Raw genomic sequence first — 56,873 nt, forward strand, 5'->3', positions numbered from 1 at the left:
GAGCTCCATCCGCTGGCCCAGCGGCGGTTCGACATATCCGGCAGCCGTGGCCCCGCCGATGGTGCGGATGACATCACCAGACTCGGCCATCTCCCGCAGATCCCGACGGATCGTCGACTCGGAGGTGTCGAGTTCGGACGCCAGGCGAGGGATCGACCACGAACCGGTCTTGAGCAGCGAGAGGATGTCATCGCGGCGCTTCTGTGTTCCCGTGCGGATTGCCATGTCTCGCTCCTTCTTTCCCTCGTCGGTCTACCGCACAGAAGCCTACTGCGGCAGGTACTCCTGGCGGATGCCATCGACGAAGGGAGCGTAGCCGATCGCCGCCCGGTATGCCGAGCGCATGGTCCCGGGATCTGCGATGCCCTGGCCCGCGATGTCGAAGGCCGTGCCGTGATCGACCGAGGTGCGCAGAATCGGCAGGCCGACGGTGACCGAGATCGTGCCGTCGAAGTCGAAGGTCTTCGAGGCGATGTGGCCCTGGTCGTGGTACTGGGAGAGGATTCCGTCGAACCGACCGGACAGTCCCTGGTGGAACACCGAATCGGCCGGGATCGGGCCGGCGACCTCGAGCTCGCCGGCGTTGACACGCTCGACGGCGGGACGCAGGATTTCGATCTCCTCATCACCGAAGGCCCCATTCTCGCCCCCATGCGGGTTGAGCGCAGCGACGGCCAACCTCGGCGAGTCCACTCCGTAGAGCTGGAGGGCTCGGTGGGCGCGTTCGATCGAATCGACCTGCGTGTCGACGGTGAGAGCGTCGATGGCCTTGCGCAGCGACATGTGACGAGTGGCGAAGAAGATCTGGAGCTTGTGGTCGGGGACCTTCGTGTTCTCGACGACGAACATCGTGTCCTGCTTCGTCACCCCGGTCAGCTCTCCGAGCATCTCCGTGTGGCCGAGGTGCTTCGACCCGGACTTCCACACGGCCTCTTTGTTGATCGGGCCGGTGACGATGCCGGCGATCTCGCGGTCCATCGCGGCGTTCGTGGCGATCTCGATCGCGGTCACGGAAGCCTGGCCGGCGCGGGCATCGACGACACCCCAGTCGGGCAGATCCGAGCCGAGCACGCCGACGTCGAAGACGTCGATGACGCCGGCACCAGCCGACGAGGTCGACCAGTCGGTGATCTTACGAAGTTCCACATCGAGGCCGAGGACCTCGACGGCGCGTCGCATCACGGCCAGATCCGCGACAGCCACGCCGTGCTGATCATCTTGTCCGGCGAACTCGGAGAGGACCTGGGCGGTGATCTCCGGACCGATGCCCACCGGGTCGCCGACGGTCACAGCGAGTACGGGTGCGGTCATGTCATTCTCCTCATGTTGGTGCATCTGTTTCGGTGGTGTGCTGGCCGGTCATCACTGCCGGACGGGGGGAGGCCGCGGCCAAGAGGTAGTCGATGCACTTGACTGCGGTGCTCGAATCCCCGATGAGGCCGCCCTTGGTCACGATCGGCAGACCGTCCGCGCCGCCTCCGACGAGGTGGCCGCCCACAGCCAGGGGGACGATCTCCTTCTCGACCTCCATCCCGACCGCGCCGACGGCTCTCATCACTTCTGCCGTGACATCGCCGCCGGTCGTATAGAGCCCGGTGATGACAGGCGAGGTCATGACCGCTGCCGCGATCGTCGCCAGCCGTTTCGTCGTCATCTCCGACTGCTCATCGCTGAGATCGAGAAGATCGGCGGACTCGAGCACGGTGGCGATGATGATCGCCTGCGCCGAGGTGACTTCGTCGACCAGTGCGAGTGTGGCCTCGACATCGGGGAGGTTCTCCTCATCGAGGATGGTGCGGATGAGGGTGATCCTCGGGTCCTCGGCGAGCGCGGACAGTTGGGTGCGGGTCACCTCGGTGGCCGAGCCTGAGATGCCGAGGATCGCCCCGCCGGGCCGAGTCGGCAGCAGGGACTGGGCGAGGGCGAGGCTGCCCGGTCCGGGATCGACGGTCACCCAGTCGAGCAGCTCGCCGTGACGCAGCCGGGCCTGAGCTCGGGCGCCGCGGTCAGGGTCCGTGGTGTCATCTTCTGCGATCTCCCTGGTCACCGCGGCAACCACGGAGCCGACAAGACCGACGTGCTCATCGGTCAGGGCGTCGGCGATGATGATGTCGGTGCCATCGGCGATGGCGTCGAGGACTTCGGTTCGGATCGCTGCGTGGCCTTCCAGCACCGTCGAGATCTCGATGAGCCGGCACTTCAGCTCGGTGCCGGTCCGCAGGATCGATGCGACGTCGGAGGTGTGCATGGGGGAGCGGACGTCGCGACTGAGCTCGGTGTGCTCGAGGAGTCGACCATGGAGGAGCTGCCGTCCTTGGACCGTCGTCCGGCCGGCGGTGGGAAAGGCGGGAATGCAGAGGCCCATGATCCGCTTCTTCTGCCCACCGTGCTCGGCGGCCAAGCCGGCTGCCCGTCTGCGGGCGTTGAGGGCCGCCTGAGCGGAGGGGCCGACATTGCCGCGCAGCGTCGTGTCAATGCGACAGGCAACGAGATCGACGTTGCCGGCGCCGGTGACGAGAGCATCGGTGAGCTCAGCGGCCTCCTCCGCTCCCAGGTGACGGGAGTCGGCGTTGAGGACGACGGCATCGTAGTCATCGAGCAGACCGTCGAGGTCGACGTTCTCATCTCCGTTCGTTCCGCTCACGGTGATCGTGCGCAGGCCCGCCTCGGCGAAGAGGGCCCCGCAGGCGTTGCCGCCGGTGAGGTCGTCGGCGACGATGAGGATGCGGGGGCTGTTCTCGCTCATACGATCAAGTCGAGCACGAACAGGAGCGGAATGGAACCCGCCCACACGGCAGTGGTGATGCCCGACCAGCCCTTGATGGCGTTGATGCCGTCAAGTCCGGCGAAGCGGGTGACGACCCAGAAGTACGAGTCGTTGAAGTAGGAGAAGACCATCGACCCGGCGGTGCAGGCCATGACCGCGACCAGCGGACTCAGACCCAAGGGTGCGATCAGGGGTGCGGTGACCGAGGCGGCGGTGATCATGGCGACCGTACCCGAGCCTTGGGCGATGCGCACGAGGGTGGCGATGATGAACGGCACGAGGAAGGCCGGCAGGCTGATCGAGGCGATCGCCTCTGCCAGGGCATCGCCGACACCGGATTCGGTGAGCACCATGCCGAAGCTGCCGCCGGCACCGGTGATGAGCAGGATGAGGCCGGCCGAGGCGGCACCGTCGGCCAGCCAGTTCTGGACCTTGCTGCGCGGGGTCACCCGGGGCAGGAGCGTGTAGACGGCGAGGACGAGTCCGATGATGAGCGCGACGACGGGGTTGCCGAGGAAGGCCAGCGGTGCGACCCAGGCGGAGGGTTCGTAGGCATCGCCGGCGAGCTCGCCTTGAGCGTTCTTGTCGATGGCCGTGGACACGGTGTTGGCGACGATGAGCAGCAGCGGGACGATGAGGGGGAGGAATCCGAGGAACGCTCCGGGCTTCTTCGTCGCTCCGGAGTCGGTGTCTGCTGCGTCGGTGGCTGAGTCCCCGGCTTCGGTCGAGTGGTCGGCGTCCTCACCGGTCAGTGTGGCCACGCCGCGGTGCTCGGTGTCCTCGCTGCCGCCTTCGACGGCACGTGCTCCCGCCGAGGTGGCCGTGGCCGATCCGTACACGTCGTGCTTGACCTTCTGGTTGAGCACGGGCTCGAGCTTCGGTCCGATCCAGCGGGCGTAGATGACGACGACGGGCAGCAGGAAGACGGTGAAGATGACACCGGTGAGGATGACCGCACCGATGTCAGCGCCGAGGATGCCGGTAGCCGCCAATGGTCCCGGGGTCGGCGGAACCATGTGGTGGGTCAGGGTCATGCCGCAGCCGAGCGCGAGCGCCAGAGTGACGTAGCCGCCGCGCTTGACGCGGGCGATGGAACGCGCCAGCGGGTTCATGATGACGTAGCCCGAATCGCAGAAGACCGGTATGGACACGAGCGAACCGACGGTGCCCATGGCCCAGGGTTCGCGACCCTGGCCGAAGGCGCGGAGGAACGCGCGTGCCAGAGAGTCGGCGGCCCCGGAAACCTCGAGGATCTTCCCGATTCCGACGCCCAGGCCGATGACGATGCCGATGCTGGCCAGCGTGTTTCCGAAGCCCGTGGTGATCGCGTCGACGAGCGCGAGCAGGTCCTGACCGGCGACGATGCCGGTGACGACGGATGCGACAAGCAGGGCGATGAAGGCGTCGAGGCGGGTCGCCAGGACGATGACGACGATCGTCGCGATCCCGGCGATGAGCGCCAGGATGAGTTGCAGATCCATGAGTTCCTCCGCGGTGAGGCCGGATCGCTGGGCGAACCGGGGTGTGGGTGGTGCCGTGGTCGTTGCTGTTCTCGTCCGCAGCGATCACGAGTCGATCGCGGCGGACGAGAGAAAGATGAACAGTATGAGCAAGTATTATCCATAACTGCGCATTAATGCAATGTCTGCCTGGGGTGCGGCATCCGGGATCGCGGCGAGTGTGCAGAGGGAAACTGTCCGGATAGGCTTCAGACCAAGGGCGCGGAGAGTGCGCCGGGCAGTCCGAGCAGGCAGGTGCTCGGATTCCGCGAAGTCAGGAGGGGGTTGCTGCCGATGGCATGGAGTACCCGCGAAATCGCCGATCTGGCCGGGACGACGGTCAAGGCGGTGCGTCACTATCATGGCCGTGGTCTGCTTGCCGAGCCGGAACGGGCCTCGAATGGCTACAAGCAGTACCGTGCCGAGCATCTGGTGAGACTGCTGCAGATCAGGCGACTGAGCGAACTCGGCTTCTCGCTCGGCCAGATCAGAGATTTCGACTCAGGCTTCGTCGACGATGATTCCGGGGAGTCTGAGCGATCCGATGGCCAGGCCGAGGGGATGGAGGCCATGCGTTCGACCCTGGAGGCTCTCGATGAAGAACTGGCGGCCGACATCGCCCGGCGACAGCAGATGCGCGATGACATCGCTGCCATCCTCGAGAACGGTACCGCCATGGACCTTCCGAGTGGATTCGGCACCGTCAGAGGTGCTCTCACCGAAGCGGATCGTGGACTGCTGCTCGTCTACTCGCAGGTTCTCGATGCGAAGTCGATGGCTTCGATGCGGGCGATGCTCGCCGAGGTGAACTCGACCGAGGCGTCTCGGGAGTTCCAAGCCCTCCCGGCAGACGCGGCCGAAGAGACCCGAAGGGAACTGGCGCGGCGCTACGCACCGCAGATCAGAGAGATCGGTGAGAAGTACGGATGGGCCGACCGCCTCGGCGAGGTGCCGCATCGCAAGCGTCGGCAGATGGAGGAGACGATCGGTACGGCAATGGTGCAGCTCTACAATCCGGCCCAGGTCGACGTGCTGGTGAGGGTCGAAGTCATCAATGCGGAGTCGGATCAGGGCCGCGGCTGAGAATTGTTCGCGGTTGAGGCTTGACCTTGCCCCTAGGGCAGGGTTTTCGGTGAAGATGTCAAGGAAATCGGATCTCTTCGGAAGGACCGAATCATGCAGTTCCCGATCGACACCACCATCCATCCGCCCCGCCGAGTGAGCCGACCCGGCTGGGCAGAGATGATCGTCGGCCTCATCGCCTACATACTCGCATTCGGGGCGGTCTTCCTCATCCTCAAGGCGGTCCCCGACGATCTCGCCGTTCTCAATGGCATCATCCAACTCGGGCTCTCGGGAATCATGGGTCTCGTGGCCTTCGCCGCCGCAGTTGCCGTCAAGCGCCGCGGCCTCGCGGCCTTCGGACTGCGGAGTGCCTCCTGGAAGTCGCTCCTGCTCGGGGCCGTTCTCGGTGTGGTCTGCTGGATCCTCGGCACCATCGCATCGCTGATCGCCTACTCGGTCAACGGCGGGCTGGACAATGTCCAGGGCGACTACCAGGCCGCCGCGGTCGGCGGAGTCCTCGCGGTCATCGGCACGGTGATCACAGGCGCGATCCTCACACCACTGGGCGAGGAACTGTTCTTCCGCGGTGTCCTCACCTCGGGACTGCTGCGTTTCGGCCCCTGGATCGGTGTCATCGTCAGCGCTGCGGTCTTCGCCCTGGCCCACGGAATCAACCCGGTCCTGCCCGTCGCGTTCATCGTCGGGATCATCAACGGCGTGCTGTTCCACCGGACCGGTTCGGTGTGGCCGGGAGTCGTCGTCCACGCCTTCAACAACGCCTCGGCAGCGTTCGTTCCCGTGGCTCTGGCGGCGCTCCTGGGCTGAAGAGTCGCCGAGGTGGACCTGGAAATGGGCCCTGGCCGGATATGAGATTCCGGTCAGGGCCCATTGTGCGAGCCTCCGACTTCAGCGGGCGAGTGCCTCGTCGACCGAGCTGACTCCCGTTCCGACGGTGACCTGGGTGCCCCACGGATCGGTCAGGCGCACGGAGCGTCCGTCGTCGGCGAACTGCATCTTCCGAGCGTTCAGTCGGGCGACGAGGGCATCGAGATCCTCGCGACCGGGGACGGTGATCGCAACGTCACCGAGTCCGAGCGCTGCCGCGCGGGGGCCTGCGCCCTTGCTGTTCCAGGTGTTCATCGCGACGTGGTGGTGGTAGCCGCCGGCCGAGGCGAAGAGCACGCCCGGCATGGAGGCGAAGGTCGGCTCGAAGCCGAGGGCGTCGACGTAGAAGGCGCGAGCCGTCGGCACATCGCCGACCTGCAGGTGCACGTGTCCGACCCTGCCAGGCTGTGCTGAGGTGTTCGCGACGATGCTGTCATCGAGGTGCTCGGCGAGGAAGGCGTTGGGATCGAGGTAGATGGTGTCCATGCGGACCTCGCCATCGTCGGTGTGGATCCACTGCGAGCGGTCGCGGTCGACGTAGAGCTCGATGCCGTTGCCTTCGGGGTCGGTGAAGTAGAAGGCCTCGCTGACGAGGTGATCGCTCGAACCGACGAATCGACTGTTGGTGTTCTGCGCCGCGTGGGCCACGGTCGCCGCCAACGAAGCCTGATCCTCATAGAGGAAAGCCGTGTGGAAGAGACCGGCCTGACGGGGATCGACGGCGGGCAGACCAGGAGTCGAGACGAGCTTGACCATCGGAGTGGTGCCGCGGCCGAGCACACGGTGGACCTCGGAGCCGCGGGAGACCTCTTCGAGCGGCACCATGGCAAGGGCGTTCGCGTAGTACGAGGACATGTTCTCAAGATCCCCGACACGCAGGGTGACCGCGTCCATGCCGGTGGAGGCGCTGAGCGTGGAGTCGTTGACAGCAGCGTCGGCGGTTGAGGCGGCGTCGGTGACGATCATGGTGTGCTCCTTGCGGGCCGTGGCTAGTGATTGAACTTTCAACTATCACAATACTCGGGTGGGGGTTTCGTGGCAAGAGGGGGTGATGTGCTCCTGCTCACCCGAGCCGGATCAGCCGCCGGAGACCTCGGGCAGTCCATGTCCGATGCTGATGGCGGCCTGGCGCACCTGTCGACCGAGCGACTGGGTCTGCTCTTCGGGGAAGTCATCGATGGTTCCGGTGACCTGGACGGCGGCGAGGACGCCGTATTCCGCCGGCAATGCGGCGGCCACGCTGGCGACTCCGATCTCGCGCTCCTCTCGGGAGATGGAGAATCCGCGCTCGCGGATCTCGGCGAGGTCGGTCCCGAGGGCTGCGCGCTCGGCGGCTGAGAGCGGTTCGTGGGTGGCGCTTTCGGCGGAGTCGAGGCAGTTCTCGACGGTCTCATCGTCGAGGCGGGCGAGGAGCGCTTTGCCGGCGCCGATGTACAGGGGCAGTCGCGATCCGATGACGAGCTCGTAGCCGAAGTTCCGGGCGTTGCCGGCTCGGGACAGCACCACTCGCTGTCCGCGATGTTCCCGGAACAGTGTGGCGGTCAGGCCGGTCACCGAGGCGAGCTCCATGAGCACCGGCCTGGCGGCTCGGATCAGCGGGTTCGTTGTCGAGAAGGCGTGGGCCCCGAAAGCCAGGGCAATGCCGGGGCGATACCCGTTGGCATCGCGCTCGACCCGATCTCGAGACTCCAGGACCGCAAGGATTCGCTGCGCTGTGGCCACCGGAAGGTCGGCTCGGCGGGCGATCTCGTTCAGTCGGAGTGAACCGCGTGCGCTGTCGAGAACTTCGAGTACGTCGATGGCTCGCTCGAGAGATCGCATGGGGGAGTTGGCTGCCGGCATGGCGTCCTTTCGTGGTGACTCTCACACGCTGAGACTTTACAGGACGGGAATGGGAGTTGTTCTGCATTCCGTGGGCTATGCCACTTGACAGCGAGCGAACTTCCCTGAAATATATCGTGCAGTGGTATCGACTCTCATAGAATGGATGCAAGGATGCATATAGCGGTAATTGGCCTTGGCGAAGCGGGAACACTCTATGCTCAGGGCCTCACTCGACTGGGTTGGACAGTCACGGGCTATGACCCAGCGGACATCCCGACGCCGGAATCGGTGATTCGAGCGAACTCTCCGGACGATCTGATGGCAGAGGCGGATGCCGTTCTGTGTCTGGTCGGCGGTCGTGCCGCCGTCCCCGCCGCGAGTTCGGTGGCTCATCTCCTCGATGAGACCACTCTGTTCATCGACATGAATTCCGCGGCTCCCGAGGTCAAGCAGAACGTCGCCGAGGTTGTCGGTGCGGACAATTACGCCGACGTCGGTGTCGTCGGCTCAGTGCCGGAGCACGGAGCAGCGACACCGGTCGTCATCAGCGGAGCAGCCTCCACCAGGGCGGCCGAGATATTCACCGCACTCGGAGCTCCGGTCGAGGACGTCCACGGCCTGCCGGGAGACGCCGCCAAGCGGAAGCTCCTGCGCAGCTCCTTTATGAAGGGGCTCGGAGCACTCATCGTAGAGGCCCTCGATGCCGGTGACGCGATGGGAGCCCGCGACTGGGCGCTGGGCCAGTTGTCTGCCGAGCACGCCGGAGGGATCGAATCAGTCGAGCGGCTGTACTCGGGCACCGTCAAGCATGCCGATCGCCGCGGTCACGAGGCCGAAGAATCGGCTGCCATGCTCGAAGGTCTGGGCGTGCCGGCAACCATGTCGCACGCCGCGGCCCGGTCGCATCAGCTGCTGGCCGCGGAGCTGATCAAGCCGAAGGCGGAGCTGCGGGAAGCATACGCAGATGTTCCGGTGGCGAACATCGGCGACGCGCGGCAGCGCATGGGCATGGTCGACGGCGGCATTCGCTCGCTCTGGACCGGTGCGAAGGCCGTCGGCTGGGCAAAGACCGTGTGTGTGCCTGCCGGTGACAACAAATTCCTGCACGCTACATTGGACACCATCGAACCCGGCGACTTCATCGTCGTCAACGGTCAGGGGCACACCGATCGGGCACTGCTGGGTGAACTCATGGCAGAGAGGGCACGGAAGCGCGGGGCTGTCGGGATCGTCGCCGACGGTGCGCTGCGAGACATCAGGGATCTCGAAGAGATGGGGTTCCCCGCCTGGGCTCGCGCCGTCAATCCCTCCGGACCCTATAAGAACGGTCCCGGACAGGTTGACGTCCCGGTGGCCGTCGGCCGGGTCGTCGCCGAACCCGGAGACCTCGTCGTCGCCGACGATGACGGAGTCATCATTGTTCCAGCGGCCGAGGCAGCCGCGACGCTCGAACTGGCCATATCCGTTCGGGAAGACGAAGCGAACCGCCGCAAGGCGATCATCGGGGGTGACGGCGCATGATGGCCATTCTCGCTCTCGTCGTTTTCATAGCAGTCATCATCGTCTGGAATGCCGTCGTCGGTCGCAATATCGGCGAAGCGATGACTCTCGGCTTCCTCTCGATCTGCGTGTTGGCCTTCATCTCCGGGACCGGTGAAGGGAACTCGGTGCTCAGTTCCATCTGGGCCTCGGTCTCGGATGCGCTCACCGAAGAGATCATGTTCGCCGCTCTCGCATTCGTCTTCGTCTCCTATGTGCTCGAACGCACGCCGGTGCTCACTCAGCTCGTCGATCTGCTCAATTCGCTCCTCGGTCGCTTCCGCGGCGGTCACCTCTACACGACCACCGTGGCAGGTGCGATCTTCGGTGCGATCGCCCATATCGGTGCGGCGATCACGGCGGCAGTCGGATCGATCACGATCCCGTGGATGAAGAAGGCCGGTGTGAAGCCGGAGATCGCGGCGACCGTGGCCTCCGGACTGGCAGGCTTCGGAGTCAGCTTTCCGTTCTCGGGAACGATGTTCATCCTCGTCGGTGGGCTTGTGGCTCAGGGAGCGATGGAATCACACGAAATCGTCATGCCGCTGTTCTTCGCAGGTCTGTGGGCTCTCGCGTATCGCCTCGTTGTCGCGTTCTGGATCGTGAGGAAGTACAAGATCCCCGCGGTTCCGCCCGAGGATCGGCTGCCGATCCGCACCAGCCTGGCGCAGGGGTGGACGACGATCATGCTGATCGTCCCGATCTTCGTGCCGCTGATCATGTCCTTCGGTCCTTTCGCATCGCTTCTCGGCGACTACACCGGGGTCAGTGCCGAGTCGCAGCCGGGCAAGGAACTCGCCGACGGCACGGTGCTCGACCCGACTCCGCTGGGGATGTCCGATGTGGTCAGCCTGCTGACCTGGATCCCGGTTCTGATGATCGTCTTCGTGCTGATTCTGGGCCGCAGATCGTTGCCGAACACCGCTTCGGGGTGGTGGAAGCTTGTGCAAGGCTCGGCGCCGTCGTTCGGAGTCATCGGCATCACGATCTTCGCGGCGTTCTCTGCGTCCAACCTCCTCGGCGAGATGGGGCTTGCCACCGAACTGGAGTCGCTGCTCTCGCTCCTCGACGTTCCCAAGTGGCTGATGGCTCTGGCGATCGGGGCGATCATCATCCTCATCGCTGTGCCCCTCACGGCAAGTGCCACGATGGCCGCGATTGGTCCGGTGGCCGTGATGACGATGGCCAGCACGGGCATTCCCGTCCCTGTGGCTGCCGCCGCGGCGCTGATCTTCGCCTCCACGGAGGGAGCGTCCCCGCCGTCGGGAGCGCCGATCTACGTGGCAGCCGGCATCGCCGAGGTGAATCCGGGCAAGACCTTCGTTCCTCTCCTCAAGTACTACTGCGTCCCGCTGCTGGGGGTGGGTACTCTCATCGCCCTCCAGATCCTGCCCATCTGATTCGACCGATCTTCCGAAAGGAGCTTGAAAAATGACTGATGACACTATTGACCCCACTCCTACGGGACGAAGCGGCTTCGCCGCAGTCTGTTCTCATCTCTTCGCAGTCTCGACAGTGCTGTTCCTCCTTGCCGGAGCGGTGATCGTCGTCTGTCAGATCGTCCTCATCGTTGCCGCACAGGGAATGGTCGCGATCGATGTCGCCGAGGCGGTTGGGCCGTATGCCTTCGGCACCTCCTCCGTGGCCGGCCTGCTGGCCTTCGTGCTCACCTACTTCAACAAGGGAGAATCGAAGGATGGCGAATAGATTTCCCAGCTATGACGAACTCAGTGACAACAGCCCCTCCGGCTCGTCCTGGGGAGTGTTCGCCGATGATCCGGGAAGAGGCACCGCCAATTTCGCCGGTCCTGCGGAAGTCGTTTCCGCGGCCGCCGGGGTCAGCAGAGGGGCGGTGTTCAACCTGGACTATGCTCTCAATGCCTTCGACCCGCCGATGGCCAGGGCGCGGCGGGCCCCTGACCACGAGATCTTGTCCGCCCATTCCGAATCCCGCGATGATGTCCTGCATGAGTTCTATCTGCAGGCCAGCTCGCAGGTCGACGGTCTGAGACACCGTCGCGCATCCGGGCACGGCTTCTACAACGGGGTCGCCGATGAGAAGATCGCTGCCGGAACACCTGCTCTCGGCGTACAGGAATGGGCGGAGAAGCCGATCGTCGGCCGTGGACTCCTCCTCGATATCGCCGGTCTCCTCGCCGAGGCGGGTACGCCCCTCGACCACAGCTCAGGTCCGACGATCGAGATCGAACATCTCGAGGCCGCCTGTGTGCGCCAGGGAGTCTCGGTCGAGCCCGGAGACATTCTGATGGTTAACACCGGGTGGGCCGAATGGTTCATCGCTGCATCGAACGAACTCCGTGAGGAGGTGCGCAGCGGGAGGAGGGCGACCGGCTTCCGCCAATCGCGCGAGTTGGCGAGGTGGATCTGGGATTATCAGATCGCCGTCTTCGCCACGGACACCTTCGCGGTCGAAGTCCTGCCGGTGCGCCCGGACAGCGACTTCCTCGATTCCGCGCCCGAGGACAAGGGAATGATGCATCAGGAGCTCATCGCCAAGCTCGGTGTGCCCCTCGGTGAGCTGTGGAATCTGCAGCCGCTGCTTGACGATTCAGTGGCGACCGACCGCTGGGATGCTCTGTGCGTGGTCAAACCGCTCAACCTCGTCGGGGGAGTGGGATCGCCTCCGAATGCGACCGCCATTCGGTGAAGTCTGAGCGAATCAGCGGTCTTCGAGTTCGCCTTCGGATCGATCGCCGGCGTTGCGACGTCGTCGGCGGTCGATCCAGATCGCCAGTCCGGTGCCCACGATGCCGAAGGCCGGCATCATCGTGCCCAGAAGCTTGCCGAGGATCGAAGCCGAGCCCGTATCGTCGATGAGCAGCGGGGCCAGAAGGTCTTGCAGGATGACTGCCAGGAGCAGCCCGCCGATGAGGCCGAGTATCCCGATTCCGATGGCTCGCATGCATGGTCCTTTCTGCTGAAGGCGTCGCGAGCGCCTGGTGGCAATTGACCGCTCGCTCGGCTCGTCACTGACTTTCGGAGGAGACCGCTGTTCCTCTGAGGCGCTGCAGCCCGAGGGCGATGACTCCGGTGGCGAGGCCCCAGATGAGATTGGTCAACACCATGGGAACGATCGCGATCGGATTCGCCAGAGGCCCGTCGAGTCGACCGTCGAGGATCGGTGAGAGCACTGCGCTGAGGGCGGTCGCTGCCACGGCATAGACCAGCCCTGCCAGAACGAGGGTAAGCACCGGTCGAGGCGTTCGGCTGAGTCCGACGATGGCGATCCATGCCGCCGATATGCCGAGGGTGAGCAGTATCGGTACTGCCGGTGAGGTGTCGACGCCTGTCTGGTTCATGATGATTCTGCTCAAGGGGCGGACGAGAGCCAGAGCGCCGAGTCCGAGAATGAGGGACCAGTGGAGATTTCGCATCTTTTCCATGTCCACAACGTTATTGAGCGCGAGACGGTCTGCCATCGGCCTGGGCGAGTTATGATCCCCTCTTGGTGCGCACAGCGTTCTACGTCGAGAGGCGATGGTCTTTCGGAGTCGAATGCGAACCGGTGCGGGCGCCCCTCGTTACTCCACCGGAGCGTGCGTCGATAGGGTGGAGCCATGAAGACCCGCGCTCGTATCGTTTCGACCGTTGCCGCGCTTGCGGTGCTCGCGCTTGGCGGCTGCGCCTCCGATGACGGCAGTGACCAAGATGATGTGAGCGGACAGACCGCCGAGATCCCTTCCGGTGATTTTGCGAGCACTCAGGACATGGAAGACTTCCTCACCAACAGCATCGACGATGTCGACGTGCACCGCGAATCCGAGACCAACCCGGACTTCGACGCCGCCAAGGACGCTGACCGTCTGCACGTCGAGTTCCCCTCGGCGGGGAAGAAGGGGACGGACCAGAAGGCCTCGGCTGATGCGGTCCAAGCCTCGGGAGTTGCCACCTTCGACTACGACGTCCTCATGATCACCGGAACCACAGACACCGGAACCTGGTCGTATATGTACAGTTCCGACAACGTCGCCGAACTGACTGCCGATGACGCCGTGGTCGAAGCTGATTCAGTCTGGGAGCACGCCGATCAGGATTTCGACTCTGTGCACAGATGAGCACCGTTCAGCAATCGGGGCCGACTGCCGGCATGGCGAAATGCTGAACGTCAGTAGCGCTCGTCCTTGACCACGGCAAAGTCCCTGACTTCATCGGAGAGACCGAGGTCGGAAGCGCCCGTCGACTCGACCGGGATCATCGGGCCGAGCCGACGGGACGCATGTGGAACGTGTCAGCTCACGGTCTGGTCAGGCCCGGGGGTCGACGATGATCTTCACATGCCGTTCGTTGTTGCTGATGAGTTCGTCGAAGCCGCCGCTGACCAGTTCGTCGAGTGCGATCCGGCCGGTGATGAACGGGGCAAGGTCGAGTCTGCCGCTGCCCACCAGTTCGATCGTGGCGGGATGGTCCCCGGAATAGCCGATGGTTCCCCGCAGGTCGATCTCCTTGAGCACGAGCTTGGGCATGTCGACCTCGGGCTTGTGCCCCCAGATGGAGACGTTGACGATGACTGCGCCCGGGCGGACTGCGTCGAGGAGCATATCGAGAACGACAGGTACTGACGAGCATTCGAAGCCGACATCGGCACCCTCGCCGCCGGTGAGTTCGCGGACTCTCTCGGCCACGTCGCCCTCTCGCGGATCGAGCACCTCGTCGGCCACTCCCGTCGAACGTGCCATCGTCTTCCGTGCCTCGGAGAGTTCCGAGATGTAGACGGTGAGCCCTTCGGCCTTGAGCACCGCAGCGGTGAGCAGACCGATGGGCCCTGCTCCGCCGACAATCGCGACCTGCCCGGACTTCGCGCCGGAACGCACGACGGCATGATGGGCAACCGACAGCGGTTCGATGAGGGCGGCCTGGTCGAGCGGAATATCGCCGATCGGATGGACCCAGCGACGTTCGACGACGATCTTCTCCGCCAGCCCGCCTCCGCGGCCTCCGAGGCCGATGAAGTTCATGTCCTTGGAGAGCTGATAGCTCTGCCCGATGCTGGTGTCGACATCGTCGCCGATGATGTAGGGCTCGACGACGACGTTCTGTCCCACCTCGAGATCGGTCACTCCTTCGCCGAGTCCGGTGATGGTGCCGGAGAACTCGTGTCCCATGGTCACGGGGGCCGATTCACCCGAGATCGGATGCGGATGGCCGGCCGGAGGGACGAAGATCGGGCCTTCGAGATACTCGTGGAGATCGGTGCCGCAGATGCCGCACCAAGCGACATCGATGGCCACGCTTCCCGCTTGCAGCTCGGGTTCGGGAATGTCCTCGATGCGGATGTCATTGCGGTCGTAGAAACGTGCTGCCTTCATGGGGTCTGCCCTTTCGTCGGTGACTGCGAATCCTGTCGTGTCTTCTGACACGACTCTATTTCCCTCAGCCGCCCCGTGCATCGGAGGTTTCTCGTCAGATGAGAACCTGTGCCCCGCGCCGACGGAAGCGGTCAGATGTGGAAGAGGTCCCGTCTACTTCTCCACCACGACACCGTCTGCGTCGACGAAGACCATGGCGCCGGGACGGATCGTGGCTCCACCGATCTCGACGGTGATGTCGACCTCGCCCTCGCCGTTCTTCGCGCTCTTGCGGGGATTGCTCGCCAGTGCCCTGATGCCCAGGTCGAGTTCGGACAGAGCCTCACGGTCACGCACCGCACCGTTGATGACGACTCCGACCCAACCGTTGTTCACCGCCGCCTCGGCGATCATGTCGCCCATCAGGGCGGTCGCGATCGAACCGCCGCCGTCGACGATGAGCACGGCACCATCCCCGGGTTCTGCCAGGGTCGACTTCACCAGGGCGTTGTCCTCGTAGCAGCGGATGGTCCGTGCCGGGCCCGAGAACGACCGGATCGACCCGAAATCGGTGAAATCGAGAGCGATCGAATAGAGATCCGGACCGCGGTCGTCCCAGAGATCGGCGGTTGACACTGTCATCTGTGCTCCTCATTCGCAATCTGTGTCATCGTATAAGTGCTCGGACGCCCCGCGCCTTCGCACCTTCTCTGCCATTATCGATCAGGCCAAAGCCTGCGCGCGAGCGTAGAGGCCGGGGACTCCACCGGAATGGATGAAGACGATGTCGTCGTCGGGACCGAACCGTCCCGAACGGACCAGATCGACCAGCCCCGCGGCGGCCTTGCCGGTGTAGACAGGGTCGAGCACGATGCCTTCGGTGCGCGCGAAGAGTCTGAGGGCTTCGACCATCTCGGGTGTGGGCAACGCATAGCCCGGCCCCACGTAGTCCCCGAGACCGACCACCGCCTCGGGCGGAACGTCGGGCAGTTCGAGGAACGACGCTGTCTCGGCCACGAGCCCGGCGATCTTGGGTTCCTGCTCCGCGCGCGTGCGGCTGACGTTGATCCCGATCACGGGGAAGCGATTGTCGGAACCGTGGAACCCGACGATGAGACCGGCCTGCATTCCGGCCGACCCGCTCGGGCACACGATGCTCGGGGACTCGAGCCCCGCCTCGGCGAATTGGGGGAGCAGTTCCTGAGCGCAATCGACATAGCCAAGCGCGCCGGTGACGTTCGATCCGCCGACAGGAATGACATAGGGGCGACTCCCGCGGCCCTCCAGCTCACCGGCCAATTCCTGGGTCCGGGCGGGCAGATCCGTGCCATGGGGATGGACGTCGACTGAATCGGCGCCGAGGAGGTCGAAGAGCAGGAAATTTCCTGTGTACTCGGGAGGGTTGCCACCCGATTCGGTAGGAATCGGATCGCCTTCGGGTCCAAGATCCTCCTCGAGCACGAGATGGCAAGCGAGTCCCTCGCGCCTGGCTGCAGCGAGCGTGAGCCGGCAGTGGTTGGACTGCACCCCGCCCATGGTGACGAGGGTGTCGGCACCATGGGCGAGGGCATCGGCGATGAGGAATTCGAGCTTGCGGGTCTTGTTTCCGCCTTGGGCCAGGCCCAACAGGTCATCGCGTTTGATCCAGATTCGCGGCCCATTCAGCTCGGTGCTGAGCCGGTCAAGCTGCTCGATCGGGGTAGGGCCGGCTGTGTAGTGGCGACGGGGGACTGCGCTGAGATCGGTCATGTCTCAGAAGCCTACTGCCGTGCCTCGGCGGTCGACCAGGGCTCAGTCGTCGAACCTGATCTGGCGAACCGCGTGGTTCGAACCATTTGCCGACTTCTCATTGCTGACTCCGAGCGTCATCATCTCACCAGTATCGAGGTTGGTGTAGGCCACGTAGGTTGAGCCGGCCGCCGAATCCGCGGCGATGCGGTGCCACCGACTCGCATGCGCGTCACCGTGCTCGGAGAGCGTCTTCACCACCGCGTCCGTGGCGAGCTTCTCGACCTCCACCTCCGACCCGACGCCGAAGGCCCTGACGAGGTCGTCGGCGTACTTCAATGAGGTCGTCGGATGGCCGGAGCTCTGTGTGTCCTTGGCTGTGGTCGCAACTGACGTCGAGTCTGTGGATGCGAGTGCGGGTCCTGCGGTGGCTCCGATTCCGGCCAGACCTGCGACGGTGGCGATTCCCAGTGCGGCTGTCCGTTTGCGAATGCTGATTCTCATGGCGTCGATCCCTCCTGCTCGTCATGTGTCATCGACGTCGACCAGTATTGCCAGCATTCGTGTGAACCGGACAGCACAGTCTGTGCGGTGTCTCAGAACGTATTTCGGTTCGACAAACCATTCGTTTCAACCATGTGGCAGTGACTGTTACATGGCAGGATTACTTGCTGAGATGTATCGGGTTTTTGAGCGCAAGGCCATGTGTCGGCTGCACGACCGCTGGCCGCGCTCAGCGACCGAATATGACACTTTCTCCAAAACGATGATACGCAATCGTAATCACGAGTCGTTGCCTGCGACGGACTGGTTCTGAGTGCTGTCTTCATCGTTGCGCTCGGCCTCGTCTGGTCCGTCCATCCAGTCCTTCCCGTCGAGAATCCGGGCGACGAGCATGCTGCTGGCCTGATCGCCGACCGAGTTGACGGTAGTGGCAGGCGGGTCGATGACGGTACCGATGATCTGGATGATCGGCAGTGCCGCGCCGGGGAATCCGTAGAGAGTGATGATCATCAGTTCGCCGATGAACCCGCCCGAGGGAATCCCGGCCATGACCATCCCCGCCAGCAGAGCCACAGCGATGCCGATGAGGATGTTGCCGGGAGTGAAGAAGTCGCGCTCGAACACCGCGAAGAGGAACGCGATCTTGAGGATCGCGGACAGGCTCGAACCCTCCATATGGATTGTCGCGCCGATCGGGATGATCGTCTCTCTGATGTCACGAGGGACGCCGATGCGCTCACCCGCGCGAAGATTCGCCGGGATCGCGGCCACCGACGAGGAGGTTCCCAGGGAGATCGCGGTCGGCTCGATGATATTCGACCAGAACTTCGTGATCCCGTGTCTGCCGCCCGCGAGAAAGGAATAGAGCGTGAACGCGAGAACGAAGTAGACGATTGCCACCGGGTAGTAGACGAGAAAGGCGCGCACATAGTCGCCGACCAGCTGCGCCCCGAGCTCACCGATCAGGGCGGCGAAGTAGGCACCCAGGCCGATCGGGGCGTAGTACATGATGATCGAGGTGAACTTCAGGAACACCTCGGCCCCGGAGCTGAGGAAACCTGCAAACGGCTTTCCTCTGTCGCCGATGCTGCTCGTGGAGATGCCGACGATGACGGCGAAGACGATGAGGGCGAGCATGTGCTCGGCGGAGAGGATCTTCGAGAAGTCGTCGACAGTGACCGTCTGAACAAGCTGATCGCCGATCGACCCGACGTCCTCGACGTCCTCCGGCTGGCTCATCTCGACTTGGACCCCGTCGGTCGCCTTGGTGACCCACAGGGCCGAGATCATGACCACGGAAGCGATGATCCCGGTGACCGCGAAGACGCCGAGCGTGCCGCCCAAGATTCTGCCCAGGCGCTTGGCAGAGGACATCCCCGCCACCGCCGAGGAGATGGAGAAGAAGACGAGCGGCACAACGAGGGTGAACATCAAGTTGATGAACACCGTACCGAAGGGCTTGACGACTGTGGCACGTTCCCCGAATACGAGTCCGACGATTGCGCCGATGGCGACGCCGGTGAGGATGAAGAGCGGGAAGCGGTAGTTGCGGAGAATACGACCGAATCGTGATCCGGATCGGTCAGCAGCGGGGGAGCGGGTCCCGGAGTCGGCGGGCGACGGCATCGATCCTGCCTTTCACTCGGAGTGTGCACGGTGCAGCCGTGTGAGGGTTCACGGCTCGGACGATGCTATTGCACACGGGGCAGAAAAGGTCACTGGTCTCATTGGGGTGGTCTTGTCGGTGTTCGCGCCGAGGTCTAAGAGCGGAGGAGATCGTCCTCGCGCTCATTGTGATCGAAATGGTGCCCGGAATCCGTGCTCGGGCCGTATCGCCACCGCCGTCGGAGAGCGCATGATGGAGGAAACGGATTCGCGCACAGCGTTCCGATCGGAGGTTCAGTGATGTCTGAGAATGTGCAACCGCAGCCGGGCGAGGACGAACTCGGGAACGACTCGGAGGAGTCGAGCAGCGTCGGCGCGGAGAGGACCGAAGCGGACAGGCTCCGTCACGTCCACGAAGATGAGATGGTCGACGAGTGGGAAGACGAATCCTTCCCCGCCAGTGATCCGCCAGGACACTATTGAAGCTGTCGGGGAGATTTCGGCCCAGGTCGGAATGACGAGGGCGTCGCCACCTAACTTTTGGACTCACGATCCGTGAATGACGACGCTCTTCGTTGTGTGTTCCCGGCCTGGGTTTTCAGCGCAGGGCAGGCCGAGTTTCAGTCCTCGTTATCGGGATTGTCCGTGGAATCGGTACGGACGTTCGCATCGTCGGAATCGTCCGTCGATACGGACGCGTTCTCAGGGTTTTCGTCGTCTCTGCTCGCGTCGGCCTCGTCGTTTCTAGTGCCGAAATCATTTTCATCGACGAGCTCGGAAGTCGGTGCCGCCTCGGCGGCTTCGTCGAGATTCTTGGTGGCTTTGCGCATGCCGTCTTCAATGGGCACGATGTTCACCTTCCGCAATCGGCTGTGAGGTGGTCGTCAGTCTACGCGCGTCCGCGGGCCAGGGATACTGCTGAGTCAAAGGCACGGCGAGCGAAGCCGACCGAGGCCGACGGTCGAGCGTCGGATGGAGAACGGCGATCAGGCCACCAGCATCCAGATGAGCGCGGCGGCGTTGGCAGCGGCAGTGAACGCGGGGCCGATGGTCTTCAACCGGTCGGAGATCACGGCTCCGATCACGGCGTCGATTCCCTGAACGAGGATCATCGCGACGGCGACTGCGGCCACAAATGCCTCCGACGAGCAGAACAGGCCGATGACGGCGACGACGACAAGAGCGGCGCTGCGCGCAAACGCATACATCGATGGTGGTCGTGAATCGTTCGCGGACGAACACAGTCCGGCAATCGCATACCCGCAGCTGACGATCGAACTGATCAGAGTCACGATCGCGCAGGTCCAGAAGGCGAGGGTCATGGATTCAGTTTATAGATGCGTACTCGGTCTCGGTCGCGACTCGCAGCGGTCCTTTCGCCGGAGAGGAGGGTGGGACCGGCCGACGCTTCTCGGCGTCTGTCCGGCGAGTCAGTGTCCCGCAGCCGAGGTCCCGAGGCTGTCCACTCCGGCGCGTTCGACAAGGACGGCGATGTGTACGCGATTGCTCGTGTCCAGTTTGATGTTGATGCGGTTGAGGTGGGTCTTCACCGTAGCCGTGCTCATGAACGTGGCCTCAGCGATCTCCTGGTTGGACAGGCCCTGGGCGACGAGGACCGCGATCTGAAGCTCACGTTCGGTGAGGTCGGCGAGCAGTTCTGTGGCCTCACGCTGCAGGCGCTGATTCTGGCCCGTCGTCACCTTTGAGATCAGCTGCTGCATCGACCGCGGCGAGAGGATCGGCTCTCCTGCGTGCACCTTGCGGATCGCATCGGCCAAAGCAGTCGGTGCGACGTCCTTGAGCAGATAGCCGGCCGCTCCGGCCTCGAGTGCGCGGAAGAGATAGTCGTCGGTGTCGAAGCTCGTGAGCGAGACGACCTTGGGCGGACGGGCGCTGTTGATGAGCCTTTCGATGGCCTCGATCCCGCCGATGCCCGGCATCCGGATGTCCATGAGGACGACATCCGGGAAATGCAGAGCCACTCGTTCGAGTGCCTCCTCGCCGCTCGACGCCGAACCCACGATCTCGATGCCCTCGGCGGCCTGGAGAATTCCTCTGATCCCGGTGACGACCATCGGATCGTCATCGACGACGATCACACGAATCGGGGCAGCGTTCTGGGTCATGATCGATACATTACCCGAGGGCAATGACACCGATAGTCTGACCGCGAGGGCTCCCTCAGCCTCGGCGTGCGAACGGCGGAAGAACCACCTCGACGACGAACGAGCCGTCGCGGACACCGGCCAAGGCGTCTCCCTCCAGCATCGCCGCTCTCTCCCGAATGCCTTCGAGCCCGGCACCCGATCCGGTCCCCGCTAAGGGAGAATCGGCATCGGGCCGGGAAGAACCCACGCGGGGAGCAGACGTCGGATAAGGCGGAATCCCGGGGACCGCCTCGGCGAGGGGCGACTGCCGCGGCGGGAGACGGTTCGTCGACGCAGGAGCCGGATTGGCCACCGCGATCCGTGCGCCTTGGTCAGCCGACACCGTGACTTCAAGAGTCACCGGCGAACCCGGGGCATGCTTCATCGCATTCGTCAGCGACTCCTGCACGATGCGATACACCGCCCGGTCGAGAACGGTCGGCGCACTCTCGACGTCCTGAATGACGATCGAGGGCCGGATGATCGTTCCCGTGGACTGCACCGAGGCGACGAGCTGCGGGATCGATCGCATTGAGGCCAGGCTCGGGGGAGTCGACGCCTCCTTCTGCGGTCCGCCGCCGGCCAGCGTCCCCTCGCGGACCCCGCCGACCAGATGCCGCAGGTCCTCCAGGGAGGCATGCGCCTCCTGCCGCAGCGCCGAGGCGGTCGAGGCGACATCGTCATCATCCTTGCTGCCGAGCTCGAGGGCACCGCTGTGCAGGGAGATGATCGAGAGTCGGTGGGAGAGCGTGTCATGGAGCTCCCGTGCCAGGAGTTCGCGTTCGGACCGGCGGGCGAGTTCAGCCGACAGGGATTCATTGCGCTGGGTTTCGCGGGCCGCGATCGTCTCGACGACTCTCATCCGCCGGGTTCGTCGCAGCAGGGCGCCGACGCCGAGGCTGATGCCGAGTCCGATGACCGCCGCCGCGATGGTCACGAGAGTGATCGCGAGCAGCGCGTCTGCCGGGGGAGCGGGTGCGTCGAGATTCGTCATCTGCTCCGGGTCGGGCAGGAAGAGGATGGCGAACGGGTTGAGCTGGGCCGGGGCCAGGCACATGCGCACCGTGGCGGCGGCGACCAGCACCGTTCCCACCGCCGAGGCGATGATGGCCTGCCGCTTGGATCCCCGGATGACGAGGTGGAAGAGGCCGATGAGCAGGAGAAGGGCATCGCCCCATCCCGCAGTCAGCAGGGCGCCGGCAATGAAGGGAGCCCACAGCCACTTCTGACGGAGGAACACAGTTGCCCATACGGGGACGAGGAGGAGGATCGCGACCATTCCGGTGTTGCTGATGACGCCGCCTGAGAATGCCCAGGTGTTCGAAGTCAAGGCCATCGCCGAGGTGAACAGTCCGATGACGAAGAGAAGAGCGCCGACGAGGACGCTCACGAGAATTCTCAGGGCGCGAGGCATCCGCCGGCGCCGCGCGCTCGGGAGGCTCTCGTGGCTCGAACGAGGAATTGGTTGACCTGACACACATGAATAGTAACCGCGGGCTCTGACACGCGTAGTCGACCGATCGGGTGGAACGGGTCCACCGATCGGCCAACCGGTTCGATCCGACGGATGGACGTGGAGCAGGGCGATTTCTCCGATGCTTGACGAGTCAGCACTTCGCAGCTTTTCACTCAGCGTTCAAGGAGCATCATGTCCAACCCACACGACCCTCAGTACCTGGGACATCCCCAGCAGCCCGGCCAGACCACTCCTGCCGGGCAGCCGACGCCGACCACATTCCAACCTGCCGCTACGGCTCCGGGGCATTCGGGTGCACACGCCGGATACCCCGGAGCACAAGGCGGGTATCCAGGAGGGCAACCCGGTTATCCCGGAGCGCAGTTCCCACAGCAGGCCTATCCGGGGGCGGGTTACGGGCAGAAGCCGCCGAAGCGGAAGAAGCCGCTGCTCAAGCGCTGGTGGTTCTGGCTCATCGTCATCATCGTGGTCATTGCAATGTTCAGCGCCATCGGGGGCGGGGGAGACGACGCCACCGATGAGACGGGTGCATCGTCCGCGCAGGACGAAGCGGGCACGGGGTCGGAGGACAAGGGTGAAGGTGCTCCTGCCGAAGAAGGCGGCGCACCGGCTGCGGAGAAGGCGGCCTACGGCATCGGCGACGCCGTCGCAGCCGATGGGTGGGAGATCACCGTCGACAAGGTCGAGGACGGTGTGTCATCGGTCGGCGACGAGTTCCTCGGCACCGAGGCACAGGGTCAGTTCGTCACCGTCGCACTGTCGGTGAAGAATACGGAGTCCGAACCGGACTACTTCTTCGAGGACAACATCAAACTCGGCGATGACAAGGGCAACAGCTACTCCGCCGATTCCGAAGCGGGAATCTACGTGGACGAGAACTCGATCCTCTTCCTCGAGGAGATCAACCCGGGCAACACCGCCAAGGGTGTCCTGGTCTTCGACGTGCCGAAGGATGTCAGTCCCGATCGCCTGACCTTCGAAGGCGGCGTCTTCTCCGACCCGGTGGAGATCGCACTGAGTTGAAGGGGAGATCCCACTGGGCTGAAGGGGTGACCGCGCAGGCTCTGGACGAATGAGTGCGGCGGCACTAAGGGGAGCGGCTCGGTCCGATAGTCGGACCGAGCCGCTCTCGACTCTGCTCAGTCGTTCAAAGCGGTGGCGCGGTCGATGATCGCACTCGCTGTGCGGAGCGTCTGCCCCGCGAATCCGGTCCCGAACAGCTTGACGTGAGCAAGCAGGGCGAAGAAATTGTGAACCGGCACGTCTCCTCGCCACCCCTCGGGCAGCGGATGTTCGGTCTCATAACCGGCGAAGATCTCCTCAAGGAACGGTGTGCCGAACAGGACAAGCAGCGCCAGATCCTCAAGTCTGTGGCCGCCGTGGGCGGCTGGGTCGATGAGGGCACAGCCGTCAGGGGTCCACATGAGATTGCCGGACCATAGGTCACCGTGGACTCGGGCCGGAGCTTCGGTGCCCTGTCCGGAGATTCCCTCGAAGACCCCGGAGGCAATGCTCTCGATCGCCGAGGTGATCGTGTCGTTTTCATCGGTCGAAAGCTGATCTCCGATCGCCGAGGCCAGTGGTCTCAGCCGCATGTTCACCCAGAAGTCGGTGAATGAGTCACACGAGGCGACGTCGACTTCAAACGGGGAGTCGAGGGGACCGAACCAGGCCGGTTCGGCCGGTGCCCAGCCGAATGCAGGGGCACCGGAATCGTGCAGACGTGCAAGCTGCCTGCCGAAATCGGTTGCCGACCGCGCATTCGGCGAGGCCTCTTCGATGCGCTCAAGACGCAGACTCTGCTGATCATGATCGATGACTTCGACGACAGGAACCACGTCCGGTTCGGCCAACCACGCGAGTCCGGCCGCTTCGGCGGCGAAGAATCCGCGCGGGGCATCGGCGCGCTGTTTGATGAAATCAGGCATGACTCCAGCCTAATTCGCGTCCACATACGTGCAATCCCGGCATGCTTCGAGGTCAGGACAGCTCGGACATCAGCATCGCCGCCGTGGCGACGAGGTCACCGTTGCCTTCGGCCTCTCGTCCGTCGGGCAGGACGGGAGTGTCCTCGAGCCCCGTCCTGATTCCGTGTCCGCGGCGGATGGCGCGGGCGTTGACGACCCAGGAGGCGATCCCATCCCCGTGATGGACCTGGGGCAGGCGGATCCCGGCGTCAGTCACGACCTTCTCGATCGCCGCGGCGTGCGCGATGGCATCATCGGGGTCGGCATTGAGAGGCTCGACAAGGACGCGTCGGCAGGAGCCGGCGATGCCGGCGTCGACGAAGCGGTGGGCGTCGTCGAGGTGGAGCAGGCCGGCCTCGATCTCCACTCCTCGGCCGAGCAGTAGCTCGCAGACCTGGAGAATTCCGGGCTCTCCCTGGTTGGCGGTGACAAGATCCGGAAGCTTGGTCCATTCGGAGATGAGTTCGAGCCGCCGGGCCGGGTCTCCCTCGATCTCGGCCGATGTGCTCAGCGAGATCGGGACCCCCGGGCAGGCTGCACGGACGGCGCGGACCGTCGCAGCGCTCGCCTCGGCGTCGAAGGTCTGCCTGCCCTCGCTGTCGAAAGGGTGAAGATGGACAACCTGTGCTCCCGCATTGACGGCCGCCCTCGCCTGCGCCGCAATATCATCGGGCGTGCGCGGAGTCGCCGGATGGTCACGATCCCCATTGAGCGCGGCATGGAGCATCGGCTCGGGGCTGCCGGGCTGGCCGGTCGGTTCGATGGTCGACATCATGGATGTTCAGCTCTCCTTCGGTTGCAGCTGTTCTCGAGCAGCGTGCAGGTGCCTCTCGTCCCCGGTCTGCAGCGCATAGAGGCCGAGGTCGACCGGCGAAGTCGAGAACATATGGGCGCAATGCTCGGCGAAATGCGACCATACCGTCCCACCCCGCTCGACGTACCGGCGAAGCGTCGCATCGAACGCCGCCGAGGAGACGCTGGCCTGATGGAACACGAAATCGCGTGCGGGGTCGCCGATCGCCGCAGTCGTCCAGTCGAGGACGCCGACCATGCGCTCGCCGTCCATGAGCTGATGGGCCGGGTAGACCTCTCCGTGTGTGACCGTCGTCGACGTCGGCCAGAACCGGTCATCGTCGAGCCAGGACGACCACCGAGACATGAGTTCCGTCGAGACCTCGAACTCACTGCTGACCCGCCGGATGTCCTCGCGTCTGCGCTGCCTGGACTCGGCGGAGGAGAGGTCATCGATGCCGGAAGAGCGCACCAGTGAGGGATCGAGAGTGTGCAGCTCGGCGAGGAAATCGGCCAGGGACTCCGCGTAGACGGTGGATTCGACATCGAAATGCCACCGAGGCTCACCCGCATCGTCGATCGTCAGCCCCGGACTCCCGGGCAGCAGCGGGTAGGCGATGAGATCGTCCGTGTGGATCCGCCAGTCGGGAACATCGACGTCGAGCAACGGACCGACCGCTTCGAGGAAACGCCCCTCGACGACTGCCCGCGCAGTGACGTCGGGGCGGCGGGGAATCCTCAGCACCCACGCGGAACCGTCGACCACCTCGGCGATGGCGACCCTGAAATCGAGGCCGATCTCGTTGACGGTGATGGTCTCCGGACGGATGTCGAGGTGGTGAGCGGCCGCACGCTCACAGATTCCGGCGGCATCATCGGGAGGCGTCTGCATGTCTCCACCTTTGCGCACCGGCGTACCTGAGGACAAGCGTTCCGACGAGCATTTCCCAAGCGAGAATCGCATAGAAGGTCATCCGCTCCCAAACCCCGTCCTCCAGCAGCGTCGCCGGCAGAAGCCGCACATCGACCTGGAGCATGAGCATCCCGAACAGGCCGATCGCACCGAGGGCGATGCTCCACCCGCCGAGGCGGCGGTGCGAACCGGCGCGCAGCAGGGAGATTCCCGCGACGATCGCCGCCGCATTGCCGCCGAGGAAGGCCGCGGCCGCGCCCAGCACGTGAACGGTGTCGAGTCCGCGCTCGATGTTCGCCTGACCGCCGTGGACGACGGCGACTGCGACCATGCCGAGGGCGTGAGCAAAGGCGAGGACGACGAATGTGCCCCGCAGAGGGAGTCTGAAACGACGGCACAGCAGCGCAGCTCCCACGGCGAAGAGCAGCCCCTGAGCAGCAAAGGCAACGGTGATCAGCAGGTGCAGGGGCGAATCGACGGCACGCCCGCCCAGGATCTCGACATCGGGAACGCCGAGGTCGCTGATGTAGTTCACCGCGTAGGAATACCCGGGGAACACGGAGGCGGCGAGTGCCTCGGCGAGGAGATAGAACAGCCCCGCCGACAGGAAGCAGATCGCACCAGCTATGGCCGACCGCGACGGGGCACATGCGTCACTCCGATGTTCAGACATGGTGCCCATGCTAAACGCGTTCATTGAAACGGGCGGTCGGCCGAAATATGCGGACAGATATTCGCAATACGCTCGACACGCGGTTTACGCTGTATACGAAATGGTTGTCTTCGCGTGTCAGGCGTGCAACGATGGGCAGGTCCTGCCAACGGGGCCACTGATTGATGAGAACCGAATATCTAGCAAGGGAGAGATTTCATGAATGCCTCCACGATCATCTGGATCGTCGTCGCAATTGTCGTCGTCCTGATCGTCATCGGTATCATCGCTGCCGTCACTCGCAAATCTGCGGCGAAGAAGCGCGAACTCGAAGAGAAGCGTCGTCGGGAAGAGGCGGCACGGCTCCGCGAGGAGGCCTCCGCGGCACAGCCGCAGGTCCACGCTCGCGAGGCCGAGGCCGACGAGCGGAAGGCCGAAGCGAAGCGAGCCGAGGCGGAAGCCGAAGCTCAGGCTGCGGAAGCCAAGAAGCGTGCGGCCGAGGCCGAGCAGCGCTCGGTGGAGGCCAACCGGCTGAGCAGCGACGCCGACCAGCGCGAACAGGCCGTCGTGGCAGAGCGCCGCGAGCAGGAAGAGCGCCTGCGTCGGGCCAACGAGCTCGATCCCGACGTCGGCACCGGAACCCACGTCGACCCGCGTGCTCCTCACGGGCAGGGTGGTCCCGTGGTCCCGGCCGATGACCGGTCCGCAGTGCGGCTGGATCAGGCGCACGACGGCCGCGCCGTGCGTGAGCCGGACCCGCGCCAGGCAGACCAGCACCATGTCGACCCGCGCCAGGCAGACCCGCGTCATGCCGATCAGCACCACGTGGAGCAGCAGCGCCCCGCGGAGCAGCGTCCGGCCGCCCAGCCGGAGAATCCGGTGCGGCAACCCGACCAGGCGGGAACCGATCCGCGAATCGACCCACGGGCCGATTCGCTCGATGACTCACGGATCGATCCCCGCAACGATCCCCGCACCGATGCACGGACCGATCCGCGCACGGATGCACACGTCGATCCTCGGGGCGACCCACAGCGCTCCGCTCAGTCGGACCCGCTGGCTGACGGTCGACCAGGGGCCGGTGCCCCGCACGATCCGGACTTCCCGAACGACAACGGGGCCGGACCGAGCAAGCACTGAACCACAGACCCCGGCGCATGAACGACATCGCCGGAAACAATCGGTGCCGCCGATCGCGGCACCGCAGAACCTAGGAGTCACTTTGGCTTTCATTCTCTGGATCATCGCAGCGATCCTCGTCATCTCAGGCATCTTCGCCATCTTCCGGAAGCAGCTGCTGTGGGGCATCGTCCTCATCGTCGTCGGCTGCCTCGTCGGTCCCGGTGGAGTGAGCATCTTCACCTGAGTGACGCTGTCTCGATAGGACCGCGGCTCCATCCGAAACGGATGGGGCCGCGGTTCTGTTTCCCGGGTTCGAATCAGCAGCGATGGAGGGAAGACGGAGCGAATGTCGGGGCAGCGCCCAATCGCGACGGACAGCGGAGCCGATACACTCGATCGTTATGGGATCGACTGCGCTTAATCTTCGTCAAGGATTCGACCGTGTCCGCAGTATCGCTCCATGGGCTGCCGCCGGCGCGGCATGTGCGGTGCCCCTGACCGTCGGCGTCTCGATGGCGATCGACATGATGCGCAAACGCGATCGAGAACAACGGGAAGCACCGCGGCCCGGCACCTTCCACGCCAGCGTCGAAGGCTCCTCGCTGAGCATCTTCACCGATGGGCAGACCCTCTACGACGACATGCTCGCCGAGATCGCGGCGGCGACGGAATCGATCCAGATGGAGACCTTCATCTGGAAGAACGACGAGGTGGGTCAGAAGTTCATCGATGCGTTCAATGCGGCTGCGGAGCGCGGTGTGACGATCCACATCATCTACGACGGATTCGCCAACTTCACCATTCCACAATCCTTCTACCGGCAGCTGGACCATCGCATCAAGGTCCTGCGCCTGCCGACCGTGGCCCGCAAATTCTGGAGAGGGCCACTGCGCTATTCCGGATTCAACCACTCGAAGATCCTCGTCATCGACAACGATGTGGCTTTCGTCGGCGGATACAACATCGGCTCCCTCTACGCCACTCACTGGCGGGACACGCATCTCAAGGCCGAGGGCCCCGGCACCTGGGGCCTGCACCAGTCCATCGCTCAGGTCTGGAACGAATACCACAGCGAAGACGATCGGATCCCCTGGGTCGCTCCTACCGCCTGGGAATCCAAGCTGCGGGTTGCAGCGAATCAGCCGGTCCAGCTTGTCTATCCGATCCGGTCGATGTACATCAACGCCATCGAACGCGCTCAGGAGCGGATCTGGCTGACGACGCCGTACTTCATCCCCGACCAGCAGCTCCTCCGATCGCTGATGGAAGCGGCCGAGCGCGGCGTCGACGTGAGGATCATGGTGCCGCAGCAGTCGAACCACGTCCTCGGCGACTCCGTATCGCGCGGCTTCTTCGAGCAGATGGTGCGATCCAAGGTCACGGTCCTCCTCTACGAAGCGTCCATGATCCACGCCAAGATCGCCACGGTCGACGGCAAGTGGTCGACCGTCGGCACCGCGAACATCGACAGACTCTCCCTGTCCTTCAACTACGAGACCAACGTCGAGGTCATCGACAATGACTTCGCGGCGGAGATGGAGAAGGTCTTCCTCAGCGACGCCGAACACTGCAATGTTCTCGGCCCCGACTGGCTCGATCGCCATGCTCTCACCCAGTTCGCCGAGTGGGCGCTGAAGCCCATGCGACCCTTCCTCTGACCGGGGTTCAGGCGCCGTCGAGATCCTCGCCGAGGCGGGTCATCAGCTTCGCGGTTTCGCGAGTGAGGGTGTCCAGCGTGAAGCGCAGAGTGCAACGGTTCTCTGTACCTGCCCGGGTGACTGCGGCGATGTGCCGGGTGGGAGTGTGCTCGCCGCTGAGTGGAATCCGGCGGACCGGGTGCAGTTCCTGGGACCGGGACAGGCGGGAGGCCACACAGACGCCGAAGCCGTTGTGGACGAGCGCGGTGCCGGTGTTCCAGTCGTTGGCGTAGTGCCCGATCTTCGGCGTGAAGCCGGCGCTCGCGCAGTTGGCGACGACGAGCTGGTGATAGGTGGTGCCGGGGCGCCCGAGGATCCAGGTCTCCTCGGCCGTGTCGGCGATCGAGACGGTGCTGCGTTCGGCCAGCGGATGGCCCGTGGGCACCATGAGGTCGAGCGGGTCGTCGATGAGGAAGTGCTGGGCGAAGCGCTCATCGGCGCCGGCTGGCGTGTCCGAGGTGACGGCGACGATGCCGATGTCGGCATCGCCGGAGAGTAGCAAGTCATAGCACTCGCCCGGTTCGGCTTCGATCGTCTGTGTGATCAGGTTCGGAAACTCCTCGTTGAGCACGTGCATCGTGCGGGGCAGCAGCACGCTGGCCGCGGTGGAGAAGCCGCAGAGGGTGAGCGAACCGGACACCGTCGAGGCATAGGCATCGAGGTCGGAGAGGGCCTGTTCCCATTCGGTGCTCATAACCTCGACATGGCGCAGCAGCGACCGAGCCGCCGGGGTCAGCCGGATGTTGCGTCCGTGCTGTTCGAGCAGTGTGACCTTGAGTTCAGCGGCGAGCTGTCTGACCTGGTGGGAGACCGTCGACGGTGAGTAGTGGAGGGCCTGTGCGGCCGCTGTCACGGTGCCGTGCCGGTCAATCATGCTCAACATCGTGAGTCTGTTGTCAATCATGCGACCCCATCGAACGATAGTCTTTGTTTTCCTACGATAGACAAGAATACTCTCTGCCGCTCATGATGAGTCCGTGGGCCACCATCGATTCGTCTGAGAAGGAGAGTTCCGCTTGCCCGAGTACGCACGCATCATCGGTTCGAAACGTCAGCTGTGGATCGGAGCTGCCGTGCTCTTCACGCTCTCCGCCGCGGCCAATCTGGCCAGCCCGCTCTACCCGCTGTTCCAAGAGTCCCTGTCGATGACCGACCAGACGATGACCGCGCTCTACGCGGCCTACGTGCTCAGCTGCCTGCCCTCGCTGCTGATGTTCGGCTCGGCCGCCGACGCCTTCGGCCGCAAACCCGTGCTGCTGGCCGCGATCGGCTGCGTGAGCGTCGGAACCGGTCTGTTCGCCTTCGGCACGGTCGGAGTCGCCGGTCTGTTCGCTGGACGCATCCTCCTCGGCATCGGTCTGGGACTGGGCACCGGAGCCGGGATCGCGCTGATGGTCGAGGCCTCACCGGCCCGTCGGCCGTGGATGGGGTCGACGCTGGCCACGATGTCGTTCGTCCTCGGCGCCGGCGCCGGTCCGATCCTCGCCGGAGCCATCACCGAGGCGAGTGCAGCTCGAGGGGCCGGGCACGGATCGCTCACCGCTCCCTTCGTCGTCATGCTCGGGATGCTCATCGTCACCGCGGTGCTCGTGTTCATCCTGCGGCTGCACCGGCCGCTGACCCGGCAGCGGTGGCGCCCCACCTGGCCCGCCGTGCCGGGGCCGATGCGCGCGAGCTTCAACATCGCCGCGATCACCGGTCTGCTCGGCTGGGCGAGCCTCGGCCTGTTCCTGGCCCTGCTGCCGTCGATGTCGGAGTCGGTCATCGCCGAGCCGAGCCCTCTCCTCTCCGGGCTCATCGTCGGTTCGGTCCTCGTCGTCTCCGCCGGAGTCCAGCTCATCGCCCCGAAGTTCGAGCCGCGGGCCGCGCAGACCATCGGGCTGATGCTCATGGGCGTCGGGGCCGCTCTGCTGCTGAGCTCGAATCTGCCGAGCCTCGGGGCATCGACCGCCCTGATCCTCATGGCCGTGGCCGCGTTCGCCACGGGCACCGGCCACGGTCTGAGCTACTGGGGTGCCAATCGGGAGATCGACGTGCTCACTCCGACCCGGCAGCGCGCCGGGATCACGGCGGCCCTCTATCTCGCGTTCTACGCCGGTGCGGGTCTGCCCGCGATCGTCGTCGGCGTCATCGCCGTGTACACCGGACTCGTCGAAGCGATCATGATCTTCACCCTCGGCCTGCTGCTCGCCGTCATCGTGTTCATCCCGATGCCGAGCCTCGCACTGACGACGGTGCGCCGGTCCCGTGCGGAGGCGAATGCCGCACACGGGTCCGATCGACGGGGCGGGGGCTCGTTCCCGCAGCTGGCCTCTTCGGGCGACCGATACGGGGACTACCATTCGAAGTGAGTGAGATTGCACCCGACCCGAGGACCCGATGACTTCGACGAACCCCGCACCCGACCGGACCGATCAGATGCCGACACTGCCCACAGGGCTGGCCGAGCGGCTCGTCGCCTGGCGGCGGGACTTCCACAAACACGCCGAAACGGGCTGGACCGAGTTCAGAACCACCTCGGCGATCATCGGGGTCCTGCGAGACCTGGGCTGGGACACGAAGTTCGGTCCTGACCTCCATGACGCCGACTCCCGGCTCGGGGTGCCCAGCGCAGAGGTGCTCGCCGGGGAACGTGAACGCGCGGTTGCACAGGGGGCCGATCCCTTACTCGTCGAGGCGATGGGGGAGGGCTTCACCGGAGTCCTCGGTGTGCTCGAGACCGGACGGCCCGGTCCCGTGGTCTGCTTCCGCTTCGACATCGACTCGAACGACCTCGTCGAACTCGCCGATGACAGCCATCGCCCCTTCGCCGAGGGCTTCGCCTCCGTCAACGACGGAGCCATGCACGGCTGCGGACACGACGGGCACGCGGCGATCGGACTCGGCCTGGCCACGGCGCTGAGCGAGCATCGGGACGAACTGACCGGGACCGTGAAGATCATCTTCCAACCCGCCGAGGAGGGTGTCCGTGGCGCTCATTCAATTGTGGCCGCGGGCTGGTTCGACGACGTCGACCTCTTCGTCGCCACCCACCTGAAATCCGATGATGCGAAGGGCAACATCGTCACCGGATCGGATGGGTACCTGGCGAGCACGAAGTTCGACGTCACGTTCACCGGTATCGGCTCACACGCCGGCGGCGACCCGGAGAAGGGGAAGAACGCCCTGCTGGCGGCCGCCTCGGCGACCTTGGGACTGCATGCGATCCCACGGCACTCAGGTGGGGCCAGCCGCATCAACGTCGGCACCTTCCACGCCGGTGAGGGCCGGAACGTGGTGCCCAGGAAGGCCGTGATCCGAGTCGAGACGCGCGGGCAGGACAGCGAGATCAACGACTTCATGTTCGGCCGCGCCCAGGACGTCATCGCCGGCGCCGCCCGCATGTACGACGTGCAGAGCGAACTGAGTGTCGTCGGCCGAGCCGACCGGGAGGACCCCAGTCCGGAGCTCCTGCCCTATGTCCGGGAGAGCTTCACAGGAGTCCCCGGGGTCGCCGAGATCCGCGACTCGAGCGGAGTCGGCGGCTCCGAGGACGCCACGGCGATGATGAAGCGGGTGAAGGAGCGCGGCGGCCTGGCCACCTACGTCCAGATCGGCATGGACACCACCGCCGGTCACCACACTGAGCGCTTCGATGTCGATGAGGACATGCTCGCTCTCGGCGTGCTCGCCGAGCTGAGAGTGGCGCTGGGGGCTGCGGAGTTCTTGGGCGGGCTCGAGCAGTAGCAGCTGCCTGGCCGGGTGTTTTCCGGGACCGATCCAAGCGGCTTACGGTCTCTCAGGGATGGCGCGCGGCAGGCGGCTCGAACGCGTCCGATAGACTCATTGGAATGTCGAGAATCTCGTGCCCGAATCTTCGTTCCAAGATCGTCACCGCTGATCAGGCGGCTGCTCACATCGCCGATGGCGACCGAGTCGCGACCAGCGGCTTCACCGGCTCGGGCTACCCGAAGGCCGTTCCGGAATCCCTGGCCGCACGTGCTCGGGCCGAGCACGAGGCCGGCCGCGACTTCGGCATCGAACTCTGGACAGGAGCCTCGACCGCGCCCGAACTCGACGGAGTTCTCGCCGAGGCGTCAGCGGTGACCAAACGCCTGCCCTTCCAATCCGATCCGGCGATGCGGAAATCGATCAACGACGGCACCACCGAATACGTCGATACGCATCTCAGCCATTCGGCCCAGCAGGCGTGGTTCGGCTTCTACGGAAACCTCGATGTCGCTGTCGTCGAGGTCGCGGCGATCCTGCCGAACGGACTGCTCGTACCCGGCAGCTCGGTGGGCAACTCGAAGACCTGGCTCGACCTCGCCGACAAGGTCATCATCGAGGTCAACGACTGGCACCCGCGGGCCTACGAGGGATTCCACGACGTCTACTACGGCACCCGCAGGCCTCCCGAGCGGCTGCCGATCCAACTCCTCGAGCCGATGCAGCGCATCGGTGATCCCTACCTGCGGGTCGATCCCGCGAAGGTCGTCGCCGTCGTCGAAACCGACGCCCCGGACCGGAACCTTCCCTTCAAACCCGCCGACGAGGACTCGCAGGCGATCGCCGCCCACCTCGTCGACTTTCTGCGGCACGAGATCCGAGCCGATCGGCTGCCTCCGCACCTGCTGCCGCTGCAGTCGGGGGTCGGCAATGTCGCCAATGCGGTGATGGGGAACCTGGCCGACAGCGAATTCGAGGGTCTGACCGCCTACACCGAAGTCATCCAGGACGGCATGCTCGACCTCATCGACAGCGGCAAGCTCACCTCTGTCTCGGCGACCGCCTTCTCCCTGTCCGCCGAACGGGCCGCGGACTTCAACGAGAACATCGAGTCGTACAAGGGGCGGATCCTGCTGCGTACGCAGGAGATGTCGAACCACCCGGAGGCCATCCGCCGCCTCGGGGTGATCGCCATCAACGGCATGGTCGAAGCCGATATCTACGGCAATGTGAACTCGACCCACGTCATGGGTTCGTCGATCATCAACGGCATCGGCGGATCGGGAGACTTCGCCCGCAACGCCTATCTCAACTTCTTCGTCTCGAACTCTCTGGCCAAGGGCGGGGCGATCTCCTCGGTCGTGCCCTTCGCCAGCCACATCGACCACACCGAACACGACACCCAGATCCTCGTCACCGAACAGGGACTGGCCGATCTGCGCGGACTCTCCCCGGTGGCCAGGGCACGGAAGATCATCGCGAACTGCGCGCACCCGAGCTATCGGGACCGCCTCGGCGACTATCTGGATCGGGCGATCGCCGAGAATCCCCATGGCCGGCACACTCCGCACCTGCTCGGCGAGGCGCTGTCCTGGCACGGACGGTTCCAGGCCGAAGGGCACATGTAGGCAGGGGCGTCAGCCGGCGATCCAGGTCGGCACGGCCGCGACGAACCAGGCCAGGCCCGGTCCGATGAGGCACATCAGTCCGGCATAGCCGATCATCTGCTTGTAGTAGCGGTCGCGGATGGTCGAATGCACATTCGCCAGCAGCATCGCACCGTTGGTGGAGAACGGGCTGATGTCGACGATGGTCGCGGCGATCGCCAGCGCCGCGACGAAGCCTCCGACGTGGACATCGCCCGACTCGAGGAAGGGCACTGCCAAGGCGATGACCACGCCGATGATCGCCAGCGAGGACGCCAGGGCCGAGATCAGACCGGACATGTAGAAGAGTAGCAGAGCGGCCAGCAGCGGAATTCCGATGGCGGAGATGCCCGCCGAGACCCACTCCACGGTGCCCGCCTCCTGCAGGACCGCGATGTAGGTGAGCACACCGGTGATGAGGATGACGACCGACCAGGAGACCCGGGACATCGCGGCCTTGCCCGCCGCAGGATTGATGACGGCGAGGATGATCGAGATCGTGATCGTCACGAAGCCGACGTCCCAGCCGAAGATGAGCACCGACAGCGCCATCGCGATGAGCCCGATGAGGGTCGGCACCTGACCTCGGGTCGGCCTGACCCGCCGTGCCTCGTTTGTCGGTGCGCTTCTGGTGAGCAGCCCGGTCTGCGATGCGGCCGTGGAATCCGGTGACGCGTCGGCGGAACCCGGCGACGGCGAGGCCGGATCATCGTCGGCCTCGGCTCGCAGGCCGGGCCGGTGCCGCAGCACCAACCACACGACGAGGGCGAAGACGAAGTTGAAGACCAACGGCGCGAGGAACAGCGACACCGGGCTGGGGGTCAGCCCGTTCTTCGCGAGGTAGTCATCGATGAAGATGCCGTAGACGCTGATGGGGGAGAAGGCGCCGGCGAGGGCACCGTGGACGACGAGGAGACCAACCATGAACTGATTGAGACGGTGTCTGCGGGCGAAGGTCAGGGCCAGCGGAGCGATGATCGCCACGGCGAAGAGTGCACCGAGTGAGATGAGGACGGCGGTGAGGGCGAAGAAGATCCATGGCATGAGTGAGATCCGCCCGCCGACGATTCTGACGCACCAGTTGACGATGAGCTCGATGACGCCGTTGTTCTGGGCGAAGCCGAAGAGATAGGTGAGTCCGACGAGAGTGAGGAAGAGGTCGACTGGAAAGCCGGCGAGGAACTCCTCGGGCGCCTGGTGAAGGACGAGTCCGCCGACTCCGGCCGCCGCGATGAACCCGAGCAGTCCCATGTTGATGTCCCGCCAGGTGCCGATGATGAACATCAGTCCGAGGACGATCACACAGATCAGTTCCGCACTCATAGCCGCAGTGGCTCCTTCATGGTCGCCGGGGTTTTCGGATGTGCCGGTGGCGAGGAGGGAACGCCGAACGGATCGTCGCTCTCGCCTCGTTCAACCTAGGTGAAATCTCATCCTCCGACCATTCTGTCTCGTGATGTGACTAACCGTGTTGGCCGAACTGGAGTGATCGGTTCGAAATCCATCCACCGCGGATAGTGCGTCAGGTCACCAGATCGGTGAGAGTGTCATTCAGCCACCATCACGGTGGTTGTCCTGCACTGCTCGAGGCGAGAGAGGTTGATGACTGCCATGACCGAAGACGTGAATGAGCCCACCCGCGCCGAGGTGCTTCGCGCCGCCGACGCCATCGTCGCCGCCTTCTCCGCGACAGACACGGAGGCCTACTTCGCGGCGTTCGCCACGGATGCGTCGTTCGTCTTCCATCCCGAACGGCACCGCTTCGACTCCCGCGCCGAATACGAGGACACCTGGAAATCGTGGCTGGCCGAGGGATGGTCGGTAGCCGACTGCAACTCGAGTGACCGGCTCGTCCAGACCTTTCTCGGCGGTGCCGTCTTCTCGCACACCGTCGATACGACGGTGAACACCGGTGACGGCCGGGAATCGTATCGGGAGCGTGAGAGCATCGTCTTCCGCCGCCTCGGCAATGGTGGACTCGTGGCGATCCACGAGCACCTTTCGACGGTCCCGGAGGCTGCGCAAGCTACCGACGCCGCTGATGCTGCCGACCTCACCGGCTCGACCGACGCCACCGACGCCGAGGCGGGAGAGCAGTGAACTGGTACCGCAGGCTCGAGGCGCGGCTCGAGTCCGGCAGCGACGATTCCGGCGTCATCCGCGGACAGTTGGGCACCGGTCGGATGTTCATGATCTGGTTGGCCGCCAACCTCGTGGTCACCACGATGCTCACCGGCACGCTCTTCGTCCCGGGCATCGACTACACGACGGCGATCTTCGTCATCGTCCTCGGCACGGTCCTCGGCACCATCGTGCTCACCCTCATCGGCAATATCGGCACCCGGACCGGATTGGCGACGATGGCGATCACGCGGGGAGCCTTCGGTGCGAAGGGCAGCTATCTGCCCGTGGCGGCCAATGTCGTCATCCTCATGGGCTGGAGCTGGGTGCAGGCGATGCTCGCCGGCATCAGCGTCAATTACGTCGTCGCGCAGACGACCGGATTCTCCAACCCGATCCTCTTCTCCGTCCTCTGCCAGGCACTCGTCGTCGGCCTGGCGATCCTCGGCCATAAGGGAATCGAGAAGGCCGAGCCGTGGTTCGCCCTCCTCATCCTCCTGGTCATGGCCTATATCTTCGTCATCGCCTTCACCGGGCACGCACCGGCCGAGTACACGCAGATCCCGATCGACCCGAGCCTCGACGTCACCCCGGCGCTGGCCCTGGACATCGTGATCTCGACCGCGATCTCCTGGACCGTGCTCTCCGGCGACCTCAATCGACTCGCCGGCAGTCAGCGAGCGGGAATCGTCGGCTCCGGCCTCGGCTACATCACCTCGACCGTCTTGGCCATGGTGCTGGGACTGACCGCATTCAGCTTCATCCTCCTCGACGGCTCGGACGCGGCTGCCTTCGACCCGACCGTGCTGGCCGAGGAATTCGGCTGGGCGCTGGCGATCGTCATCTTCCTCTCCGTCATGGCCACGAACACCATGGTCGTCTACGGCATGGTCAACTCCGTCGTCGGTGCGCAGAGCCGAACCAGACTGAAGTTCCTGCCGGTGGCACTGATCCTCGGGGCGATCTCGATCATCGGTTCGACCTGGCTGGCGCTGCTCGACCAGTACACGGACTTCCTGACCATGATCGGCGCCTTCTTCGTCCCGGTCTTCGCGATCCTCATCGTCGACTACTACCTCATTAAACGCGGAGCCTACCCCCGCGACATCCTCCGCGATTCCGGCGGCCTCTACTCCTATGTCCGCGGAGTGAATTGGGCGGCGGTGGCCGTGTGGGTGAGTGGGGCGCTCGTGTCCTATCTGCTCACCTATGCGTATCCGAGTCCGGTGGGCGCGACGATCCCGTCCTTCATCGTCTCGTTCCTGCTCTACCTGGGACTCTCATGGCGCTCGCGCGGACGATTCTCCGGAGTCGACTCCCAGCACCTGTCCGTCCAGGGCTGAAGCCGGAGACCCTCCGCTGACGACCGACGCGGAAGGAACCTTCGCTGAGCGCCGACCTCTGATCACCGACTTCTGATCACTGACCGCGCATCATCGACGCGGAAGGGCCCTTCGATCACCGCCGACGTCGCGGGCTGCTCCCTGTCCGTTCGACGCGGCCTACTCCCTGTCCGCTCGACGCTGGCGGGCTGCCCGCTGACCGCCTGGATGCATCGACCATGGAGGTTGGTGACGGTTTTCCTGTCGAGTCGCTTTCCGAGGTGGGTCTGATTTCTCATGTCAGTGCCGAATGAGACGATTGAGGAACAAGATGAAACGAATGTACATGAAAAGTCAGAGATTTTATGAGAATATTCTGTTCCGGCTATAGACATTGAATGTTCGAATAGAATAGTATTAAAGTACTAAGAAATTCGAGTCAGTTCCACCGTTGCTTCCCCGACAATGACGTACGAGGCAGGTGAAAGACAATGAAAGGCATTACCCCGGCTCCCACAGATCCGCCCCACGGCGATGCCGCAGCGGGCCCTTCGCCGCGATACACGATTCGTTTCGAATCGAATGTCACCAGGCTTGCCGAGGCTGCAGCCGAATCCGATCGCGCACAGTTCGCCGTATTGGAGCAGACCGCGGGAATCATCCTCGAACAGGTGATGCAGTTCAACGGGTGTGAAACGCCCCAGGGCGATGATCCATACCGGTGCGAGACGATCGCTGCGGCAGTTGCACGGTGTGCGGAGCCGGTCGAGGACAAAGTCCGCGAAGTCGCTGCCAGCCCGTGGGATCCCTGGCGAGCTTATGACGCCGAGGGAAGGCCTTTGGGATCCGACATTGCCGAGGCCACCGACGTTGCCGAAACCACCGACGTTGCCGAGGACGCCGAAGCCTCCGGTGGCCCTTTGCCGGATGCCACCGCCGCTGAGACTCTCGAAGGCGATGCACCTGCGACCGACATTGCCGGCGCGGAACACCCTGGTGCGCACGCAGATGCGACCGAAGCCGAACTCCCGGCGTTCCCTGATTTCGATCTCAGGACCTGTTTCTACGAGTGGGTGCACGAGAACGTGCTCAAGGAGAACCTCGTTGAAGTGTCCTCGATCCTCGGTACTGCCACCCCGCGTACCTACCGACATCTCACTCATGCAATGACGATCATCATCGGACTGCCGAGATTCGCCGACCGGGTACACAATGGAGAATTCGCCCATGCCCACGTCGAGTCGGCGGCGAACCTGTGCGACACCGTCGCCTTCGGCCTCCTGCCTCAGCTGGACGAGTTCCTCGCCACCCGAAAAGCCGAAGTGACCAGTGAGAGCCTTCGCAAGTCATTGAGGAAGAAGATCAACCTCCTTGAGCCTTCGCAGGACCGGTCCGAGCTGGCGGCGAAGCGACGCAATGTCTGCGTCGAGGGCCGTGCGGACGGAAGCGCCTGCATGATGATCAATGGGCCTGCTGCGGAGATCTTCGCGAGCTATCACCGAATCGAAGCGATGGCCCGCGCGGTTCACGGCAAGAACGGCAGCCCCTTCAACCTCCGCTCGGGCCTTGAGATCATCGACGAGCGGTCTATCTCGGCACTGATGTACGACATTGCGATTCGTCCGGTGCCGGACCTGAAGATCAAAGTCAGAGAGATCGATCCGGGCACCGGTCTGCTCATCGAGCGCGAAGCACCCCTGCTCGATGACGAGGGCACTCTGCTCTTCAACGGCGATGATCACGACAATGGCGTCGAGGACTATGCGAAGTCGTTGCTGCCGGACACCACTGACTCTGCCTTCATCGCGAATGGTTCAGAATCGGCACGCGAACGGGAGTTCTCCGTCAAGATCACCATGCCGACTCAGCAGTGGTGGTTGGCGAATCAGGCGGCCACCGTGGTCACGGTCCCGTTCCTGACTCTGACGGGAGACTCCGGGCTTCCCGGCAGCTACGCCGACGGAACACCTGTGCCCGCCGAGGTGGCCAGGCAGATCGCGGGGCGCTCGAAGACTCTGCTGAGGATTCTCACCGACCCCGCCACCGGCACACCGATCGACGCGAAGGCGACGAGCTACGCGATTCCGCAGGACCTGCGGAAGGCGATCGTCGAGCAATGGGCGATCTGCACAGCACCCGGATGCACAAGGAGAGCAGAGAAGGCAGAGATCGACCACGTCGATCCGTTCTTCCACCTCGAACCGCTCAAGGGAGGACTGACGAGGTTCGGAAATCTCCAACCTCTGTGCAAGAAGGACCACGCGCTGAAGACAGCGCGAAGGTACTCGATCAGAATGCCTCGATCAGGGTTGGTCGAATACGAGTTCAAGCATGGCATCACGGCGTCTGTCACTCCACCTGATCAGCCGGTGAACGCCTCCCAGGCGCTTGAGTTCTATGCCCTGGCACACTTGCGTCCGCAGCGATGGCGTCTGCCGGAGAGCTCTGTCCCGGCACCGCCGATGGTCCTGGAACTCATGCCCGGCGAGTCGACGATCCGGGCCCGCGAGGCAGAGAGCCGACGTGCTCAGGAGCTGACAGCCAAGCGCCGTCGGATATCGCAGGACTACCGACAGGCTCGTGCGGCTCGACGGAGGCTGCTGATCGAGCGGATGCTCGATTGGGAGAATGCAGTGTTTCAGCCCTGTCTTCCACCCGGATCGGACCCCCTGATGCGGAAGCAGCTTCCGTGCGGATCAGGTCGCTCCCGGAGAGACCCCAATTCCGAAGCATTCTGGGCGACCGATCCGGATGATCCGCCACCGTTCTGACCTACGGGCCCTTCGGAGCCGTTCCGACCCGCAGGCCCTCCGGAACCGTTCTGACCCTCAGGTCCTAAGGATTCGTCGGCGGCGATATCGCGGCAGGCGGCGGTCCGCTGCCGAAGGGCCGATGTCCCGCCGGTCGCAAGATAAGCCAGAGACCGCCGCGCTTGTCCAGCATGTGTGGATCAGCGGTGGTCGACCGGATACATCTGCCGTTCGAGTTCCGGCGCGAGGGTCCGCACGTACTGATCCGTGAGGTGGTTCCAGTCGCGGTAGACCAGCACATTGCCGATCACCGGTCGTACGGCGTCTTCCTTGATCAGGGCTTCGGTGAGGTCGAGGTGGATGATACGGGGATCGGTCAGGACCGCCTCGGCGGGGTTGGACCGAGCGAACTCGGCCTCGGCCGGCACGGCGCAGTCGTCCGCAGCGGGATCCTGCGCGGCGCAGGCACGCGGATCGAGCTGTTCGCCCCTGTCGTTCTTCAACCAGGGATTGTCGCGGACGGCAAAGATCGGGATATCCGCCTCGGCGATGCGGGAGAAGACGTCCTGGTACTCCGGAGGCACATAGTCCGAATGGCCTGCGTCTCCGCCTTGAGGCCGTGTCGAGACCATGAAGACGCCCTCGCTGGGTGGCGAGTCATAGATGCGTTTCTCAACGCTGCGCGACCAGGCATCACAGTTGGCATCGTCCTCCCCGCCGTAGTAGAGCGGGCAGCCCGAACGGAGGAACGGAACGATTCTGATTCCGCGTTCCCTGCCGATCGTGTCCAGCGCGCCCAACCACTGCTCGCTGTGCGAACCGCCGACGACGTAGAGTTCCCTCTCCGCGGTGACATCGCCGTACTCGCAGGCGGAACCGTCGGCCTTATGCGTGATGATCGCGGTGCTGGCCAGGTCGGTCATGCACTCATCAGAGGTTGCCGCGGGCATCATCTGCGTGCGGTCGACGAGGCTGGGATAGATCGGCACATCGTCTCGAGGAGCGACATCGTCGAGGACTTCGGCGGCACCGGGGTAGGAATCATCCCGGCCCTCGGCGACGGCCTCGGCGATTCGGGTCTCGTCCGACGTCTGCTGCACAGAGGCGGCTGCGGACACGGCGAGAGGGGAGGCGATGACGAGGACGAAACCGGCGGCCAAGCCGAGGGATCGCAGCCTGCGCACTCTCGTCGCGGTGCTCGCCGGCACCCGTGCCGGTTTCGGCGCAGGGCGCAGGACGGCGCGGCTGCTGCGCAGCGGGATCTCCACATAGAGGTAGGTCACCCACGCCAGGCCGAGCGAGACGACGATGATCGGAACGCCGAGCAGGGGATTCTTCGCCTCGAGCCCGGTGACCTTGACCCCGAAGATGAGGAGCGGCCAATGCCAGAGATACAGGCTGTAGGCGAGCCGACCGAGCTCGACGGCAGGCGCCGATTCGAGACATCGGACGATGACGGGAGGCCGGCGGGCGGACTCCGCCCGCACACCGCTCGGACTCGCTGATGCCGGCTCACCCGGTGTTGCAGTCCCACCCGGTGCTGCCGACTCACCCGGTGACGCCGACCGATCGTCGAGACCGGACACGACGAGGCAGAGTGCGCCGAGGAGCGGGATGAGCGTCAGCGGACCGGGAAACTGCTGCGCACCGTCGAAGAAGATCCCCACCGAGAGGATGAGCACCAACCCGACCCAGGACAGCACTGTCCTCGTCAGGGCGGATGGACGGAAGGTGAGGATGACGAGACCGAGCAGGCCGCCGGCGCCGATCTCCCAGAATCTCGACAGCGTCGAATAGTAGTTCATCGCCTGCTGACCCGAGAGGCTGAGCACCGTGGCATAGACGAAGGAGCCGACGGTGAGGACGGAGATCGCCAAGATCACCCGAGCCTTCGGCAACCGGCGAGCAAGATGGATGAGCACGATGATGAGCAGGTAGACCTGCAGCTGAACCGACATCGACCACAGATGCTGGAACGGCGTGGTCGCGCTTCCCGCCGCATCGTATTCGGCGTCGACGCCGATGAGTCTCCAGTTGAGCCAGTGCAGAACCGCGGCGGAAGCGTCGCCGAACAGCGAACCCAGCTCGACCCGCGAATAGAGGATGAGGACGCCGATGACGCTGGCCCCGACGACGGTGACGAGGGCTGGCAAAAGGCGACGGACGATTCTGAGCAGAGAACAGCCGAGCGTGCGGCCGTTCGGATCGGCGACATTCCTCAGCTGGGAGGAGATGAGCAGCAGGCCGCCGATGAAGAGGAAGACATCGACACCGGAGGAGACCTTGCCGACGAAGATATGGAAGACCACGACGAGAGCGATCGCCAGACCGCGGATTCCGTCGAGGTGGTCGTAGTGGGGCTTCGCCTGTGCAGGAGAGGTCATATCGGTCGTTCGTCGTCGGTGAGGCGGCGGCGCGCGCCGAAGGTGTGCGCAACAATGATACGACGAACGCCGCCGATGAGACCGATCACGGTCCGCGGAGACCGGTTTGCTACTGTCATCTGGACGAGGCGAACCGGGCCCGCCGACCGCTCTGCTCGGCCTGGTTCGCAGAAGGGGAATCGGTAGCCGTGGTGATCAACCAGCTGTTCGACAGATTCCTGCCCCCGAATCGCCGCCTCAACCCCGTGGCACTCGCCTGGGTGGCGGTGATCCTCACCGCGATCGGAATGCTCGCCATCGAGTCCTCGATCGCGGTGGGACTCTACGAGGCGCCGGTCGCCCTCGCGCTCCTCGTCACTCTCATCCATGTCGGGTGTCTGCCCCTGTCGATGCTGCGTCCGCTGTTCGGAGCCATCGCCTCCTCGCTCGCCTGCGGGGTCCTACCCCTGCTCGGTCCGTCCGCCGACGGGGCACCCTGGCCGTGGATGGTGCCGATGATGATCACGCAGACCTTCGTCATCCTGATCCTCGGTCTGCGGGCGCATTGGGGCATCGCCCTGGCTGCGCTGCTCGGCAGCATCGGATCCTCCGCGGCGGCGGCGATGGTCGGCCGGATGTTGTTCCACGCCGGTCATTCGGATGCGGCGATCGTCAACATCGTCATCTTCTCCTGCATCGCCGGAGGGGTCTACGTCGCAGCCGTCATCGTCCAGCAGTGGCAGCTGATCCGGTCGCAGCTGATTCAGGAGCAGGAGAACACCGCCGAGGAGCACTCGAAGCGAGTGGCGATCGAGGAGAAGACGCGCATCGCCCGGGAGCTTCACGACATCGTCGCCCACAGCATGTCGATCATCAACATCCAAGCCTCGAGCGCACCGTTCCGGCATGCCGGCATCGACGCCGAGGTGGCCCGGGAATTCGATGACATCTCCGTCTCCGCACGGCATGCGCTCACCGAGATGCGCGGTCTGCTCAGCGTGCTGCGCAACGACGAGGGCGGCCACGAGCTCGCCCCGCAGCCGAAGTTCTCCGACATCGACGAACTCGTGAGGAAAGCCCAGCAGGCCGGAGTCTCCGTCACCCTCGAACGCAGCGGGGAGAGAGTCGACCATGTGCTGCGCGAGAGCACCGGGCTGGCGGGCTACCGGATAGTGCAGGAAGGGCTGAGCAACGCCATCCGACATGCCCGGGACTCGGAGATCTCCATCCGCATTCGCGGCAGCGGAAGTGCGGTTCGGATCAGCATCGTCAATACCTCCGGCCGCGGCCCGGGCGATACCGGGAGGCAGGGAGACCATCGGTCGCAGGGTCTGATCGGCATGCGAGAGCGGGCCGCTTCAGTCGGTGGGGAGATCCGCAGCGGCTGGACCGAACACGGTACCTTCGAGGTCGAAGCGGTGCTGCCACTGACCTTCACCGATCCCGGCCATGCACAGACCGACCCCGCACAGAAGACTGACCCCGGACAGACCGACCGAGCACAGACCGACCGAGCACAGACCGACCGAGCACAGACCGAACCGCCACCAGCCGGGCCAGGCGCCCACCTCGAGAGAAGAGACCACGAGTGATCCGAGTCCTCATCGCCGATGACCAGGCCATGGTCAGAGCCGGCTTCGCCGCGCTCCTCGATGCTCACCCCGACATCGATGTCGTCGGCCAGGCCGAGGACGGCCGCGAATGCGTGGAGATGGCGGCCGAAGTGAGTCCGGACGTCATCCTCATGGATGTGCGCATGCCGCACCTCGACGGAATCGAAGCCACCCGCGAGATCGTGACCGCCGCTCGCACACAGGTCCGCGATGAGGAGTCCGCGGTCACCGGCCCGAAGATCATCATGCTCACGACCTTCGACATCGACGACTATGTCTTCGATGCCATCCGCGCCGGCGCCAGCGGGTTCCTGCTCAAAGACGCCCCACCCGACGAACTCGCCGAGGCGGTCCGTGTGGTGGCCTCGGGAGAGGGGCTGCTGGCACCGAGCGTGACTCGGCGGGTCATCGAACACTTCGCCGCGGGCACACGGACCTCGAACCTCTCCGTCCTGCCCGACCTCACCGATCGGGAACGCGAGATCCTCGTCCAGGTCGCCCGGGGCGCAACCAACAAGGAGATCGCGGCCTCGCTGTACATCGCCGTGCAGACGGTGAAGACCCACGTCTCACGGATCCTGTTCAAACTCGATGCTCGGGACCGGGCGCAGGCGGTCATCGCCGCCTACGAATCGGGTCTCGTCGTCCCCGGCGGGCAGCCCTGAACCCCGAGCGCTGACCTCACTCCACGGCACCGACTCTCAGTGTCGGCGCCAGGGCAGAGCCGCCTCGGCGCGGACACCCCTACCAGGGTAGGGGGTCGAAAACGGCTCCCTGGGGTGACGCGCGATCGACCCTGGTCTCGTACCGTAAGGAGTATGAACCCGAGTCAGACCATCAGCACACCCTTGCCGACGCCCGCTCCCGATCGGGAGTCCCGCGCGGAGGTCCTCGAGCGCAGGCGCGCGAAGCGGGGCACCGCCGAGCAGGAGTTCACCAGCGATTTCAGCGCACTGATGGCCCAGGTCAAGGAGGCGGGGCTGCTGGCACGAAGGCCCGGCTGGAACCTGCTGCGGTTCGTGCTGCTGGGTTTGAGCTACGTCGTCGCGTTCTCCATGCTCTTCCTCATCGGAGACAGCTGGTGGCAGATCGCCACGGCCGTGGTCTTCGGAGTGCTGTTCACACAGACCGCCTACGTCGCCCACGACGCCGCACACCGGCAGATCTTCACCAGCGGCAAGGTGGGGGAGTGGGTGTCGACGATCATCGGCAACCTGTTCATCGGACTCAGCTACGGGTGGTGGCTGAAGAAGCACAACGCACTCCACCACGCAAACCCGAACAAGGCCGGAGTCGACGGCGACATCGCCCCGGGTACGCTCGTCTTCGTCGCCGAGGACGCGCAGAAGCGCACCGGTTTCGCCAAATGGTTCGCCGCTCGACAGGGCTGGGCGTTCTTCCCCCTGCTGACCCTCGCGGGACTGCAGCTGCATGTGCAGTCGGTGCAGGCGATCATCAGGGGACAGTCGTCGATCAAACGCCGCTGGACCGAGGGAGTGCTCATCGCCATTCGCCTCATCGGACTGCCGGCCATCGCGATCTGGGCGGCCGGACCGCTGATCGGCTCGGTCTTCGTCGTCGTCCAGCTGGCCGTGTTCGGAGTGCACATGGGAGGCTCCTTCGCCCCCAACCACAAGGGCCAGCCGATCGTGCCGAAGGACGTCAAGATCGACTTCCTGCGCCGCCAGACCCTGATGTCGCGCAATATCTCGGGCGGTCGTCCGATGGGCTTCCTCATGGGCGGCCTCAACTATCAGATCGAACACCACCTGTTCCCCAGCATGCCCAGTGTCAACCTGCACAAGGTGCAGCCGATGGTCCGCGAGTACTGCCGCGAGCGCGGCATCACCTATACGGAGACGACGCTGCTGCAGTCCTACGGGATCATCATCCGCTACCTCAACCGTGTCGGCTTGGGACAGGCCGATCCGTTCGACTGCCCCGTCACCGCGCAGTTCCGTTCGCGGTAGGCAGGCCGCCTGCCGGAACCGCCGGCGAGAGCCGGCGCGCATCGGCTGTCGTGACGCAGGTGAGATCGGCGTGACTCAGCTCAGACCGTTGACACCCGTGTCAGATCGGCATGACTTACGTGAGGTCGTCGTGTTCCCCGGATACCCATTCGGCGTAGCGTTCGGCCGACGATTGGACCGCGTCGAAGGCTCCTGAAGAGATCTGTTGACCGAAATTGCCGTACATCCGGTCGAAGTCGAGATCAGCCACCGAGGCGGCGATGCGCCTGACGACATTGGCCGACAGCGGCAGATAGTTCGGGAAGCTGCGCATGAAGGTCACCCACCCCGAGCGTGCGACCGGCCCGATCGAATCACCGCTGAGCATCACCCCGGTGCCGTCTCGCCCCGTCCACAGCGCCACGACGCTGCCGGGGAAGTGACCGCCGGTGCGATGGACCGAGACGCCTGGCAGCGGCCGCGCCTCATGGTAGAAGTGCCAGATGGCGTTGCCCTCACGCTGCACCCAGTCGGCGTCCGCACGGCAGATGAGGACGGGTGCGCCGGCGAACGCGGCGCTCCACTCGAGCTGGACGCCGAACATATGCGGATGGCTCGGCACGATCGCATCGACCCCGCCGAGTTCGGCCATCGCCGCGACCGCCTCGTCGTCGATGAAGGCCGGCACGTCGAAGAGCAGATTGCCGGCATCCGTCTGCGCGAGATAGCAGGTCTGGCCGATGCCGAGTTTGGGCTCCACACGTAGGGCGAACAGGCCCGGTTCGCGTTCCTCGATCGATATGCTGTGCCCCTCGGCGGCGAGCTCCTCGCGAGTCGTCCACTCCTGGCCGTCGTCTGGCACCAACTGGCGCTCGTCGGCGCAGATCGGGCACAGCTGCGGGGACGGGGCAGCCGACTCGACCCCACAGGTTCGGCAGATCGTCACGTTCGTCAGTGCACTCATCGTGTGTGACCTCCTGCCCCCGATGATAGTCCCCGCCTGCACGTGTCATCATGACCATGATCGTTGCGGGGTGGTCGGCCGGGGTGATCGTCGCGACGTGGTCGGCCGGGTCGAACCGGGCCAGGACACCTCGACGAAGGGAGGCACCGAGAGTCGAAACTCTCGGTGCCTCCGATCAGTTCTCACACACGGCTGCGGATCAGTGCAGCGCCTTGCGCCTCTTCGCATGGGCGACGAAGTGCCCGACCAGGATGAGCGCGATCCCGAGGGCGAACCAGCCGATGAGCACCCACCACTGCGTCGCCATCGGGGCATCCGGGAAGTACGAGAGATCTCGCAGCAGCGTTCCCGAGGCACCGGGGACGAAGAATTGTCCGATGTCGCCCCACGCGCCGGCGAGGAATTCCTTCGGCGCCTGCAGGGAGGAGATCGGGTTGCCGATGAACATCGTGAGCACGGCGCCGATGGCGATGCCGCCCGGGCCCAAGAGTGAGACGAACCCGTTGATCAGCCCTGCAGTCGCCGCCACGGCCAGTCCCGAAGCCAGGACATTGAGCCCGAAGTTGCCCTGTAGAATGCCGAACCACGACTGCAGGATGAGCGTGAGAGCCAGTCCGCCGATCGCGCCGTAGGCGAGGACGGCGACGGCGCGCATCCGACGGGAATGGACCAGCATCGTGGTGATCACACCGCCGACGATGCCGCCGATGGTCAGCGGAAGTCCGGCGATCGCCAGTCCCGCACCGGTCGAGTCGTCCTCATCGAGAGGCACGACGTCGGTGATCTTCACCTGAGGAATCTCCATCGCCGAGGCGTCCGGAGCCGTGGCATCGGGCGCTTGCGCCTGGTCGCCGGAAGCCGCACCCGGACCGCCGGGTCCCTGCGCCGCCGCGGCGAGGGCGTCCTGCATCTTCTTCATGCCGTCCTGCATGCCCGAGATCGCCTGCTGAAAGATCTTCTGCTGCATCGACGTGCCGATGCCGTTGAGCTGCTGTGCGACCGCGGGGGAGGCGGCGGAGGAGGTGAGGATCTCGGGTTCATCGCCGAGGATGAACGCTCCGTAGACCTCACGTTCGTGGATCAGCTGCACCGCCTCGTCCCTTGAGACGACCTGCTTGAGGTCGAGCATTCCATCAGGCGCGTTCTCGGCGATCTGGTCGATCTGCGCCTGGTCGCCGACGGCGGCGATCGGCAGATCCCTCGGATCGGAGGTGACGGTCGGCCAGCTGAATGCCAGCAGCACCACGCTGACGATGGCTGCGGCGAAGACGGCTGCGAGCAGAGCCTGCTTGAGGCTCGGCTTCTTCTCGGCTGCGCCTTCGACCGCGGGGTCGGTTGCGGTGGGCGAGTCGTCGCGGTCTCGAGCTCCGTTCGAGCCGCTGAGTAACTTCGTGGGCATGACAGCCCAATCGTTGAAAACGAATACTCGTTCTTTTTACTCCTTCGAGTACGATATATCAAGAATGATCATTCTGTTTTGGAGGATTGGTGCCGAAAGTCACGGACGAGCACAGGCAGGAGATGCGCCTGCGGATTCAAAACGCCGCGCTCGCCTGCTTCATCCGCAAGGGGTTCACGGGCGCTTCGATGTCCGACATCATCAAGGAGGCCGGGCTATCGGCCGGGGCGGTCTATATCTACTACTCCTCGAAGGCCGAGCTGACGATCGACGTCGGGCGACGGATCATGGAGCAGCGTGTCGGCGTCCTGGGAGACTTCGCCGCGACGGAGGAGGTGCCGCCTCCGCACGTCGTCTTCCCTCAGCTGCTCGGTTCAATCGTCGATGACAACCCTTTCGCTCCTCTGGTGCTGCAGGTCTGGGGAGAGGCATCGCATGACTCCGATTTCACCGAGTTGGCCCGACAGATCTTCGGTGATCTCAGCGGCCACTTCGAGGCGTATCTGAGGACGTACTTCGAGCGCTCTCTGGGCATGGAGGAGGCAGCGGCTTCGGCCAGAGCGAATGTACACGTTCCTGCCGTCCTCGCTCTGATGCAGGGCTCGATGATCCAGATCGCGATCCTCGGCGAGGACGCACGGCAGCGGGTCGCAACCGGGCTCGCAACACTTCTCGCCGACCTCGTGGCCTGAGGCATCGACCGTGTGTTCTCATCGGCGGACCGCGCGTGATCCCAGCTCACCATTTCGAAACGCTACGTACTGTTGCGTTCATCTGAGTCGCCGTGCCACTATGTTTCCATGACGCAACTCACCCCGCGGGGTCGACCGCTCGACGATGAGCTCACCGCTCGAGTCCTCGACGAGGTGCGCAGTCGCCTCGATGCCGTCGGCATGGTCAATCTCCGCATCGAGAACGTCGCCGCCGCGGTCGGTTGCAGCAAGACCGCGATCTACCGTCGGTGGCCGAACAAGGCCGAACTGGTCGCAGCCGCGATCCTTGAGGGCATCAGCATCGGTCGGACTCCGGACACGGGCGATGTCGTCGAGGACCTCGTCGAACATGCGTGGCAGCATCTGGTCAACTTCCGGCAGGAGGGCGCTTCGGAACACCGTCAGAATGGTGTGCTCCTGGCGCTGTTCGACCTCGAGGTGATTCCCCTCATCTCCGAGGGCTATATGCAGGCGCGCCATGTGATCGGTCGGGACATCCTGGAACGGGCACAGTTCCGAGAGCAGATCGGCGCGGACCTCGATCACGACCTCATTCTCGACGCCATCGCCGGTTTCACATTGTTTCGACTCTCCGTCAAACCCGATTCGAAGGCTCACACCGATGCCGAGATGAAGGACTCCTATCGCAGATTGATCCGCTCCCTGCTCAGTTCGTCGAGCTGAGCCGCACGCAGGGCGACGACCTCTGTGTGATCTGCACACCCGAAAGGAAACACCGACCGCAATGCCAGCAGCATATGTTCCCGGCGCACTGTCCGGGTCCGAGCATCTCCTCCTCCGTGGAGCGACTCTCATCGACGGCAACGGCGGTGGCCCGATCACCTCCTCCGAGATCGAAGTCAAGGACGACCGCATCGTCTACGTCGGTGTCCGCCGGAACGAAGGGACCACCTCGGCGGGGGAGAAGGCTCGGATCATCGATCTCGAGGGAACCACGGTCATGCCGGGATTCATCGACTCCCATGTCCACCTCAGCCTCTCCATCGAGAACCAAGAGGCCAACCTCGCTCGATTCGCCTCGGAGCGAGTGGTCCGCAGCGCCGTGAACGCCAGGAACACTCTGATGGCCGGTGTGACCACGGCACGCGACCTCGGGGGCACCGACCGAGGGCTCCGTGACAGCATCGAACAGGGGCTGATTCTCGGACCTCGGATCCACTTGGCGATCGCCCCGCTCTCGCCGACGGGCGGACACACCGACTTCACCATGCCCAACGGGCTGCGGACGATGCCGGAGATGCCCGTCGATCCGATCATCGACACCGACGACGACGTCCGTCGGACCATCCGTCTCCTCATCCGCTCCGGGGCCGACGTCATCAAGGTCTGCACCACCGGCGGCGTCTCCAGCCCGACCGACACGCCCGATGACATCGGGGTGCCCGAAGAGCACGTGCGACTCATCGTCGAGGAGACTGCGAAGAGGTCCGGTCAGCCGGTGGCCGCCCACGCCCAGGGGGCCGCAGGCATCAAAGCCGCCATCCGCGGCGGCGTCCGGTCGATCGAGCACGGCTACGGCATCGACGACGAAGGCATCGATCTCATGCTCGAGCACGGGACGTTCCTCGTGCCTACGCTCAGCAGCGCTCTGCGCGTGCCCGACCCGAAGGACGTGCCGAGCTACCTCTACGAGAAGAAGGTGAGATGGTCGGCGATCGCCCGGGAGCGAGTTGCGCAGGCCATGCAGGCCGGCGTCAGGGTCGCTCTCGGCACCGATGCCGGCGTGTGCCCACACGGGGTCAACCTGCGGGAGGAGATGCACGCCGTCGAGCTCGGCCTCTCCCCGATGGACGCGATCGTCGCGGGCACCAGGAATGCGGCCCAACTGCTGCGCCTCGGCGACCACATCGGCACGGTGGAGGGAGGGAAGCTGGCCGACCTCGTCATCGTCGACTTCGATCCGCTGACAGACATCGCACGAATGGCCGAGCCGGACAACGTCAAGGTCGTCCTCCTGGGCGGAGCCCCCGTCAAAGACACCGACGGATGGTTCGGCCGTCCGGTGCAGCGCGCTGCCCTCGGATGAGCACCCCGGTGCGCCGAGCGGACCTCCGATCCGACCCCATCACAGACCCAGACCCCGACCACAGTTCAGACCCGACCACAGCAACAACCCCGACCACAGCAGAGGATGCACCATGACGATCGATTTCCCGACCGAAGCACAGAACCTGTCCGATGAACTGCGCGACCTGCGCCGAGACCTGCACGCCCACCCGGAGATCGGCCTCGAACTGCCGTTGACTCAGAAGAAGATCCTCGACGCACTCGCCGGTCTGCCCCTCGAGATCACCACGGGCACGAGCCTCAATTCCGTGATCGCGGTGCTGCGCGGCGGCAAGCCCGGCCCGACCGTGCTGCTGCGCGGCGATATGGACGCGCTGCCGGTCACCGAGGCGACCGGACTCGACTACGCCTCGACGAACGGAAACATGCACGCCTGCGGACACGACCTCCACGTGACCGGTCTCGTCGGTGCCGCGAAGCTGCTCTCGGCCCACCAGGACGAGCTTGCCGGCACCGTCGCCTTCATGTTCCAACCCGGTGAGGAAGGACAGGGCGGGGCGAAGATCATGCTCGACGAAGGGATGTTCGACGCCATCGGCGGCACCCCCGACGCCGCCTATGCGATTCACGTCGCCCCGGGCGTCCCCGGGACCTTCGTCACCCGACCGGGCACGATCATGGCCGGAGCGAACACGCTGCATGTGACGATGCACGGCAAGGGCGGACACAGCTCCCGCCCGGAGGACTCGACCGACCCCATCCGTCCGCTCCTGGAATTCGGCCAGGCCCTGTACTCCATGGTCACGAGCACCTTCAGCGTCTTCGATCCCATCGTCGCCGAGGTGACCCAACTCGAAGCCGGCGACGCCGTGAACATCATCCCCTCCACGGCCAGCCTCGGCGCCTCCGTGCGGACGCTCTCCGCCGAGACGACGAAGTCGTTCCCGACCGCGGCGACGCGGTTGGCCGAATCCATCGCCGCGGCCCACGAATGCACCGCCGAGGTGAAATGGGTCGAGCAGTACCCGGTGACCGTCAACGACGAGGGCGAGGCACGATTCGTGTCCGAGACGCTCGGCGGTGCATTCGGACAGGCACGCGTCGTCGAATCACCCAATCCGGTGATGGGTTCCGAGGACTTCTCCTATGTCCTCGAGCAGGTGCCCGGCGCATTCCTCTTCCTCTTCGTCTCCCCAGACGGAGTCGACCCGGAGACCGCCGCGACGAACCATTCGCCCGAGGTGCTCTTCGATGACTCTCATCTGCCCGATCAGGCGGCGGCGCTCGCCACCCTCGCCTGGGTGCGGACGCAGCGGCGCTGATCGCTCGGGCTGAAGGGATCCTTGGGACCAAGGGCATCCTTGGGACCTGGGGCATCCTTCGGGTCGAAGGCATCCCTTGGGCCGAAGGCGAACAGTCGGCGCCAGATGTCGGCTCGTCTGATCAGACGGTGTCGCCGTCCTCATCGACGGAGTGGACCCGGTCCTCGCGCATGCTCACCTTGTCGACCCCCGGCAGCTCCATCAGCGGGGGAATGAGCATGTGCAGGGGCGGTTTGCCCTCGAACTTCACATCGATCTGGACCATCTTCACCCCTTCGGCGGAGTCGAAGCGTTTGGAGTCGACGATGGTGTTCGAGAACCCCATGGTGCTTGCAACCGCGAGGATGTCGCGCAGGATTCCCGAGCCGTCCCGGTAGGCGATGCGCAGCAGCTTGCGGTGATCGCTGTCCGGGATCCGACGGATCAGGGGAGCAATGACGAAGAGAGTCAGCAGGTGCAGCGCCGTGAGCATCGCCGCCAGTGTGACCATCCCGGCGCCGCAGGCCATGCCCACGGCGGCCGTGACCCAGATGGTGGCGGCCGTGGTCAGGCCCCGGACCATATTCCGACCCTTGAAGATCACTCCGGCACCGAGGAAGCCGATGCCCGAGACGATCTGCGCCGCGATCCGCGAGGGATCGAGGCGGACATCGTTGTCGAGGACTCCGGCGAAGCCGTAGGCCGAGACCAAGGTGAACGCGCATGTGCCGATGCCCACGAGCACATGGGTGCGATAGCCGGCGCTCTTCTGGCGGAACTGACGTTCGAACCCGATGAGGGAACAGAAGACGAAGCTGGCCAGGAGCAGCTCGGCCTCGATGAGGCCGGTGGAACTGAAGAGATCGATCTGAGAACCCATAGTGCACCTCACATTAGACCTGTGGGACCCCGGCCGACAGCTCGGGGTCCCACAGTCGTCTGCACTGAGAGGAGAAAGCGCCTACACGGTCGAGGGAATCCACTCGTGTTCGTCGCCAGGCGCCGACTCGCCTGCCGCAGGATCGGCGAATGCCTCGGTGCGGCGGTGGCTCAGGCCATCACCGGCGGTGGGCGCGACGCGGCGGTCGGCTGCCTCGGCGGGGGAAGCTGCCTGAGAGGGAGAACTCGTCTCGCCGGGGGAGTCCTCGACGACCGTCGAACGCACGGTCTGCGAGCTCGCCGGGCTCCGATGTGCCGAAACGGTGCGCAGGGGCGCAGAGGCCTCGAGTGCCTTTGCCTGCTTGGCCCGTTGCTTGGCCTTCTCGCGCTCCTGTTCGAGATGGAGATTGCCGAAATCGTGCTCGGTTCGCGGCGGCTTGACGCTGTCGATGAGGAAGACGAACGCCAGCGACACGAGTCCCCACAGTCCGAGGACCTGCAGATGCTCGGTGACGACATCACCATCGAAGTAGATGATCGACCGAATCGTCTCCACGGCCGCCGGCATCGGCAGGACGTCGTGGAGTGTGGAGAAGAACGTCGGCGTCATGTACTCCGAGATCGCGCCGTTGGAGGCCGGCATGCCGGCGAACATGAGCGTGCCGATGACCGGAATGATCGCGAGCATGCCGATGAGCCGCTCGAAGACCATGGCGAACATGGCGATGCAGAAGATCGCTATGATTCCGGCTCCCCACAGCTGCGCGAAATGTCCGTCGACGGCACCGGTGATCGGCCCGGCGATGAGCGCGACGACCAGAGACATGGACGGCGAATAGACCGCGGTCAGAGGCAGCATCCGCTTGAGCGGACGACTCCACGGGTTTGCATTGGCACCGACGATGACGACCATGAACCCGGCGAGGACCCAACCCATCGCGACGTACATGACGACCACGCCGTTCTTGTCCCGATCGGGAAGCGGAGCGACGTCGTCGACCTGGAGGTCCATGTCCTGAGCGGAGGCGACCTGGTCGAAGACCTGATTGACGACACGGTAGGCGCTGTTGTTGCCCGACTCATTGGCGATGAGGGTGAAGTCCGGGTTCTGCTCCGTCGGCAGGACGAGGGCGGCGACCTCGTCCCGGTCCTCGACGAGGGCGCGAGCCTCGTCCTCATCGGTTGTGGCCGTGAAGTCGAACATGTCCTTGCCCATGCTCTTCTCGAGGTCGGCGATCGTGTCCTTGGCCTGCTCGCTCGAGGAGCCGACCACGGTCACCGGCATGTCCTTGGGTGTGGGTGAGCCCATCGCGCCGAGCATGAAGGTGATCATCATCGTCACCATGGCCAGCGGGAAGATCGCGAGGGAGATGTAGCGCAGCACCTTCGAATCGGGCCGTCGGCCGCCGTGCAGGGACGGGATGTTGACGGTGAGCGGCTGCGGATCGGGGTTGCGCCGGTGCGAGACGAAGTCGTAGCCCTTCGTCAGCAGCAGCCCGACGACGGCACCGATGGCGAGCACGAGGAGATGGCCGGTGACGCCGGTGCCGTTGAAATAGAGCACCGAGCGCAGGGATTCGCCGATGGCGGGCATCGGCAGGAATTCGTGGGTGAAGCGGTAGAACGGCGGCATGGTGTAGACCGGCATGGACATGTTCGACGACGGCATGCCGAGGACCATGAGGAAGAGGATGCCGAAGATCACCCCCATCGAACCGAAGAGTCGGGTGATGAAGAGTTGGACGCAGGCGATCGCGAACACACCCAACCAGGCGACGCCGAGGACGGCGACGGTGTCCTTGACGTCGACGATGTCGAGGATGGGGCAGGTGACCGTCCAGACCAGACCGGCGATGACCGCCGCCCACGCGCCGAGGATCGGCACGATGCGCTTGAACTTGAGCAGCTCGGGCGAGTTCGAACGGAGCACGCTGAAGGGCAGATACCCGGCCATGACGATCGCGGTCATGAGGAACATGGCACCCAGACCCGTCGGGTCGTTGTCGGGCAGCGGGGCCACGTCTTCGGTCTCGATCTCGAGGCCTTCGTCTTGGAGGGTGGGCATGACGAGTCCGGTGACCGTCGTCGCCTGCTGGGCTCCGGCGCCGCTTGCCGTGTACAGGGTGGCCGTCTTGCCCTTGACGACGACGGCTGCCGAGACCTCCCGATCGACGACCATCTGGCGGGCGGTGTGCGCATCGTCGACGGTGTCGACCTCGAGTGCGTCGGGTTCGTTTCCGTCGAGGGTGAACTTCGTGTCTGCCGCCTTCGTATCCGAGCCGGCCACGACGACGGGCATGTCATTGGCTGTGGGGGAGTGCATGGTGCCGAGATAACCCGTGATCATCATGCCCACGAAGATGAGGGGCATGACGAAGATCGCGACCGTGCGTCCGATCAGCTCGGCCTTCGCACGCTTCGCCGCTGCAGCGGCGTCGACCGCGTCGGTGCGGGCATGTGCGTCGGTGGTGTCGGCCGAATCCGGGGCATCCGAGCCCAGCTCAGCCGAATCCGAGGCGTCGTGCGGATCGAGCCCTCGTGCCTCTCGGCGAGTGCGTGGCGGTGGTGTGGTCACTGTCGTCCTCCAGGTATCGCGGAAGTCGAGTGATCGCCGTCGACCACCTTGAA

General features: G+C 64.8%; 53 protein-coding genes (1 of these 53 only partly in view). 25 read left to right on the top strand and 28 right to left on the bottom strand.

Going from position 1 to position 56,873, the window contains the following annotated elements:
* The 4 genes in view from CV023_RS00520 to CV023_RS00535 are tightly spaced (at most 42 nt apart) and all read right to left on the bottom strand, a layout consistent with a single transcriptional unit that may run on beyond the window.
* Positions 1 to 225, bottom strand: partial view of a DeoR/GlpR family DNA-binding transcription regulator gene (locus tag CV023_RS00520; RefSeq protein ID WP_230743515.1) — the start only. The gene continues 498 nt to the left of window position 1, outside the view; 225 of the gene's 723 nt are visible here — the first part of the coding sequence; the start codon lies at positions 223 to 225; its stop codon lies off the left edge, out of view.
* Between the two features lie 42 nt (positions 226 to 267).
* On the bottom strand, positions 268 to 1,311 hold the full coding sequence (gene pdxA / locus CV023_RS00525) for a 4-hydroxythreonine-4-phosphate dehydrogenase PdxA (RefSeq protein ID WP_230743516.1): 1,044 nt from the start codon (positions 1,309 to 1,311) through the stop codon (positions 268 to 270).
* 10 nt (positions 1,312 to 1,321) lie between these two features.
* A complete protein-coding gene (locus tag CV023_RS00530; RefSeq protein ID WP_230743517.1) occupies positions 1,322 to 2,746 on the bottom strand; it encodes a four-carbon acid sugar kinase family protein in 1,425 nt (474 codons plus the stop codon).
* Positions 2,743 to 4,248 (bottom strand): GntP family permease, encoded by a 1,506-nt coding sequence (locus tag CV023_RS00535; RefSeq protein ID WP_230743518.1) that lies wholly within the window; start codon positions 4,246 to 4,248, stop codon positions 2,743 to 2,745. The genes CV023_RS00530 and CV023_RS00535 overlap by 4 nt, the downstream gene beginning before the upstream one ends.
* Positions 4,249 to 4,560: 312 nt before the next feature.
* On the opposite strand from CV023_RS00535, the gene CV023_RS00540 reads away from it, so the two are divergent.
* Both CV023_RS00540 and CV023_RS00545 read left to right on the top strand, forming a co-directional pair.
* On the top strand, positions 4,561 to 5,349 hold the full coding sequence (locus CV023_RS00540) for a MerR family transcriptional regulator (protein ID WP_230743519.1): 789 nt from the start codon (positions 4,561 to 4,563) through the stop codon (positions 5,347 to 5,349).
* Positions 5,350 to 5,442: 93 nt separating this feature from the next.
* On the top strand, positions 5,443 to 6,156 hold the full coding sequence (locus tag CV023_RS00545; protein WP_230743520.1) for a CPBP family intramembrane glutamic endopeptidase: 714 nt from the start codon (positions 5,443 to 5,445) through the stop codon (positions 6,154 to 6,156).
* Positions 6,157 to 6,237: 81 nt separating this feature from the next.
* Here the strand turns inward: CV023_RS00545 and CV023_RS00550 are convergent, their stop codons facing one another.
* Both CV023_RS00550 and CV023_RS00555 read right to left on the bottom strand, forming a co-directional pair.
* Entirely contained in the window at positions 6,238 to 7,182 is a 945-nt protein-coding gene (locus tag CV023_RS00550) for a VOC family protein (protein WP_230743521.1), read from the bottom strand.
* A gap of 111 nt (positions 7,183 to 7,293) precedes the next feature.
* Positions 7,294 to 8,058 carry an IclR family transcriptional regulator gene (locus CV023_RS00555; protein WP_230743522.1) on the bottom strand — a complete coding sequence of 255 codons (765 nt, stop codon included), beginning with the start codon at positions 8,056 to 8,058 and terminating at the stop codon, positions 7,294 to 7,296.
* A gap of 153 nt (positions 8,059 to 8,211) precedes the next feature.
* Between CV023_RS00555 and CV023_RS00560 the strand changes: the two genes are divergently transcribed.
* From CV023_RS00560 to CV023_RS00575, 4 genes are read left to right on the top strand one after another with little or no spacing between them, the layout of a single operon-like run.
* Positions 8,212 to 9,561 (top strand): DUF1932 domain-containing protein, encoded by a 1,350-nt coding sequence (locus tag CV023_RS00560; protein ID WP_230743523.1) that lies wholly within the window; start codon positions 8,212 to 8,214, stop codon positions 9,559 to 9,561.
* The gene (locus CV023_RS00565) at positions 9,558 to 10,979 is read left to right on the top strand and encodes a TRAP transporter large permease subunit (RefSeq protein ID WP_230743524.1); all 1,422 of its coding nucleotides are present in this window, start codon (positions 9,558 to 9,560) and stop codon (positions 10,977 to 10,979) included. Before CV023_RS00560 ends, CV023_RS00565 begins: the two co-directional genes overlap by 4 nt.
* A 31-nt stretch (positions 10,980 to 11,010) precedes the next feature.
* Positions 11,011 to 11,286 carry a hypothetical protein gene (locus CV023_RS00570; RefSeq protein WP_230743525.1) on the top strand — a complete coding sequence of 92 codons (276 nt, stop codon included), beginning with the start codon at positions 11,011 to 11,013 and terminating at the stop codon, positions 11,284 to 11,286.
* On the top strand, positions 11,276 to 12,247 hold the full coding sequence (locus tag CV023_RS00575; protein WP_230743526.1) for a cyclase family protein: 972 nt from the start codon (positions 11,276 to 11,278) through the stop codon (positions 12,245 to 12,247). Before CV023_RS00570 ends, CV023_RS00575 begins: the two co-directional genes overlap by 11 nt.
* A 12-nt stretch (positions 12,248 to 12,259) precedes the next feature.
* On the opposite strand, the gene CV023_RS00580 is transcribed toward CV023_RS00575, so the two are convergent.
* Both CV023_RS00580 and CV023_RS00585 read right to left on the bottom strand, forming a co-directional pair.
* Positions 12,260 to 12,502 carry a hypothetical protein gene (locus CV023_RS00580; RefSeq protein ID WP_230743527.1) on the bottom strand — a complete coding sequence of 81 codons (243 nt, stop codon included), beginning with the start codon at positions 12,500 to 12,502 and terminating at the stop codon, positions 12,260 to 12,262.
* A gap of 64 nt (positions 12,503 to 12,566) precedes the next feature.
* On the bottom strand, positions 12,567 to 12,983 hold the full coding sequence (locus CV023_RS00585; RefSeq protein ID WP_230743528.1) for a hypothetical protein: 417 nt from the start codon (positions 12,981 to 12,983) through the stop codon (positions 12,567 to 12,569).
* A 174-nt stretch (positions 12,984 to 13,157) separates the two neighbouring features.
* Here CV023_RS00585 and CV023_RS00590 point away from each other — a divergent pair, with 174 nt between their 5' ends.
* Complete coding sequence (locus tag CV023_RS00590; RefSeq protein ID WP_230743529.1) at positions 13,158 to 13,655, top strand: hypothetical protein; 498 nt, start codon at positions 13,158 to 13,160, stop codon at positions 13,653 to 13,655.
* Between the two features lie 189 nt (positions 13,656 to 13,844).
* Here the strand turns inward: CV023_RS00590 and CV023_RS00595 are convergent, their stop codons facing one another.
* From CV023_RS00595 to CV023_RS00615, 5 genes are all read right to left on the bottom strand, one after another.
* Positions 13,845 to 14,906, bottom strand: coding sequence for a 2,3-butanediol dehydrogenase (locus CV023_RS00595; protein ID WP_230743530.1), 1,062 nt, complete (start codon positions 14,904 to 14,906; stop codon positions 13,845 to 13,847).
* Between the two features lie 153 nt (positions 14,907 to 15,059).
* On the bottom strand, positions 15,060 to 15,527 hold the full coding sequence (gene rraA, locus CV023_RS00600) for a ribonuclease E activity regulator RraA (protein WP_230743531.1): 468 nt from the start codon (positions 15,525 to 15,527) through the stop codon (positions 15,060 to 15,062).
* An 81-nt stretch (positions 15,528 to 15,608) separates the two neighbouring features.
* The gene (locus tag CV023_RS00605; protein ID WP_230743532.1) at positions 15,609 to 16,634 is read right to left on the bottom strand and encodes a D-cysteine desulfhydrase; all 1,026 of its coding nucleotides are present in this window, start codon (positions 16,632 to 16,634) and stop codon (positions 15,609 to 15,611) included.
* Positions 16,635 to 16,676: 42 nt separating this feature from the next.
* The gene (locus CV023_RS00610; RefSeq protein WP_230743533.1) at positions 16,677 to 17,117 is read right to left on the bottom strand and encodes a hypothetical protein; all 441 of its coding nucleotides are present in this window, start codon (positions 17,115 to 17,117) and stop codon (positions 16,677 to 16,679) included.
* Positions 17,118 to 17,396: 279 nt separating this feature from the next.
* Positions 17,397 to 18,743 (bottom strand): dicarboxylate/amino acid:cation symporter, encoded by a 1,347-nt coding sequence (locus CV023_RS00615; protein WP_230743534.1) that lies wholly within the window; start codon positions 18,741 to 18,743, stop codon positions 17,397 to 17,399.
* Positions 18,744 to 19,022: 279 nt separating this feature from the next.
* Here CV023_RS00615 and CV023_RS00620 point away from each other — a divergent pair, with 279 nt between their 5' ends.
* Positions 19,023 to 19,205 carry a hypothetical protein gene (locus CV023_RS00620; RefSeq protein ID WP_230743535.1) on the top strand — a complete coding sequence of 61 codons (183 nt, stop codon included), beginning with the start codon at positions 19,023 to 19,025 and terminating at the stop codon, positions 19,203 to 19,205.
* A 137-nt stretch (positions 19,206 to 19,342) separates the two neighbouring features.
* Here the strand turns inward: CV023_RS00620 and CV023_RS00625 are convergent, their stop codons facing one another.
* From CV023_RS00625 to CV023_RS00640, 4 genes are all read right to left on the bottom strand, one after another.
* Complete coding sequence (locus tag CV023_RS00625; RefSeq protein ID WP_230743536.1) at positions 19,343 to 19,570, bottom strand: hypothetical protein; 228 nt, start codon at positions 19,568 to 19,570, stop codon at positions 19,343 to 19,345.
* Between the two features lie 138 nt (positions 19,571 to 19,708).
* Complete coding sequence (locus CV023_RS00630) at positions 19,709 to 20,044, bottom strand: hypothetical protein (RefSeq protein ID WP_230743537.1); 336 nt, start codon at positions 20,042 to 20,044, stop codon at positions 19,709 to 19,711.
* A 108-nt stretch (positions 20,045 to 20,152) separates the two neighbouring features.
* Positions 20,153 to 20,848: a response regulator transcription factor gene (locus tag CV023_RS00635; protein WP_230743538.1), complete on the bottom strand. Its 696-nt coding sequence runs from the start codon at positions 20,846 to 20,848 to the stop codon at positions 20,153 to 20,155.
* A gap of 55 nt (positions 20,849 to 20,903) precedes the next feature.
* Positions 20,904 to 22,259: a sensor histidine kinase gene (locus CV023_RS00640; protein WP_230743539.1), complete on the bottom strand. Its 1,356-nt coding sequence runs from the start codon at positions 22,257 to 22,259 to the stop codon at positions 20,904 to 20,906.
* Between the two features lie 258 nt (positions 22,260 to 22,517).
* Here CV023_RS00640 and CV023_RS00645 point away from each other — a divergent pair, with 258 nt between their 5' ends.
* The gene (locus CV023_RS00645) at positions 22,518 to 23,369 is read left to right on the top strand and encodes a DUF4352 domain-containing protein (RefSeq protein ID WP_230743540.1); all 852 of its coding nucleotides are present in this window, start codon (positions 22,518 to 22,520) and stop codon (positions 23,367 to 23,369) included.
* 116 nt (positions 23,370 to 23,485) lie between these two features.
* Here CV023_RS00645 and CV023_RS00650 read toward each other — a convergent pair whose 3' ends face one another.
* Genes CV023_RS00650 through CV023_RS00665 form a run of 4 tightly spaced genes read right to left on the bottom strand, consistent with a single transcriptional unit; the run spans position 23,486 to position 26,691 of the window.
* Positions 23,486 to 24,274, bottom strand: coding sequence for a fructosamine kinase family protein (locus CV023_RS00650; RefSeq protein WP_230743541.1), 789 nt, complete (start codon positions 24,272 to 24,274; stop codon positions 23,486 to 23,488).
* Between the two features lie 52 nt (positions 24,275 to 24,326).
* On the bottom strand, positions 24,327 to 25,088 hold the full coding sequence (locus CV023_RS00655) for a 3-keto-5-aminohexanoate cleavage protein (RefSeq protein ID WP_230743542.1): 762 nt from the start codon (positions 25,086 to 25,088) through the stop codon (positions 24,327 to 24,329).
* 6 nt (positions 25,089 to 25,094) lie between these two features.
* On the bottom strand, positions 25,095 to 25,997 hold the full coding sequence (locus CV023_RS00660) for a macrolide 2'-phosphotransferase (RefSeq protein ID WP_230743543.1): 903 nt from the start codon (positions 25,995 to 25,997) through the stop codon (positions 25,095 to 25,097).
* Positions 25,978 to 26,691 carry a DUF998 domain-containing protein gene (locus CV023_RS00665; protein ID WP_230743544.1) on the bottom strand — a complete coding sequence of 238 codons (714 nt, stop codon included), beginning with the start codon at positions 26,689 to 26,691 and terminating at the stop codon, positions 25,978 to 25,980. The genes CV023_RS00660 and CV023_RS00665 overlap by 20 nt, the downstream gene beginning before the upstream one ends.
* 198 nt (positions 26,692 to 26,889) lie before the next feature.
* Here CV023_RS00665 and CV023_RS00670 point away from each other — a divergent pair, with 198 nt between their 5' ends.
* The 3 genes from CV023_RS00670 to CV023_RS00680 all read left to right on the top strand — a co-directional run bounded on the left by CV023_RS00670 (position 26,890) and on the right by CV023_RS00680 (position 29,450).
* Positions 26,890 to 27,810 (top strand): hypothetical protein, encoded by a 921-nt coding sequence (locus CV023_RS00670; RefSeq protein WP_230743545.1) that lies wholly within the window; start codon positions 26,890 to 26,892, stop codon positions 27,808 to 27,810.
* Between the two features lie 82 nt (positions 27,811 to 27,892).
* Entirely contained in the window at positions 27,893 to 28,036 is a 144-nt protein-coding gene (locus CV023_RS00675) for a GPGG-motif small membrane protein (RefSeq protein ID WP_230743546.1), read from the top strand.
* Positions 28,037 to 28,280: 244 nt separating this feature from the next.
* Positions 28,281 to 29,450 carry a phospholipase D-like domain-containing protein gene (locus CV023_RS00680; protein WP_230743547.1) on the top strand — a complete coding sequence of 390 codons (1,170 nt, stop codon included), beginning with the start codon at positions 28,281 to 28,283 and terminating at the stop codon, positions 29,448 to 29,450.
* A 7-nt stretch (positions 29,451 to 29,457) separates the two neighbouring features.
* Here the strand turns inward: CV023_RS00680 and CV023_RS00685 are convergent, their stop codons facing one another.
* Entirely contained in the window at positions 29,458 to 30,393 is a 936-nt protein-coding gene (locus CV023_RS00685; RefSeq protein WP_269067010.1) for a LysR family transcriptional regulator, read from the bottom strand.
* 112 nt (positions 30,394 to 30,505) lie between these two features.
* On the opposite strand from CV023_RS00685, the gene CV023_RS00690 reads away from it, so the two are divergent.
* The 3 genes from CV023_RS00690 (at position 30,506) to CV023_RS00700 (ending at position 34,825) form a co-directional block, all read left to right on the top strand.
* Positions 30,506 to 31,840 (top strand): MFS transporter, encoded by a 1,335-nt coding sequence (locus tag CV023_RS00690; RefSeq protein WP_230743549.1) that lies wholly within the window; start codon positions 30,506 to 30,508, stop codon positions 31,838 to 31,840.
* Positions 31,841 to 31,868: 28 nt separating this feature from the next.
* Positions 31,869 to 33,215 carry an amidohydrolase gene (locus CV023_RS00695; RefSeq protein WP_230743550.1) on the top strand — a complete coding sequence of 449 codons (1,347 nt, stop codon included), beginning with the start codon at positions 31,869 to 31,871 and terminating at the stop codon, positions 33,213 to 33,215.
* Between the two features lie 104 nt (positions 33,216 to 33,319).
* Positions 33,320 to 34,825, top strand: a complete 1,506-nt coding sequence (locus tag CV023_RS00700; RefSeq protein ID WP_230743551.1) for an acetyl-CoA hydrolase/transferase family protein — start codon at positions 33,320 to 33,322, stop codon at positions 34,823 to 34,825.
* A 9-nt stretch (positions 34,826 to 34,834) separates the two neighbouring features.
* Here CV023_RS00700 and CV023_RS00705 read toward each other — a convergent pair whose 3' ends face one another.
* Complete coding sequence (locus CV023_RS00705) at positions 34,835 to 36,166, bottom strand: SLC13 family permease (RefSeq protein ID WP_230743552.1); 1,332 nt, start codon at positions 36,164 to 36,166, stop codon at positions 34,835 to 34,837.
* Positions 36,167 to 36,454: 288 nt separating this feature from the next.
* Here CV023_RS00705 and CV023_RS00710 point away from each other — a divergent pair, with 288 nt between their 5' ends.
* From CV023_RS00710 to CV023_RS00720, 3 genes are all read left to right on the top strand, one after another.
* Entirely contained in the window at positions 36,455 to 36,943 is a 489-nt protein-coding gene (locus CV023_RS00710; protein ID WP_230743553.1) for a YybH family protein, read from the top strand.
* Entirely contained in the window at positions 36,940 to 38,307 is a 1,368-nt protein-coding gene (locus CV023_RS00715; protein WP_330166638.1) for a purine-cytosine permease family protein, read from the top strand. Before CV023_RS00710 ends, CV023_RS00715 begins: the two co-directional genes overlap by 4 nt.
* A 470-nt stretch (positions 38,308 to 38,777) precedes the next feature.
* Complete coding sequence (locus CV023_RS00720) at positions 38,778 to 41,057, top strand: HNH endonuclease signature motif containing protein (protein ID WP_230743554.1); 2,280 nt, start codon at positions 38,778 to 38,780, stop codon at positions 41,055 to 41,057.
* A gap of 179 nt (positions 41,058 to 41,236) precedes the next feature.
* Here the strand turns inward: CV023_RS00720 and CV023_RS00725 are convergent, their stop codons facing one another.
* A complete protein-coding gene (locus CV023_RS00725; RefSeq protein WP_230743555.1) occupies positions 41,237 to 43,420 on the bottom strand; it encodes an acyltransferase family protein in 2,184 nt (727 codons plus the stop codon).
* On the opposite strand from CV023_RS00725, the gene CV023_RS18930 reads away from it, so the two are divergent.
* From CV023_RS18930 to CV023_RS00740, 3 genes are all read left to right on the top strand, one after another.
* On the top strand, positions 43,405 to 44,991 hold the full coding sequence (locus tag CV023_RS18930) for a sensor histidine kinase (RefSeq protein WP_230743556.1): 1,587 nt from the start codon (positions 43,405 to 43,407) through the stop codon (positions 44,989 to 44,991). The genes CV023_RS00725 and CV023_RS18930 overlap by 16 nt on opposite strands.
* Complete coding sequence (locus tag CV023_RS00735; RefSeq protein ID WP_230743557.1) at positions 44,988 to 45,677, top strand: response regulator; 690 nt, start codon at positions 44,988 to 44,990, stop codon at positions 45,675 to 45,677. Before CV023_RS18930 ends, CV023_RS00735 begins: the two co-directional genes overlap by 4 nt.
* 153 nt (positions 45,678 to 45,830) lie before the next feature.
* A complete protein-coding gene (locus CV023_RS00740) occupies positions 45,831 to 46,982 on the top strand; it encodes a fatty acid desaturase family protein (RefSeq protein ID WP_230743558.1) in 1,152 nt (383 codons plus the stop codon).
* 115 nt (positions 46,983 to 47,097) lie between these two features.
* On the opposite strand, the gene CV023_RS00745 is transcribed toward CV023_RS00740, so the two are convergent.
* The gene (locus CV023_RS00745; RefSeq protein ID WP_230743559.1) at positions 47,098 to 47,925 is read right to left on the bottom strand and encodes a hydrolase; all 828 of its coding nucleotides are present in this window, start codon (positions 47,923 to 47,925) and stop codon (positions 47,098 to 47,100) included.
* A gap of 199 nt (positions 47,926 to 48,124) precedes the next feature.
* On the bottom strand, positions 48,125 to 49,324 hold the full coding sequence (locus tag CV023_RS00750; RefSeq protein WP_230743560.1) for an ABC transporter permease: 1,200 nt from the start codon (positions 49,322 to 49,324) through the stop codon (positions 48,125 to 48,127).
* An 89-nt stretch (positions 49,325 to 49,413) separates the two neighbouring features.
* Between CV023_RS00750 and CV023_RS00755 the strand changes: the two genes are divergently transcribed.
* From CV023_RS00755 to CV023_RS00770, 4 genes are all read left to right on the top strand, one after another.
* Positions 49,414 to 50,016 (top strand): TetR/AcrR family transcriptional regulator, encoded by a 603-nt coding sequence (locus CV023_RS00755; protein WP_230743561.1) that lies wholly within the window; start codon positions 49,414 to 49,416, stop codon positions 50,014 to 50,016.
* A gap of 108 nt (positions 50,017 to 50,124) precedes the next feature.
* Complete coding sequence (locus CV023_RS00760) at positions 50,125 to 50,721, top strand: TetR/AcrR family transcriptional regulator (RefSeq protein ID WP_230743562.1); 597 nt, start codon at positions 50,125 to 50,127, stop codon at positions 50,719 to 50,721.
* A 61-nt stretch (positions 50,722 to 50,782) separates the two neighbouring features.
* Entirely contained in the window at positions 50,783 to 52,084 is a 1,302-nt protein-coding gene (locus tag CV023_RS00765; RefSeq protein ID WP_230743563.1) for a metal-dependent hydrolase family protein, read from the top strand.
* 112 nt (positions 52,085 to 52,196) lie between these two features.
* Positions 52,197 to 53,387 carry a M20 metallopeptidase family protein gene (locus CV023_RS00770; protein WP_230743564.1) on the top strand — a complete coding sequence of 397 codons (1,191 nt, stop codon included), beginning with the start codon at positions 52,197 to 52,199 and terminating at the stop codon, positions 53,385 to 53,387.
* Between the two features lie 121 nt (positions 53,388 to 53,508).
* Here the strand turns inward: CV023_RS00770 and CV023_RS00775 are convergent, their stop codons facing one another.
* Positions 53,509 to 54,246: an MgtC/SapB family protein gene (locus tag CV023_RS00775; protein ID WP_230743565.1), complete on the bottom strand. Its 738-nt coding sequence runs from the start codon at positions 54,244 to 54,246 to the stop codon at positions 53,509 to 53,511.
* Positions 54,247 to 54,327: 81 nt separating this feature from the next.
* The gene (locus CV023_RS18935) at positions 54,328 to 56,820 is read right to left on the bottom strand and encodes an ABC transporter permease (RefSeq protein WP_230743566.1); all 2,493 of its coding nucleotides are present in this window, start codon (positions 56,818 to 56,820) and stop codon (positions 54,328 to 54,330) included.
* Between the last annotated feature and the right edge of the window lie 53 nt (positions 56,821 to 56,873).

The sequence above is a fragment of the Brevibacterium sp. CCUG 69071 genome, assembly GCF_021023135.1.
GTDB lineage: Bacteria > Actinomycetota > Actinomycetes > Actinomycetales > Brevibacteriaceae > Brevibacterium.

Excerpts from the sequence above, each read along its gene's own strand:
- pdxA (WP_230743516.1), bottom strand. The coding sequence starts at position 1,311 with ATGACCGCACCCGTACTCGCTGTGACCGTCGGCGACCCGGTGGGCATC.
- CV023_RS00530 (WP_230743517.1), bottom strand. The coding sequence starts at position 2,746 with ATGAGCGAGAACAGCCCCCGCATCCTCATCGTCGCCGACGACCTCACC.
- CV023_RS00535 (WP_230743518.1), bottom strand. The coding sequence starts at position 4,248 with ATGGATCTGCAACTCATCCTGGCGCTCATCGCCGGGATCGCGACGATC.
- CV023_RS00540 (WP_230743519.1), top strand. The coding sequence starts at position 4,561 with ATGGCATGGAGTACCCGCGAAATCGCCGATCTGGCCGGGACGACGGTC.
- CV023_RS00545 (WP_230743520.1), top strand. The coding sequence starts at position 5,443 with ATGCAGTTCCCGATCGACACCACCATCCATCCGCCCCGCCGAGTGAGC.
- CV023_RS00550 (WP_230743521.1), bottom strand. The coding sequence starts at position 7,182 with ATGATCGTCACCGACGCCGCCTCAACCGCCGACGCTGCTGTCAACGAC.
- CV023_RS00555 (WP_230743522.1), bottom strand. The coding sequence starts at position 8,058 with ATGCCGGCAGCCAACTCCCCCATGCGATCTCTCGAGCGAGCCATCGAC.
- CV023_RS00560 (WP_230743523.1), top strand. The coding sequence starts at position 8,212 with ATGCATATAGCGGTAATTGGCCTTGGCGAAGCGGGAACACTCTATGCT.
- CV023_RS00565 (WP_230743524.1), top strand. The coding sequence starts at position 9,558 with ATGATGGCCATTCTCGCTCTCGTCGTTTTCATAGCAGTCATCATCGTC.
- CV023_RS00570 (WP_230743525.1), top strand. The coding sequence starts at position 11,011 with ATGACTGATGACACTATTGACCCCACTCCTACGGGACGAAGCGGCTTC.
- CV023_RS00575 (WP_230743526.1), top strand. The coding sequence starts at position 11,276 with ATGGCGAATAGATTTCCCAGCTATGACGAACTCAGTGACAACAGCCCC.
- CV023_RS00580 (WP_230743527.1), bottom strand. The coding sequence starts at position 12,502 with ATGCGAGCCATCGGAATCGGGATACTCGGCCTCATCGGCGGGCTGCTC.
- CV023_RS00585 (WP_230743528.1), bottom strand. The coding sequence starts at position 12,983 with ATGGAAAAGATGCGAAATCTCCACTGGTCCCTCATTCTCGGACTCGGC.
- CV023_RS00590 (WP_230743529.1), top strand. The coding sequence starts at position 13,158 with ATGAAGACCCGCGCTCGTATCGTTTCGACCGTTGCCGCGCTTGCGGTG.
- CV023_RS00595 (WP_230743530.1), bottom strand. The coding sequence starts at position 14,906 with ATGAAGGCAGCACGTTTCTACGACCGCAATGACATCCGCATCGAGGAC.
- rraA (WP_230743531.1), bottom strand. The coding sequence starts at position 15,527 with ATGACAGTGTCAACCGCCGATCTCTGGGACGACCGCGGTCCGGATCTC.
- CV023_RS00605 (WP_230743532.1), bottom strand. The coding sequence starts at position 16,634 with ATGACCGATCTCAGCGCAGTCCCCCGTCGCCACTACACAGCCGGCCCT.
- CV023_RS00610 (WP_230743533.1), bottom strand. The coding sequence starts at position 17,117 with ATGAGAATCAGCATTCGCAAACGGACAGCCGCACTGGGAATCGCCACC.
- CV023_RS00615 (WP_230743534.1), bottom strand. The coding sequence starts at position 18,743 with ATGCCGTCGCCCGCCGACTCCGGGACCCGCTCCCCCGCTGCTGACCGA.
- CV023_RS00620 (WP_230743535.1), top strand. The coding sequence starts at position 19,023 with ATGTCTGAGAATGTGCAACCGCAGCCGGGCGAGGACGAACTCGGGAAC.
- CV023_RS00630 (WP_230743537.1), bottom strand. The coding sequence starts at position 20,044 with ATGACCCTCGCCTTCTGGACCTGCGCGATCGTGACTCTGATCAGTTCG.
- CV023_RS00635 (WP_230743538.1), bottom strand. The coding sequence starts at position 20,848 with ATGACCCAGAACGCTGCCCCGATTCGTGTGATCGTCGTCGATGACGAT.
- CV023_RS00645 (WP_230743540.1), top strand. The coding sequence starts at position 22,518 with ATGTCCAACCCACACGACCCTCAGTACCTGGGACATCCCCAGCAGCCC.
- CV023_RS00650 (WP_230743541.1), bottom strand. The coding sequence starts at position 24,274 with ATGCCTGATTTCATCAAACAGCGCGCCGATGCCCCGCGCGGATTCTTC.
- CV023_RS00655 (WP_230743542.1), bottom strand. The coding sequence starts at position 25,088 with ATGATGTCGACCATCGAACCGACCGGCCAGCCCGGCAGCCCCGAGCCG.
- CV023_RS00660 (WP_230743543.1), bottom strand. The coding sequence starts at position 25,997 with ATGCAGACGCCTCCCGATGATGCCGCCGGAATCTGTGAGCGTGCGGCC.
- CV023_RS00665 (WP_230743544.1), bottom strand. The coding sequence starts at position 26,691 with ATGTCTGAACATCGGAGTGACGCATGTGCCCCGTCGCGGTCGGCCATA.
- CV023_RS00670 (WP_230743545.1), top strand. The coding sequence starts at position 26,890 with ATGAATGCCTCCACGATCATCTGGATCGTCGTCGCAATTGTCGTCGTC.
- CV023_RS00685 (WP_269067010.1), bottom strand. The coding sequence starts at position 30,393 with ATGATTGACAACAGACTCACGATGTTGAGCATGATTGACCGGCACGGC.
- CV023_RS00695 (WP_230743550.1), top strand. The coding sequence starts at position 31,869 with ATGACTTCGACGAACCCCGCACCCGACCGGACCGATCAGATGCCGACA.
- CV023_RS00700 (WP_230743551.1), top strand. The coding sequence starts at position 33,320 with ATGTCGAGAATCTCGTGCCCGAATCTTCGTTCCAAGATCGTCACCGCT.
- CV023_RS00705 (WP_230743552.1), bottom strand. The coding sequence starts at position 36,166 with ATGAGTGCGGAACTGATCTGTGTGATCGTCCTCGGACTGATGTTCATC.
- CV023_RS00710 (WP_230743553.1), top strand. The coding sequence starts at position 36,455 with ATGACCGAAGACGTGAATGAGCCCACCCGCGCCGAGGTGCTTCGCGCC.
- CV023_RS00720 (WP_230743554.1), top strand. The coding sequence starts at position 38,778 with ATGAAAGGCATTACCCCGGCTCCCACAGATCCGCCCCACGGCGATGCC.
- CV023_RS00725 (WP_230743555.1), bottom strand. The coding sequence starts at position 43,420 with ATGACCTCTCCTGCACAGGCGAAGCCCCACTACGACCACCTCGACGGA.
- CV023_RS00740 (WP_230743558.1), top strand. The coding sequence starts at position 45,831 with ATGAACCCGAGTCAGACCATCAGCACACCCTTGCCGACGCCCGCTCCC.
- CV023_RS00745 (WP_230743559.1), bottom strand. The coding sequence starts at position 47,925 with ATGAGTGCACTGACGAACGTGACGATCTGCCGAACCTGTGGGGTCGAG.
- CV023_RS00750 (WP_230743560.1), bottom strand. The coding sequence starts at position 49,324 with ATGCCCACGAAGTTACTCAGCGGCTCGAACGGAGCTCGAGACCGCGAC.
- CV023_RS00760 (WP_230743562.1), top strand. The coding sequence starts at position 50,125 with ATGACGCAACTCACCCCGCGGGGTCGACCGCTCGACGATGAGCTCACC.
- CV023_RS00765 (WP_230743563.1), top strand. The coding sequence starts at position 50,783 with ATGCCAGCAGCATATGTTCCCGGCGCACTGTCCGGGTCCGAGCATCTC.
- CV023_RS00770 (WP_230743564.1), top strand. The coding sequence starts at position 52,197 with ATGACGATCGATTTCCCGACCGAAGCACAGAACCTGTCCGATGAACTG.
- CV023_RS00775 (WP_230743565.1), bottom strand. The coding sequence starts at position 54,246 with ATGGGTTCTCAGATCGATCTCTTCAGTTCCACCGGCCTCATCGAGGCC.